This is a genomic window from Corynebacterium sp. HMSC064E10 (assembly GCF_001812505.1).
Taxonomy (GTDB): domain Bacteria; phylum Actinomycetota; class Actinomycetes; order Mycobacteriales; family Mycobacteriaceae; genus Corynebacterium; species Corynebacterium amycolatum.
The window spans coordinates 807,553-865,223 of record NZ_KV809173.1; the positions used below are offsets into that span (position 1 = coordinate 807,553).

Annotated in this window: 52 protein-coding genes and 1 tRNA gene (1 of these 53 running past the window's edge); 19 read left to right on the top strand and 34 right to left on the bottom strand. The window is 58.1% G+C overall.

Annotated features, from left to right (window positions below; all coding sequences use genetic code 11):
• Positions 1-37 precede the first annotated feature (37 nt).
• The 3 genes from HMPREF2860_RS05375 (at position 38) to HMPREF2860_RS05385 (ending at position 2,376) form a co-directional block, all read left to right on the top strand.
• On the top strand, positions 38-457 hold the full coding sequence (locus HMPREF2860_RS05375; RefSeq protein WP_224792265.1) for a fluoride efflux transporter FluC: 420 nt from the start codon (positions 38-40) through the stop codon (positions 455-457).
• A complete protein-coding gene (locus HMPREF2860_RS05380) occupies positions 454-879 on the top strand; it encodes a fluoride efflux transporter FluC (protein WP_038627971.1) in 426 nt (141 codons plus the stop codon). The genes HMPREF2860_RS05375 and HMPREF2860_RS05380 overlap by 4 nt, the downstream gene beginning before the upstream one ends.
• 69 nt (positions 880-948) lie before the next feature.
• Positions 949-2,376: an alanine/glycine:cation symporter family protein gene (locus HMPREF2860_RS05385; RefSeq protein ID WP_038627968.1), complete on the top strand. Its 1,428-nt coding sequence runs from the start codon at positions 949-951 to the stop codon at positions 2,374-2,376.
• A 37-nt stretch (positions 2,377-2,413) separates the two neighbouring features.
• On the opposite strand, the gene HMPREF2860_RS05390 is transcribed toward HMPREF2860_RS05385, so the two are convergent.
• Positions 2,414-3,487, bottom strand: a complete 1,074-nt coding sequence (locus HMPREF2860_RS05390; protein ID WP_038627965.1) for a YlbL family protein — start codon at positions 3,485-3,487, stop codon at positions 2,414-2,416.
• Positions 3,488-3,626: 139 nt separating this feature from the next.
• Here HMPREF2860_RS05390 and HMPREF2860_RS05395 point away from each other — a divergent pair, with 139 nt between their 5' ends.
• Entirely contained in the window at positions 3,627-5,129 is a 1,503-nt protein-coding gene (locus tag HMPREF2860_RS05395; RefSeq protein ID WP_038627963.1) for a zinc-dependent metalloprotease, read from the top strand.
• A gap of 4 nt (positions 5,130-5,133) precedes the next feature.
• Here HMPREF2860_RS05395 and HMPREF2860_RS05400 read toward each other — a convergent pair whose 3' ends face one another.
• A complete protein-coding gene (locus tag HMPREF2860_RS05400) occupies positions 5,134-5,664 on the bottom strand; it encodes a YgjP-like metallopeptidase domain-containing protein (protein WP_016422236.1) in 531 nt (176 codons plus the stop codon).
• 68 nt (positions 5,665-5,732) lie between these two features.
• Here HMPREF2860_RS05400 and HMPREF2860_RS05405 point away from each other — a divergent pair, with 68 nt between their 5' ends.
• Positions 5,733-6,668, top strand: coding sequence for a TOMM precursor leader peptide-binding protein (locus tag HMPREF2860_RS05405; RefSeq protein WP_224792266.1), 936 nt, complete (start codon positions 5,733-5,735; stop codon positions 6,666-6,668).
• A 26-nt stretch (positions 6,669-6,694) separates the two neighbouring features.
• Here the strand turns inward: HMPREF2860_RS05405 and HMPREF2860_RS05410 are convergent, their stop codons facing one another.
• From HMPREF2860_RS05410 to HMPREF2860_RS05440, 7 genes are all read right to left on the bottom strand, one after another.
• A complete protein-coding gene (locus HMPREF2860_RS05410; RefSeq protein ID WP_052155631.1) occupies positions 6,695-8,764 on the bottom strand; it encodes an ATP-dependent DNA helicase UvrD2 in 2,070 nt (689 codons plus the stop codon).
• 119 nt (positions 8,765-8,883) lie between these two features.
• Entirely contained in the window at positions 8,884-9,951 is a 1,068-nt protein-coding gene (locus tag HMPREF2860_RS05415; protein ID WP_049182182.1) for a potassium channel family protein, read from the bottom strand.
• A 115-nt stretch (positions 9,952-10,066) separates the two neighbouring features.
• Positions 10,067-13,561, bottom strand: a complete 3,495-nt coding sequence (locus HMPREF2860_RS05420) for an ATP-dependent helicase (RefSeq protein WP_038627960.1) — start codon at positions 13,559-13,561, stop codon at positions 10,067-10,069.
• A 2-nt stretch (positions 13,562-13,563) separates the two neighbouring features.
• Positions 13,564-16,914, bottom strand: a complete 3,351-nt coding sequence (locus HMPREF2860_RS05425) for an ATP-dependent helicase (protein WP_235191231.1) — start codon at positions 16,912-16,914, stop codon at positions 13,564-13,566.
• A 103-nt stretch (positions 16,915-17,017) separates the two neighbouring features.
• Positions 17,018-17,869 (bottom strand): TIGR02569 family protein, encoded by an 852-nt coding sequence (locus tag HMPREF2860_RS05430; RefSeq protein ID WP_038627955.1) that lies wholly within the window; start codon positions 17,867-17,869, stop codon positions 17,018-17,020.
• Between the two features lie 9 nt (positions 17,870-17,878).
• Positions 17,879-18,787, bottom strand: coding sequence for a DUF3152 domain-containing protein (locus HMPREF2860_RS05435; RefSeq protein WP_038627952.1), 909 nt, complete (start codon positions 18,785-18,787; stop codon positions 17,879-17,881).
• Positions 18,787-19,011: a DUF3107 domain-containing protein gene (locus HMPREF2860_RS05440; protein ID WP_224786647.1), complete on the bottom strand. Its 225-nt coding sequence runs from the start codon at positions 19,009-19,011 to the stop codon at positions 18,787-18,789. Before HMPREF2860_RS05440 ends, HMPREF2860_RS05435 begins: the two co-directional genes overlap by 1 nt.
• Positions 19,012-19,105: 94 nt before the next feature.
• On the opposite strand from HMPREF2860_RS05440, the gene HMPREF2860_RS05445 reads away from it, so the two are divergent.
• Together HMPREF2860_RS05445 and HMPREF2860_RS05450 are read left to right on the top strand one after the other, a co-directional pair.
• Positions 19,106-20,470: a DEAD/DEAH box helicase gene (locus HMPREF2860_RS05445; protein WP_038627946.1), complete on the top strand. Its 1,365-nt coding sequence runs from the start codon at positions 19,106-19,108 to the stop codon at positions 20,468-20,470.
• 69 nt (positions 20,471-20,539) lie between these two features.
• A complete protein-coding gene (locus tag HMPREF2860_RS05450; RefSeq protein WP_038627943.1) occupies positions 20,540-21,871 on the top strand; it encodes an Rv3212 family protein in 1,332 nt (443 codons plus the stop codon).
• On the opposite strand, the gene HMPREF2860_RS05455 is transcribed toward HMPREF2860_RS05450, so the two are convergent.
• Positions 21,868-22,326, bottom strand: a complete 459-nt coding sequence (locus tag HMPREF2860_RS05455) for a hypothetical protein (protein ID WP_224786648.1) — start codon at positions 22,324-22,326, stop codon at positions 21,868-21,870. The genes HMPREF2860_RS05450 and HMPREF2860_RS05455 overlap by 4 nt on opposite strands.
• 100 nt (positions 22,327-22,426) lie before the next feature.
• Between HMPREF2860_RS05455 and HMPREF2860_RS05460 the strand changes: the two genes are divergently transcribed.
• From HMPREF2860_RS05460 to HMPREF2860_RS05470, 4 genes are all read left to right on the top strand, one after another.
• Positions 22,427-23,533, top strand: coding sequence for a diacylglycerol/lipid kinase family protein (locus HMPREF2860_RS05460; RefSeq protein ID WP_224786649.1), 1,107 nt, complete (start codon positions 22,427-22,429; stop codon positions 23,531-23,533).
• A gap of 485 nt (positions 23,534-24,018) precedes the next feature.
• Positions 24,019-24,288, top strand: coding sequence for a WhiB family transcriptional regulator (locus HMPREF2860_RS05465; RefSeq protein ID WP_005511107.1), 270 nt, complete (start codon positions 24,019-24,021; stop codon positions 24,286-24,288).
• Positions 24,289-24,363: 75 nt separating this feature from the next.
• The gene (locus HMPREF2860_RS11395; RefSeq protein ID WP_014300525.1) at positions 24,364-24,438 is read left to right on the top strand and encodes a 50S ribosomal protein bL37; all 75 of its coding nucleotides are present in this window, start codon (positions 24,364-24,366) and stop codon (positions 24,436-24,438) included.
• A gap of 365 nt (positions 24,439-24,803) precedes the next feature.
• Positions 24,804-24,876 (top strand) — tRNA-Ala (locus HMPREF2860_RS05470).
• A gap of 130 nt (positions 24,877-25,006) precedes the next feature.
• Here the strand turns inward: HMPREF2860_RS05470 and rsrA are convergent.
• Together rsrA and HMPREF2860_RS05480 are read right to left on the bottom strand one after the other, a co-directional pair.
• Positions 25,007-25,315 (bottom strand): mycothiol system anti-sigma-R factor, encoded by a 309-nt coding sequence (gene rsrA, locus HMPREF2860_RS11400; RefSeq protein WP_016422222.1) that lies wholly within the window; start codon positions 25,313-25,315, stop codon positions 25,007-25,009.
• Positions 25,312-25,941, bottom strand: a complete 630-nt coding sequence (locus tag HMPREF2860_RS05480) for a sigma-70 family RNA polymerase sigma factor (protein ID WP_016422221.1) — start codon at positions 25,939-25,941, stop codon at positions 25,312-25,314. Before HMPREF2860_RS05480 ends, rsrA begins: the two co-directional genes overlap by 4 nt.
• Positions 25,942-26,038: 97 nt before the next feature.
• On the opposite strand from HMPREF2860_RS05480, the gene ybaK reads away from it, so the two are divergent.
• Complete coding sequence (gene ybaK, locus HMPREF2860_RS05485) at positions 26,039-26,551, top strand: Cys-tRNA(Pro) deacylase (protein WP_070628647.1); 513 nt, start codon at positions 26,039-26,041, stop codon at positions 26,549-26,551.
• 39 nt (positions 26,552-26,590) lie between these two features.
• Here ybaK and HMPREF2860_RS05490 read toward each other — a convergent pair whose 3' ends face one another.
• Positions 26,591-27,286, bottom strand: coding sequence for an SOS response-associated peptidase (locus HMPREF2860_RS05490; protein WP_038627934.1), 696 nt, complete (start codon positions 27,284-27,286; stop codon positions 26,591-26,593).
• Positions 27,287-27,356: 70 nt separating this feature from the next.
• Here HMPREF2860_RS05490 and aroA point away from each other — a divergent pair, with 70 nt between their 5' ends.
• The 3 genes from aroA to HMPREF2860_RS05505 are packed head-to-tail and all read left to right on the top strand — an operon-like array spanning position 27,357 to position 31,256.
• Entirely contained in the window at positions 27,357-28,835 is a 1,479-nt protein-coding gene (gene aroA / locus HMPREF2860_RS05495; RefSeq protein WP_080972919.1) for a 3-phosphoshikimate 1-carboxyvinyltransferase, read from the top strand.
• A gap of 2 nt (positions 28,836-28,837) precedes the next feature.
• The gene (gene rsgA / locus HMPREF2860_RS05500; protein WP_038627929.1) at positions 28,838-29,884 is read left to right on the top strand and encodes a ribosome small subunit-dependent GTPase A; all 1,047 of its coding nucleotides are present in this window, start codon (positions 28,838-28,840) and stop codon (positions 29,882-29,884) included.
• Positions 29,871-31,256: a chloride channel protein gene (locus tag HMPREF2860_RS05505; protein ID WP_038627927.1), complete on the top strand. Its 1,386-nt coding sequence runs from the start codon at positions 29,871-29,873 to the stop codon at positions 31,254-31,256. The genes rsgA and HMPREF2860_RS05505 overlap by 14 nt, the downstream gene beginning before the upstream one ends.
• Here the strand turns inward: HMPREF2860_RS05505 and HMPREF2860_RS05510 are convergent.
• The 4 genes from HMPREF2860_RS05510 to HMPREF2860_RS05525 form a co-directional block, all read right to left on the bottom strand.
• Positions 31,253-32,593 (bottom strand): fatty acid desaturase family protein, encoded by a 1,341-nt coding sequence (locus tag HMPREF2860_RS05510; protein ID WP_038627925.1) that lies wholly within the window; start codon positions 32,591-32,593, stop codon positions 31,253-31,255. The two genes, HMPREF2860_RS05505 and HMPREF2860_RS05510, sit on opposite strands and share 4 nt — an antisense overlap.
• Before the next feature lie 69 nt (positions 32,594-32,662).
• Positions 32,663-33,727 (bottom strand): flavin reductase family protein, encoded by a 1,065-nt coding sequence (locus tag HMPREF2860_RS05515; RefSeq protein WP_038627922.1) that lies wholly within the window; start codon positions 33,725-33,727, stop codon positions 32,663-32,665.
• A 327-nt stretch (positions 33,728-34,054) separates the two neighbouring features.
• On the bottom strand, positions 34,055-34,546 hold the full coding sequence (locus HMPREF2860_RS05520) for a DUF6912 family protein (protein ID WP_038627920.1): 492 nt from the start codon (positions 34,544-34,546) through the stop codon (positions 34,055-34,057).
• A complete protein-coding gene (locus HMPREF2860_RS05525; RefSeq protein WP_038627918.1) occupies positions 34,546-34,956 on the bottom strand; it encodes an HAD-IA family hydrolase in 411 nt (136 codons plus the stop codon). Before HMPREF2860_RS05525 ends, HMPREF2860_RS05520 begins: the two co-directional genes overlap by 1 nt.
• Before the next feature lie 286 nt (positions 34,957-35,242).
• On the opposite strand from HMPREF2860_RS05525, the gene HMPREF2860_RS05530 reads away from it, so the two are divergent.
• Entirely contained in the window at positions 35,243-35,866 is a 624-nt protein-coding gene (locus HMPREF2860_RS05530; protein WP_052155585.1) for a hypothetical protein, read from the top strand.
• 3 nt (positions 35,867-35,869) lie between these two features.
• On the opposite strand, the gene secA is transcribed toward HMPREF2860_RS05530, so the two are convergent.
• From secA to HMPREF2860_RS05575, 9 genes are all read right to left on the bottom strand, one after another.
• The gene (secA, locus tag HMPREF2860_RS05535) at positions 35,870-38,572 is read right to left on the bottom strand and encodes a preprotein translocase subunit SecA (protein ID WP_038627913.1); all 2,703 of its coding nucleotides are present in this window, start codon (positions 38,570-38,572) and stop codon (positions 35,870-35,872) included.
• Between the two features lie 161 nt (positions 38,573-38,733).
• On the bottom strand, positions 38,734-39,393 hold the full coding sequence (gene hpf / locus HMPREF2860_RS05540) for a ribosome hibernation-promoting factor, HPF/YfiA family (protein ID WP_038627911.1): 660 nt from the start codon (positions 39,391-39,393) through the stop codon (positions 38,734-38,736).
• A gap of 161 nt (positions 39,394-39,554) precedes the next feature.
• Positions 39,555-39,812 (bottom strand): hypothetical protein, encoded by a 258-nt coding sequence (locus HMPREF2860_RS11195; protein WP_052155584.1) that lies wholly within the window; start codon positions 39,810-39,812, stop codon positions 39,555-39,557.
• A gap of 493 nt (positions 39,813-40,305) precedes the next feature.
• Positions 40,306-42,147 carry an LpqB family beta-propeller domain-containing protein gene (locus HMPREF2860_RS05550; RefSeq protein ID WP_038627909.1) on the bottom strand — a complete coding sequence of 614 codons (1,842 nt, stop codon included), beginning with the start codon at positions 42,145-42,147 and terminating at the stop codon, positions 40,306-40,308.
• Positions 42,148-43,821, bottom strand: a complete 1,674-nt coding sequence (mtrB, locus tag HMPREF2860_RS05555) for an MtrAB system histidine kinase MtrB (RefSeq protein WP_038627906.1) — start codon at positions 43,819-43,821, stop codon at positions 42,148-42,150. It lies immediately after the preceding gene.
• A gap of 78 nt (positions 43,822-43,899) precedes the next feature.
• Entirely contained in the window at positions 43,900-44,574 is a 675-nt protein-coding gene (mtrA, locus tag HMPREF2860_RS05560) for an MtrAB system response regulator MtrA (protein ID WP_070431948.1), read from the bottom strand.
• A gap of 54 nt (positions 44,575-44,628) precedes the next feature.
• On the bottom strand, positions 44,629-45,258 hold the full coding sequence (locus tag HMPREF2860_RS05565) for a dTMP kinase (protein WP_038629425.1): 630 nt from the start codon (positions 45,256-45,258) through the stop codon (positions 44,629-44,631).
• Positions 45,259-45,303: 45 nt separating this feature from the next.
• Positions 45,304-46,758 carry an adenosylhomocysteinase gene (gene ahcY, locus HMPREF2860_RS05570; RefSeq protein ID WP_049182268.1) on the bottom strand — a complete coding sequence of 485 codons (1,455 nt, stop codon included), beginning with the start codon at positions 46,756-46,758 and terminating at the stop codon, positions 45,304-45,306.
• A 67-nt stretch (positions 46,759-46,825) separates the two neighbouring features.
• Entirely contained in the window at positions 46,826-47,200 is a 375-nt protein-coding gene (locus HMPREF2860_RS05575) for a DUF4259 domain-containing protein (RefSeq protein ID WP_038627901.1), read from the bottom strand.
• A gap of 350 nt (positions 47,201-47,550) precedes the next feature.
• Here HMPREF2860_RS05575 and HMPREF2860_RS05580 point away from each other — a divergent pair, with 350 nt between their 5' ends.
• Positions 47,551-48,309 carry a hypothetical protein gene (locus HMPREF2860_RS05580; RefSeq protein ID WP_070628648.1) on the top strand — a complete coding sequence of 253 codons (759 nt, stop codon included), beginning with the start codon at positions 47,551-47,553 and terminating at the stop codon, positions 48,307-48,309.
• On the opposite strand, the gene manA is transcribed toward HMPREF2860_RS05580, so the two are convergent.
• From manA to HMPREF2860_RS05600, 4 genes are all read right to left on the bottom strand, one after another.
• Complete coding sequence (gene manA / locus HMPREF2860_RS05585; protein ID WP_049182270.1) at positions 48,306-49,508, bottom strand: mannose-6-phosphate isomerase, class I; 1,203 nt, start codon at positions 49,506-49,508, stop codon at positions 48,306-48,308. The genes HMPREF2860_RS05580 and manA overlap by 4 nt on opposite strands.
• An 86-nt stretch (positions 49,509-49,594) precedes the next feature.
• The gene (locus HMPREF2860_RS05590; protein WP_048731659.1) at positions 49,595-50,611 is read right to left on the bottom strand and encodes a hypothetical protein; all 1,017 of its coding nucleotides are present in this window, start codon (positions 50,609-50,611) and stop codon (positions 49,595-49,597) included.
• 38 nt (positions 50,612-50,649) lie between these two features.
• Positions 50,650-52,029, bottom strand: a complete 1,380-nt coding sequence (locus HMPREF2860_RS05595; RefSeq protein WP_080972929.1) for a phosphomannomutase/phosphoglucomutase — start codon at positions 52,027-52,029, stop codon at positions 50,650-50,652.
• Between the two features lie 116 nt (positions 52,030-52,145).
• Positions 52,146-52,553 carry a DUF3499 domain-containing protein gene (locus tag HMPREF2860_RS05600; protein WP_005509890.1) on the bottom strand — a complete coding sequence of 136 codons (408 nt, stop codon included), beginning with the start codon at positions 52,551-52,553 and terminating at the stop codon, positions 52,146-52,148.
• Positions 52,554-52,725: 172 nt separating this feature from the next.
• Between HMPREF2860_RS05600 and HMPREF2860_RS05605 the strand changes: the two genes are divergently transcribed.
• On the top strand, positions 52,726-53,208 hold the full coding sequence (locus HMPREF2860_RS05605; protein ID WP_070628649.1) for a metallopeptidase family protein: 483 nt from the start codon (positions 52,726-52,728) through the stop codon (positions 53,206-53,208).
• Between the two features lie 122 nt (positions 53,209-53,330).
• Here HMPREF2860_RS05605 and HMPREF2860_RS05610 read toward each other — a convergent pair whose 3' ends face one another.
• From HMPREF2860_RS05610 to rfbD, 4 genes are all read right to left on the bottom strand, one after another.
• Positions 53,331-53,699 carry a WhiB family transcriptional regulator gene (locus tag HMPREF2860_RS05610; RefSeq protein WP_005510060.1) on the bottom strand — a complete coding sequence of 123 codons (369 nt, stop codon included), beginning with the start codon at positions 53,697-53,699 and terminating at the stop codon, positions 53,331-53,333.
• A 320-nt stretch (positions 53,700-54,019) separates the two neighbouring features.
• Positions 54,020-55,177 (bottom strand): mannose-1-phosphate guanylyltransferase, encoded by a 1,158-nt coding sequence (locus HMPREF2860_RS05615; protein ID WP_038627889.1) that lies wholly within the window; start codon positions 55,175-55,177, stop codon positions 54,020-54,022.
• A gap of 41 nt (positions 55,178-55,218) precedes the next feature.
• Positions 55,219-56,142, bottom strand: coding sequence for a glycosyltransferase family 2 protein (locus HMPREF2860_RS05620; protein ID WP_049182273.1), 924 nt, complete (start codon positions 56,140-56,142; stop codon positions 55,219-55,221).
• Between the two features lie 11 nt (positions 56,143-56,153).
• A complete protein-coding gene (gene rfbD, locus HMPREF2860_RS05625; RefSeq protein ID WP_049182274.1) occupies positions 56,154-57,128 on the bottom strand; it encodes a dTDP-4-dehydrorhamnose reductase in 975 nt (324 codons plus the stop codon).
• A gap of 168 nt (positions 57,129-57,296) precedes the next feature.
• Between rfbD and HMPREF2860_RS05630 the strand changes: the two genes are divergently transcribed.
• Positions 57,297-57,671: the 5' end (the start) of an LCP family protein gene (locus HMPREF2860_RS05630; RefSeq protein ID WP_371199666.1), read on the top strand. The gene runs 1,260 nt beyond the window's last position; the window shows 375 of its 1,635 coding nt (coding positions 1-375); it begins with the start codon at positions 57,297-57,299; its stop codon lies off the right edge, out of view.

The following is a 57,671-nucleotide window of genomic DNA, read 5'->3' on the forward strand; positions in this document are numbered from 1 at the left end:
CCCCCCCCCCCTTAGCCGCTGTGCTAGCGTTTTCACCGTGAATGAGGAATCTGTTGCTCCGAAGCTGCCATCAGCAGGACGAGCGCAGGGTCTGACAGCTCTGGCCGTGGCCGGCGGCGCCGCTGTTGGCGCAGTAGGTCGCTTTCTGTTCGGAGCGGCGATCGATGCAATCGTTGGCTCGGGAATTAGCGCAATCTCGACGACTGTCATCAACTTACTGGGCTGCCTTCTCTTCGGCCTGGTCAGCAGTATCGCGTTTGCTAATCCTCGGCTTTCCGCTTTCTGCGGTACTGGCTTTTGTGGCGGCTTCACCACTTTCTCCGCCTTTGTCATTCTCCTATTGGCACAGGCGGACACGTCAGTCGTGCTGATTGTGAGCGTTGGGCTTATTCACCTGCTGTGTTGTCCCCTCGCCTACTGGTTGGGAACCAAGTGTGCGCGGGAGGTTGCGGAATGACCGGCGATCTCCTCAGTTCTTTTCCCTCGGCGCTCTCTGCCATTCTCGCTATCGCAGTTGGCGCCGCAGTAGGTGGAGCGCTGCGCTATACGCTGGCCGAACTTGCGGTGAAGTGGGCTGATTCCAAACTGCCCGGAACGTGGACCGCGAATATGATTGCCTGCTTCGTCGCCGGTGCCGCTGCTGTGGTGTGGTCGCGGGGAACGTCGACAAGCGACGGCATGACCCCTGCCCTGGCCTATGCGACGGTGATGATTGGCTTCGCCGGCGGCCTGTCGACGTGGTCCACACTCGCCGGAGAGATCACACGCCTTAAAAACCAACACTTTTGGAGGGCATGTGGGTACGTTGCTCTCACACTGATTGGCGGAATGATCTTTGTTTTCGCCGGAATGCGTTTACCCCCACTTGTGGCGAATTAGTAGCGCAATAATCATTTTCTGAGAATTTAATGATTGGGTTTAGGCTTTCTACCAGTAAAGTTCCACAGCATGGAAAGCTTCAGCGATTTTGTCTCAGCGGCGGATAGTTTTATTTGGAGTCCGTACCTCCTCATCCCCGCGCTGATCGGCACCGGAATCATCTTGACCATTCGCCTGGGCGCAATTCACCTGGTCAAACTCGGCTCGGCACTGCGCCTCGGACTCATCGACCGTAACGACGACGACGCCGAGGGAGATATCACCAACTACCAGGCGCTGGCGACGGCTCTCGCGGCAACTGTCGGTGTCGGCAACATTGTCGGTGTCGCTACCGCAATCGGCTTAGGTGGACCCGGTGCGCTGTTCTGGATGTGGGTAACCGGCCTGCTAGGTATGGCATCGAAGTACTCCGAGGCATTCCTGGGCGTGAAGTACCGCCAGACCGATGCAGCTGGCGAACAGTCCGGTGGTCCGCAGTACTACCTGCGCAAGGCCATCCCGAATGGTTTTGGTAAGACGCTGGGCATTCTCTTCGCCGTCTTCGCTGCGCTGGCGGCGTTTGGTATCGGCAACCTAACCCAGGGCAATGCCGTGGCCTCGAACCTGGAAAACAGCTTCGACATCGATCCGACGCTCTCCGGCATGATTATGTTCATCCTGGTAGGTGCAGCTCTGATGGGTGGCATTAAGTCGATTGGCCGCATCACCGCCAGCTTTGTGCCGATGATGATTGTGCTCTACATCGGTGCGGCCGTGTGGGTGCTCGTCGCCAATGTCTCGGCGCTGCCCGAAACCTTCAAGCTCATCTTCACCGATGCTTTCACCGGCACCGCGGCCGTTGGTGGGTTCGCAGGATCCACGCTCATTCTCGCCCTGCAGATGGGTGTTGCCCGCGGTCTGTTCTCCAACGAGTCGGGCCTGGGTTCCGGTGCTATCGCCGCTGCCGCCGCATCGACGACTCACCCAGTTCGTCAGGGTTTGGTCTCCATGACTCAGACCTTCATTGACACCATCATCGTCGTGTCCTTCACCGGCCTGGTTATCATCAGCACCGGTGTTTGGCAGGATGGCAACGTCGACACTGGCGCTCTGACCGCTGAGGCATTCTCCCGCGGTCTGCCGGGCCACTGGGGTGGCACCATCGTCACGCTGTCGGTTGTCTTCTTCGCATTCTCCACCATGCTGGGCTGGTCCTACTACGGTGAGCGCGCCTTCGAGTCCCTGGTCGGTCGCCGCGGCACCGGCCTCTACCGTGCGGTCTTCACCTGCGTGGTCTTCGTCGGCGCGGTAACTCAGCTGGAAACCGTCTGGTCCGTCGCCTCGGCCCTCAACGGCCTGATGGCGCTGCCGAACCTCATCGGTCTGATTGTCCTGTCCGGGCTCATCGCGCGTGAGACAAAGGCATACCTCGAATTTGACCCTCAACTTCGCGCAACGGCTGCGGAAATCGACAAGTGGCAGTCTCAGCAAGACTTCGAGGCTTTCAGTAAGAACTAACTGAAACTACCTGCTGCCCGTAAGGGCTACGGCAAAACTACGAGCAGGTCTGCGCGGTCTCCGGCTTTTCGATTGCCGCAAGCGCGTCGTCAAGCACAGAGACCTTTACCAACTTCATATCGCCTCGGTCGGCAGTCACAGCTTCTGCGCAATTGCCTTCCGGCACGAAGAACATCTCGGCGCCCTCATCTCGGGCAGCCGAGATTTTGTGTGTAATGCCACCGATTTCGCCCACGTTGCCGGCAGCGTCAATAGTGCCAGTGCCAGCGAGGTGCTGCCCCTCGGTCAGATCGCCTGGACTCAGCTTGTCAATCACTCCAAGCGTCATCATGAGACCCGCCGACGGACCTCCAATGCCGCTGAGCTGGTACTCAACTTTGGTGTCGTCCGCGGATTGCGCCCCCATCCCCACGCCGAGCAGCGCGGCATTCTTTTGATGCGGGTTTTCCGCCAGTGTCACAGAAATATCGACGGCTTTCTCGGGGGCAGAGTCCTCGCCCTTAGCAGCCTTCTGCTTATCGACGGTCGCAGGCTTGACCCTCAACGTGACAGTATCGCCCGGGTTGCGTCCGGCAATAATCGCCTTGACTTGCTCGGGCTTGCTTACTGCCACCCCATCCACTGCGAGAATCACATCGTCTTCATGCAGTCGCCCATCGACGGGACTATCCGGCACTGTGTAGGCGACGGTGACTTCCATCGGCAACCCGAGATGTGCCAGTGCAGCGGAGGTGGCGTTGGCCTCCGACTCGGTGAATGCAGCCTTGTTCTCCTCTTCCACCTCGTCCTGGCTCTGGCCCGGAGGGAAGACCGCCTCAATGGGGACGATATCGTTGTCACGATCAAACCACAGGCCAATGACCTGCGGCAATGTCAGGTTATGCCTGACTGCGACGGTTGTCATATCCAGCGTGCCCTTAGAGCGTTCGGAGTCCGCAGCACTGCCGCTGACCGAGATAATGCTCTTTCCCTCGACATCGCTGAGGACGTCGAAGACCGGGCCAGGCCCCTGCGCGGCATAGGGAACTGTCAGCGTTGGCAGCGAAAGCACAGTTGCCAACGCGGCGATGGGCACAGCGCCCGCAACAAGAGTTTGGGTACGACGATTCACAAATAACACCCTACATTCTCGCTATCTGCCTACTGGACACCTGATGAATGTTGTTCGTGTCTGTTCGCTGGGCGCGAAGTTGCCAATAAAGTGGTGCTTTTAAGTACTCACGCGGGTCATTGCCCGGTACGGTGGGAGCATGAGTTCTAACGGATTTGGCTTTGGTCCGAACGACAATGATGACGATCGTGACGACGCTGGCAACAATGACTCCGGCCAGGGCGGTCAGGGCGGCCAGGGCGGTCCTTTCGGTTTCTTCGGGTTCCCCTTCGGTGGCATGGGCGGCGCCGGTGGCTTCGGTTTCGGCGGCCCCGGGCAGCCCGGCAGCGGCGCCTCTGGCAAAGGAGAACAGCCGAACTTGGGCGATATTCTCAACCAGTTCGGCGAGATGTTCTCCGGCATGGGGCAGCGATTCCAGGAGTCTAACTCTGGCCCTGTCAACTACGACGCGGCCGAGCGCGTTGCGCGGACCCGTCTTGGTAACCCAGCTCCGGTGAAGGACTCGGCCCGCGAGGCGCTGGCTGATTCCTTGCGCCTGGCCGAACTGTGGCTAGATGACGTCACCTCCCTTCCCGCTGGTGTCAACCGCGTAGAAGCGTGGAATAGCCTGCAGTGGTTGGAGAACACCAAGTCGACATGGACTCGCCTTGTCGATCCCGTCGCCAGCCGCATGAGTGATGCCTCCCTCGAGGGCGTTCCAGAAGAAGCTCGCGAGATGATGGGCCCGATGCTGGGCATCATGCGTCAGATGAACTCGATGAGTTTCGGTACTCAGCTAGGGAATGCGCTGGCTGAATTGGCACAGACGAGCCTGACTGGTTCTGACCTCGGGCTGCCGCTACACACCACTGGTGCGGCGGTACTGCTGCCAACACATCTAGTTACTCTCGCAGAGGAACTCGAGGTTCCAGCGCGCGATCTGTTTATCTACGCCACTGCCCGCGAAGCTGCACACCAACGTCTTTACGACCGCGTGCCATGGCTGGCTGAACGCATGATTTCCTCTGTCGAGGAGTACGCCGCTGGCATCGTCATCGACTACTCCGCGATCGAAGAGGCCGCCCGCGGTCTGGATATTGAGAACATGCAGGATCCGCAGCGTATGCAGGAGGCTATGAGTCAGCTGCAAAATATGGATCTGAGTCCGAAGATTCGTTCTCGTAACGAGAATGCTCGTACTCGTTTCCAGACGCTGCTAGCACTGGTCGAAGGGTGGGTGGACATGGTTGTCACCGATGCCCTCGGTGAGCGTCTACCGGGTGCCGCACAATTGGATGAAGCCTGGCGTCGTCGCCGCGCCACCGAAGGTGCTGAGCAGGCGCTGGAGAAGGCCACCGGCATTGACCTCGGCTCCCCCAAGGTGCGTGAGGCAACCAACTTGTGGCACCGCCTGACCACCGCTGTGGGCATCGAGCAACGTGACAAGGTCTGGGATCACCCGGACTTCCTGCCCGTAGCAGAAGATTTGGATGAACCCGCGGCCTTTATTGACTCGGTTCTTGGCGGTTCGGACAACGATGACTTCGACCCGATCGCAGAGCTTGAAGAGCAGCTGCGCAAAGAAGCCGAAAAACGCGCGGCTGAGGGCAAGGACAGTGACACCGACGAGGACAATTCTGGCGACACCGATGACGATAAGTAGCTAGTTAGCTCTGGGTTCCCCAGCGCTGATACGCCTCTAAATAGCCCCGTGCCCGTTCGTGGTACGGGGCTTTTGCCGCCCAATACCAGAACTCTTCGGTATGACCCCCGTCGACGAAAGTGTGCACCAGTTCGTGCACAATGACATCGTCGAGGACGTACCCCGGGACGTCGGCAAGCCTGTGCGAAATGCGAATACGTCCCGGACTATCGACGCCGCCGGTGACCGATGCCCACCTGCGCGACATGTTCTTGACCCATTTGATTGACTCAAACCGCGGGCGATCTTCCAGCACCGTACGCGAGAGCAGCCGTGCGCGGCGCTCCAGCTCGGAATTATCCAGGTTGCTGCCAACTTTCTTCCGCACTCGCGCCACAATTTCATTGACCTGCTGTTTTTCCGCAGCGGCGCTGAGGTCGTCCGGAACCATGACAATGATTCGGTTTCCCTCCGCGCGGGCGGACACAGTACGGCGGCGGCGCTTCGAGCGCCGAACCTCAACATCCGGGCCGTACTCAGGTCGCTTGGTGCTCATGCTTTTTAAGCGTATATGCTCTGCCCTGCGATTGCGTAAAAGCTGGCCCCGGGGTAAAAGATATTTTTATGGGGGAATACAGGGATACGTCTCGGGGGCGGGATGGTACGGCTGGCGTAATAGGTTCGGACGCACCCGCAGCACAAACGCTTGCCGCGCCTACCACGGACTACGCGCTGCGCCCGGAGATACCGATTATCATGCGCCCAGGCGCGCGGATTCAGTTCGGCGTGGAACCGGAGCGCAGCATGATTCTGCCGCTTTCCGACGGCACCCCGCCGGGGCCTGTCTTCTCGGCACTTCTTGCAGCTCATAGAGGTAGCACCTTAAGCGAGGCCTTTGCTGACAGTCACGACAAACTGTCACCGCAGTTCATTACAGCACTTATCTCCGACCTTCACCGAGCAGCACTGGTCCAAAAACCACCGACACGACGGAGGATTACGCTGATCGGTCGGGACAGTTTGCGCACTGGACTTTTAAAAGAGCTTCGTCGCACGGGTTGCGGTAGTTGGACGAAGGCAATGTCGCCCACTCGCAATGCGACGCTGAAAATATCTCAATCCACGCCGGAAGACATCGGGCTCGCGGTGGTCACGGGCATGGAAGTACCGAGCATGCCCTTGGTTCGCGCTCTGTTTCATCGTGGAATTGAGCATCTGCACACGCATTTCCGCGATGGAGCACTGATTCTTGGGCCGCTTGTTCAGCCAGGTCAAGGGCCCTGCTCGATGTGTTTCGAAGCTTATCGACGAGACCGCGACCCCGTCCGGGCACTGATTGCGCTGCAGCTTCGCACTTTTACGCCCGTGACCGCACCGGAATGGCTGAACACAGCGGTGCCGCTGTTGGTTGGGCAGCTGCGGCGACCGGACCTCTCAGATCTATGTGCGACAGAGGTGCGCATAGATCTGGAAAGCCTCGATATCACCCGCACTACGGTTGCTCCCCACCCGCAGTGCCCAGTGTGTGGTCATGGCAACTCGCAGATGCAGTTCATGTAATTCGAAGTTCCTTGAGCAGAATCTGACTAGGAATTCACAAAAGAATTGACGATTCCCAAGATGCCTTCGCCGAAATGATTGAGCTTCGCTTCTCCAATTCCGGGAATCTGCAGAAGTTCCTCCGGCGTAGTCGGTTGCTGCTCACCGATGGCCAGAAGGGTCGCATCGGAGAAGATCACGAATGCGGGGACAGTCATTTCTCTCGACATTTCCAGGCGCCATGCACGCAATGCTTCCAGTAGCGCAGGATCCGCACTGACCGGGCACTCTTCACAGCGCCCTGAGATCCGCTCCGCATCGGTGTGCAATGGCTTAGTGCAGCCCTTGCACTGTTTGGACTGCTGACGCTTACCACGGGAACTAGAGCTCCTTGAGCTTCGCTGTGCCTCCGCCGAGTAGTCAGAGACATCAATGTCGAGTTCATCGAGGAATCGTGTGCGGCGACGTGACCTGCGGCCGCCTTCTGTCCGCGACAATGACCAAGATAGCTCCAGATGTTCACGGGCTCGAGTAATGCCGACATAGAACAGACGGCGCTCTTCTTCGATGGCTTCCGCTCCCTGTGCAGGAGATCGGTCGAATTTATTCAGCGAATGTTGGATAGGCAGCGAACCGTCGGTAAGCCCAACGAGGAACACCGCATCCCACTCCAGCCCCTTGGCTGCATGCAGGCTAGCCAACGTCACGCCATCCAGCGTCGGCGGATGCTTGGCCTGCTGCCGAGTGTGCAATTGGCCGAGGAGCGCCTGGATATTGACCTCGGTGTTGGCATGAACGATGTCCTTACACAGGTCGAATAGGGCGCGCAGTGACTGCCAACGTTCCCTGGCACCAGTGCCTTCCGGCTCTTGGTCAGTCATGCCAAGACCCGCGAAAACCTGCTTGACCAAATCCAACAGATTCGTGCCCTGCAATGTCGGAACAGTCCGTGAGGAACGGGAAACTCGCACAAGTGCTGCGATGGCATCGCGGATCTCGGGACGCTGGTAGAAACCGTCCCCGCCACGAACCTGGTAGGCGACTCCTACCTCGGACAAAGCCTGCTCAAAAACTGCGGACTGTGCGTTAATCCGGTACAAAACGGCAATCTCCGATGCCGGCGTACCTGCGTCGATAAGTCGCTTGATGCTGCGCGCGGTCGCGCGAGCTTCCATTGGCTCATCGTCGTACTGATTGAAAGTCGGCTCCGGGCCGTCTTCACGCTGCCCAATCAGCTTCAGCCGCGAGCCGGCGATACGTCCCTGCGCACGGCCGATGACATTGTTGGCCAGCCCGACGACCTGTGGGGTCGATCGGTAGTCCCGCTGCAGGCGGACCACTGTGGCTTCCGGGTAGTCCCGAGAGAAGTTCATCAGGTATTGCGGAGTCGCGCCTGTGAAAGAGTAAATCGTCTGGTTGGCGTCCCCGACAACTGTCAGGTTGTCACGGTCTCCCAGCCAGGCGTTGAGAACTCGCTGCTGTAACGGGGTGACATCCTGGTACTCATCGACGACGAAGCACCGATACTGGTTGCGGAATTCCTCCGCCACTGCACGGGAATTCTCCATCGCACCGGCGGTGTGAATGAGTAGGTCGTCGAAGTCGAGCAATAGCCCGTCCGGGGTGGTTTTTATGTCCTCGTAAGCGCGATAGCAATCGACAATTTTCTCCGCGGACAACGGCGCCGTGCGCCCATGCTCCCGCAGCGCGGCTTGGTACTGATCCGCACCGGCCAGAGTGGCCTTCGCCCACTCAATCTCGCCCATGACATCTCGGATTGTTTCCTTAGAGGTGTCCAGGCCCACTCGACGTACTGCTTGGGCGACAACACGGAATTTCTTGTCATCCAACAGCTGCCAGGGCATATCACCGGCGACTTGGGGCCAGAAGTAGCGCAGCTGGCGAAGTGATGCCGAGTGGAAAGTGCGCGCCTGGACTCCAGGCGTTCCCATCTTTGCCAGGCGGTCGCGCATCTCCCCTGCGGCACGCGAGGTAAATGTCACCGCTAATACCTTTTGCGGCTGCACAAACCCCTGGTCAATGAGGTACTTGATGCGATGAGTAATTGTTCGGGTCTTACCTGTACCGGCTCCGGCAAGAATGCACACCGGCCCCATCGGAGCCGTGGCTGCCTCACGCTGATCTGGATCCAGCCCAGCTAGATATTCCGGCTCGTTCACATCCGCCTCTGAGTAAGTCAAAAGTTGTTAGACCCCATTTTTAAACTTGCCGAGTGCTATTCGTCATTGCTGTAGACACGGCGGACGTACAGCAGCCGGTCGCCTGGCTCCACCGATTCACACTCCGGTGAATCAATTCGGTACAGCTCACCCGAGCGCACCACACCGAGTGCAATATCCGCGAGGTGCCGTGGGCTGGCACCGATTTCCTCTTCGGTGACGAGCCTCTCTGCAACAGAGAATCCTTCATCCGGGCTCAGGAGGTCTTCCATCATCTCCACCACCGAAGGAGTCACCGTGGCCAGCCCCAGCATTCGGCCGGCGGTTTCAGAAGAAATGACCACTTGGTCTGCACCTGACTGCGTCAACAAGTGGCGGTTTTCTGATTCACGCACTGAAGCCACAATTGAGGCACCCGGTGCCAACTCGCGGACAGACAACGTGACCAGCACCGCTGTGTCATCTTTGTTCGGTGCAACGACTATAGAGCGGGCACGCTGAATACCAGCTAACTTCAGCACATCAGATTTAGTAGCCGACCCATGCACCGTCGCCAAGCCTTGATTCGAAGCGTGGTCGAGTGCTTCCTTGTCCGTATCAATAACAACGATTTCTGCCGGATCTACGCCGTCCGCGAGAAGAGCTGCAATGGCAGAACGACCCTTGGTGCCGTATCCGATAACGACGGTGTGGTTGCGCAACTGTCTCCTCCAGCGCTGAATTTGCAGGGTTTTCCGAGACTCTTGGGTCAAAACGGTCAGAGTAGTACCGACCAAGAGAGCAAGGAAGGCCACACGCAGTGGCGTAATGATCAAAATATTGAGTAATCGAGCCCTCTGTGTGACCGGCGTGATGTCACCGTAGCCCGTCGTCGACAGGCTGACAGCCGAGTAATACACCGCATCGATGAAGGTGAGAGGCTCCGTGTATCCGTCGTGATCGTAGTAGACCACGACGGATGCAATCAGCAGCAAAAACACGGCGTAGTTCAAACGACGTATGATTAGCCGCCAAGGATTCTTCGGCGCGGACTCAGGCAGACCAATGACTCCCAGCAGTGCATGCCCGGGAAGATCATTGAGCCCGGTTTCGTATCCCGAAGATTTCCGAATTGGATTACGCAACCGCTCCTCGCCTGCCTTTCATGAAAACTCCTCCCGGTGAAAAATAGCGCATACAAACTGCTGCTTTCACCTGGATAACTGGCCACGGCCACGCGGCAGTTACATACGTAGATGATTATCCAATCAGCTCGCGCATTTTCCTGTCCAACTCTATCCTGCTTGGCAGTAGCGCTTCATCTGGTATTAGCGTTCGTCCTGCCGAAACATAGAAGAACCCGGCTTCAATGTCTTCGGGGGCCGTTTCCACTCCCATCTCACGCAGCCTATCCGACCACGCCAAGCGGTAAATCGCCAGCTGTAGCGCCGCTACTTCCCTTTCCTTTCCGCGCGGCATCTGGCCTGTCTTCCAGTCAATGACGCTCCACTTCCCGTTGTCCTTAAACACCGCGTCGATTCGGCCGACGACCCGCCGTTGCCCAATGGCAATTTCAAACGGCACTTCCACATGCACTGGCGTGCGGTCAGCCCACTCGGATGCCTCGAAATTCGCCTTCAACTTCTCAAGTTCGCGTTCGGACGCGACTTGTTCTGTGCCGAGGAAGTCATCCAGTTGATTCCCGAAGAGATCCTCATCGTCCAGCAGGCTGTGTGCACCGAAGCGATTCTCCAACCAAGCGTGGAATGCCGTACCTCGGCGCGCGAATCGGTTTGGCTTAAACGGCACCGGGCGTGCTTTCCGACGAGCAAACGCGACCGGATCCGCAATCATGGCTTGGTATTCGCTAGTGGACATGCTTGTCGGCATTGGTAGATGAATCTCCGCGGCCTTAGCTCGACGGATTTCATCCACGAGAATGGTCGTTTCCGTTTCCCATACCTCAGACAGGTCACCTGCAATGGGGCGCTCATCCTGGTCTTCGCCCATGTAGCGCATGACGCTTTCGGCTGCTCGCTGCACACTATCTCGGCGGTTGCCCAGGGTATCGACGGGCCAGACCACCCCATCAACCGCAGTGTCGCAGTCCAGATCGACTTCGGTGTCCTCTACCTCAGGGTCCTCCCCATCTGTCCACGACACCACATAGTCGCTGAATTGCGTGGCGATGGCTGCGAAGTCCGCCGACACGTCGGTGGGTTTCTTCAAGCTCGGATTAGGCCGCCTGCTTGCAGTGACAATGAGCTTTTTCGCGGAGCGAGTCATGGCAACGTAGAAGAGGCGCTGTTTTTCTTCCCTCTCCACTTCTCGCAGCTCTTCCTTGTAGGCTTTGATTACCTTGTTGAGGTCGGTTTGGTTATCTGCGCCTGATATGTCCAGTTCGGGGGCATTGCTATCGACAGAATCAGCGACGGGAGCCCAATCGCCTGCTGCAAGCTGTGTTGCATCCCCTGTTGTTTCTGCACTAGCCGTTAGCGGATCCACTTGGGTAATTGCACCAGGAGGAAGCTGAACTGAATTGGTGAGCCACGATGACAAATCAACTCTGTCGAACTTGCTGGTGGTGATGCCCGGGACAGCAACCGTTTCCCACTCCAACCCCTTTGACTTGTGCATAGTCATGATTTGGACGCAGTTTTCCGGCATGTTCATAGGTGCCCGTTCCAAACCATCATCGTGTTCGACAGCGAACTCCAAATAGTTCAAAAACCCTGTCACATCGTCCGAGATATTTTGCGAATACGTCGCAGCGATATCGACAAACCTATCCAGATGCGCAGTCGTCGGCCTGGTTATCGCGGTAGCGGAACCGTACTGTCCAGCCGCTGCTTCTACGCGAATTCCAAACTCAGTAGCGATGTCCTCGACCAGTTCCGGTAGAGGCTTATTCAGCGAGAACCGACGTAGTTTTCGTAGGCTTGCACCCAACTGTGCGATGCGCGCCATTGCTTCATCTGTGTAGTTCAGTGACTCGCTGCAGACCAACCGCCCATTTTTTCCCACACTGCCGCGCGCTAGCGGGGTGCCGTCGTAAAAACGAATATCCGGGTCGGCGATGGCGTGCCCCAGCCCCACCGCGGACGATGCTGCTTCGGCATCTTCCACGAGCTTGTCATACTGGCGAGCGAGCTGGGAAAGCGGTGAGGAGTCTGAAGTCTCTTCGAGGTTGCCCTTCTTTCGGGCCAACTCGTCCTTGCCTGCCATTGCCAGCTGGTCTACACGAGTGCGAAGTGCCTCCACGTCTGCGGCACCCAAATTGACCTGTGGGCTGAGCAGCAGACGCAGAGCATCCTGGTCTGAACTGGGGTCGACCAATATCTTCATCACCGAGGTGATATCCATGACCTCGGGCAAATGCAGCAATCCAGCGAGTCCCACGATGATTGCAGGCACACCCCGCTCAGACAGTGCATCTAAATAGACAGCCGATTCAGCATTTGTCCGAACCAGGATGGCGGCATCGAGCTTGTTGCCAGCTGCTTCACATTCGCGTAATTGCGCCTCCATGCAATCTGCGATGTATGCAACTTCTTCCTCACCGGTTGCGGTGAAAGCAAGCTGCACTTCGCCCTGACCTGCTTTTGGACCGGCATCCAGTGCCTCTACTGTACGAGCCTGCCCCGCGAAAGCACGGTCGGAGACTGCGTTAGCAAGCTGCAGCACTGACTGCGGATTTCGCCAAGAAATGGTCAGTTGCTTTTTCTCCGCTGGCTTCCCATCCGACCGCGGAAAATCATTGACAAACTGCACAAGGTTTTCGGCAGTTGCTCCTCGCCAGCCATAAATTGCCTGCATCGGATCGCCGACAGCGGTGACACAACCACCGGAGAACAGCGCACGCAGGAACAGCCGCTGTGTGTGCGACGTGTCCTGGTACTCGTCGAGCATGATGATCTTAAAGCGACGCCGCTCCTCCTCTCCGACTTCCGCGAAGTCGGTGGCTAGTCGGGCCGCACGAGCCATCTGCATACCGAAAGTGGCGACATTTTCTTCATTGCACCGAGCTCGAACCTGTTCTACCAGCGGCAAAATCTCTAATCTCTCTCGCTGCTTATCGACGATGCCCTGTAGATCGCCAATTAGCCCCTCGCGTTTACCCTTCTGCGGGGTCTGCTCAATATTGCTGATGAATGCTTCGGTTTCCTCGCGAATCGCCTGCGGTGAAGAAAGGTTTGAGTCGATGTTCGCCCCCAGCTCAATAATGCGACTGGCCAGAGTCGATGGCGCAATATCGACATCAATTTCCTTCACATTACGAGCGGTTTCCCAGGCCAACTGCCACTGCGTCGCGCCATCCATAATGGTGACCCCCGGCTCCGTCGGCAGCAAAAGACCATAATTGCTAACGACTTCAGAGGCATAGGCATCGTAAGTAAGCGTGGTTGGGGCAATGACCTCGAGGCTTGCTAGTACCTTTGGTGAAGCCTGTGCACGAAATGCGGCAGAGGAAGCAAGCGCATTGAGCTGTTGTCGGATACGGACGCCGAGCTCGCGCGCTGCCTTCCTGGTGAAGGTCAAACCTAGAACTTCTTCTGGGCGGATAAAGCCATTGGCGACCAACCACACGACACGGGAAGCCATTGTCGCTGTTTTACCAGCACCGGCACCGGCGACAACAAGCATTGGTTCCATCGGTGCACCGATTACCGCCGCTTGTTGCGGGGTGGGCGGAAAGTCCTGGCCCATCATCTCCGACAGGATGACGGGATCAATGATGGTTCGTTCCTCCGACATGGCTACCGATTCCCTTCTGCTGCCGGGCACGCCTTCGAAAGCGTGCAGAACTTGCAATGATCACCAGCGAGCGCCAAGGCACGCGGGCCAGACGTCGCACGTGCTACCTGCTCCACACGACGCTCCCAGTCAGCCAACTTGTCTTCCGTGAGCTTTGACTGTTCTCGACTAGTGATAATGGTCTTATTGTGTGACTTTCGCGGAAATACCAGGTATGCCCCTGATTGTTCAATGCCTTCGCCGTTGTCCACAGCAAGCCCATCTCCGCTTTCAACGAGCTTCCCCTTCGACAACGCCAGCTGATATGTAGCTAGCTGTGCATGTTCTTCTACGTCTTTACCGGAGGGCGCTGTCTTACCGGTTTTAATATCGACGATTTGAACTGCACCATCAGCGTCTTCAATCAATCGGTCGATTCGTCCGACAATCACGATGTCATCGTTGATGGTGACTTTTACCGGAACCTCGGTCCCGATATCTTTCTTAGTCTCAATCCACCGCTGCCAATCCTCCAGCGCTGTCAACCAGGTGTCTTCCTCAGTACGCTTACGCCACTCCGGATCATCGGACAGGTCACCAAAAACACGCCGGATTTCGGACTGCGCCTCAGGTACAGTCACTCCCTTGGCTACGGCTTCTACCGCCTGATGAAGTAGAGAGCCTAAATACATGGCCGATGTCGGTGCTGATTTATCCAGCATGGCCTTCAGCGGGCAACTCAGGGCTGCTTCCACCTTGGAAGGGTTGATTCTCATCGGCTTCTTGTCATTTACCGGCTTCGAGGTCGACGGTGCACGGAGCCCCCACCAGGTGTCTGGATGTGCGCCAGCAACCTCAACCTGCGCCAATCGCGCGAGTTGACGTGCAGCTTGTCGACGCCGCGTCTCAGTCTCCGCATCGTCTACAACGGCTGCACGCAGTTCTGCCAGCAGTGACTCCACAGAGAGCACCCGTGGCAGGCCTTCACCGGCCCATTTGGATTCTTCTGCCTCTGCAACATCCGGACTGCCGGTGTTTGCTTCATTAGCCGTAGCCCCGACTCCGTTCGCAGCCGAAGAGGCTTCCGACTGCTTCGCCAGCTCCGTCCCCGAATTACCGAGCTTTTCAACGAGCTCGATAACAAACGGACTGGGAACTCCAACATCATCAGGAGAATCGACTGCGGTCAGCAGTACCCTGTCGCTAGCCCGTGATACCGCGACGTGCAGCAAACGACGTTCCTCCGCTAGCGCATCCGCCATGGAATTGATGTACTCCCGCGGTGCAATCCCGTGGTCGACGAGACCGATGAACTCGTTCTGCTTCATCACCGAGCCAGTTACACCGAGGCTGGGCCACTGGCCTTCCTGTACTCCGACAACTGCTACTGCCTTCCACTGCCTGCCCAGAGCCGCATGCGCTGAGAGAATGCGCACGGCGTCGCGCTCTACCCCGCTACGGTCACGTGCGCCGATGGGCAGCTCCTGTTCTTCCACAGAAGCGATAAAACCGTCAACCGTCAGCTTTGGATTCAGCTCCACACGGTCACCAGCAAAGTCGAACAGTGCCATCACAGCATCCAGGTCGCGGTCAGCCGATGCTCCAGCTGTACCGCCGCGCAACGATGCCGCCACCAGATGGTCTGCCAAACCAGTGGACTGCCAAATTGCCCACAAAGTTGCTTCCACACCATCACGCAACGCTTCACGCGCTGCGCTCAATAGATCCAGCGGCACCTGCAGCGCCTGACGTTCACGCTGCGACAGAGACTCAATAAGTTCCAGCTGCTCTGTTGTGAGTCCATCTGCTTTCAAGATTCCGATGAGCTGAGTCATCGCGGCCCCGCCGAACAGGTCGGCCTTTCGGATTCCGCGCAGCAGACGCTCTTTGACAATCGGATCCATGTTGACCAGTGGGCCGGAGAGGAACTCGTCCCACTCCACGTCATCGAGCTGGTTCATAGTTGCCCGCAACGCCACCATCAGCGCTCGCACCAATCGCTGATGACTTAGCACGATGTCCGTTGGGTCAATCTGCACAGGCACACCCGCACGCGACAATGCACGGAACAGAGAGGACTCCCCTGCACCGGACCGGACAATGACCGCCATATCCTTCCATGCCACCCCCTCGTCAATATGAAGGCGCCGGAAGTAGTCCGCGACTGTGGCTCGCTGTGCACGTTCAGAGGGATGAATAGCTATTTTTACTGCACTTTTCGCTGCGTACGAGTTTTCCGCTGCGACGGTCTCACTGTTGTTTCCAACGTCGGATTCACTAGCTTCTTGTGTTCCAACTGAACCAACAATGCCGCGGTATGCAGGAGCCTTAGGCAAGCGCTGAGAAACTGCGTTGACTAAATCCGCGATATCAGCGTTACAGCGGTAAGACTGCTGCAAGTGGATTGCCTTGTACTCGACCTCACCAATCCCCCGGAGATAGTCATTATTAGCACCGCGGAAGTGAAATACCGATTGATCTTCATCACCAGTAATGACGGCCACCGCCGCCTGCGACACAAACCGATCCACAAGACGCGCAGCCTCCGGCGATAGGTGTTCAGCATCATCGACCAGCACCACCGACTTTCCCCACCGAGCCAGTGCTTGCGCGTCTGTATCCAGCTCCATCAATGCCGCAGAGACAATCTCTGCAGCGTTCAAGCTGGGCTCCCACGCCAACCGCATAGTCTGCTGATACTCCGCCATAAACTTGCCAGCCGCACACCACGACTCAATGCCATAGTCCACGCCGAGCTGCTGAAGCCTCGGGGCATCAATCCCCCGCTCAGCTGCACGCAGCAGAAAGTCACGAACCGCACGGGAAAAACCGACTAATGGAAGAGCCGGGCGCAACCGCTCTGGCCAATACGCACCACCATCTTCCGCATGACCAGCCAAAAGCTGCCGCACGACAGCATCTTGGCGTGCACCAGTGGTCAACGATGGTTCAGGCTCTCCCCGACTGACGGCGGCATCACGTACTACTGCATAGGCAAGTGAATGCACGGCACGCACCATGCCACCTTGACCTGCCCCGAACGAACCGCCTTCCCCCAGTTCAGAGGAAAAACGCCTGTCAATATTCCGCCTCAATTCCGCGGCGGCCTCTTTTGACTGTGACACCACCAAAATGCTGTCCGCCGGAATGCCCGAGTGTATGTAGTCCACCGCGAGATCTGCCAGCAGCGAACTCTTGCCAGTCCCTGGGCCGCCTAAAACGCGCACAACAGGCTGGTTTACAAGCTTGTTCGCTACCACGAGCGCCCGATTATGGGAAGGGAAAAGCGCCTCTACCGCAGTACCCAACCACTGCCGACGACGAGGCGGTTCCTCCTGGACGAACCGAACCTTCGGCATTCCATCTACGTTCATGTGCACCATTGTGGCACAACCTCCGGACAGACACTCGAACACCCATTCGAAATAGAGGTAAAAATACCCCCGCCCCAAAAACTCCCGTGAATACTGCCAGGCGTTACTTAGACACAAACGCGCGGACTAGCGAAGCCGCACGGAACAGGCCACGATACGCACCCGGCTGCGATTCTGGACTAACAGCGTGGACAAAAAGTCGATAGCACATCGCACGAACGAGCAACTGACCGAAATCCGGCAAATGATCGAAGCGTCGCAGTAGCTCTTCATCAGCACCCATCATGGACAGACAATCCACTGCCGCTAAGGCAGCTGTCCAACCACGGACACGCCATGCTGGCACGATATCGGTGAGAACGGGGGCGGCCGTGCCGTCGTAAAGCAGCGTGCCGACGAGGTCTGCGTGACAGACCTGCAGAAGCTCCGTTGGCACAACCATCTCTGCCCGCAACTGGAGAAGATCACCGGAGATTGTGAGAGCCTCGGCGCAATCGGCGCGGGGGACGCTATCCGCGTCGAGAAGCTGCTCGAGGATGCCGATTGGGTCAGATTCCCAAGCTGCGCGATTACACATGACAAAGTAATCGGGCTCCTTATCAAGGAGGAACTGTGGCCGTTCAATACTGGCAAGCGACTCTTCCACGCGACCAGCGGCAACAATGGTTTCATCGGCACGTGGCGCGAATCCCCCCGGAATGAAATGACGGGCTTGCCACCCAGCAATGACCAAGCGGCCGTCACTGGTACGCACGGATTTCGCTACTCGGACGCCATCGACATCTAGCGCGCTGCGAACCTTTGCAGACCACAGCGCCTGCGCCGAATTATGTACCGGCGAAAGGACAATGGAATCGTCGTAGACCCAGCCATTGTCCCAAGCTCGCCCGGCACGATGCGGCTCACCCTCGGCACCAAAGGCCTCCAAAACACGGTCGGGAGGAGTGGCAATCATAATCTGCTACTACCTTGCTTTCTGAGTCGGTGCGGCCGTATCGTCGTCCGCCCCAAATGGATACGGCCAGCCGTTGACAGAACACGTCTTGCCATCGGTCTGATAGACCTCGCTGCTGTCGATTTCATGCAGTTCATCGTTCGACACGCTCAGGGTCTGCTGCATCATGATTGGCGCGATACCGCCATCCCTCGGGCAGGGCTCGTGAACCGCGTACCCAAGTCCGTGCCCAACCTCGTGATTAATAAGGTATTGGCGATACAATCCCAGGTCCCCCTCAAAAGGCAGGGCACCTCGAACCCACCGGGCGATACTGACGACCACGCGCCCAGGCTCACCTTCCCGCTGCCCAGACAGGTAACAGGAGGTCTCCATTCCCAAGGTGTTTCCGCACAGCTGATGTGCGGTTCCAGTCGCGGAAAGCTGCACGACAATCGTCGGATCCTGATCGCGAGGCACTGCCTCGAAAGAAAAATCTGGATTAGCTGTCCAGCCACGTGGATCGGCCAGAATCGAGTTCACCGTCTCCGCAAAGGCGCGCTCGCCACCAATTGAAGGAACATCAATGTTGTCTTCAATTTCCACGGAATACCTGATCGCATTGCGGCGCCCCTCCCCGACACGGGGATGCGCCACGGTGACATCTTTAAAATTTCCCGAGGGTTCCGTGGCAAAGGCCGGACCAGGTGGCAACTGTCCTCCCTCGTAACCATCACCGTACCCCTCACCGGGCACCGGACCAGGGCGACTGTTACCACTCTGCGAGGTGACAGTGCCATTGCCGGAACCTGGAGAATCATCTTCAGCAGTGAAGATGTCGAAGAGAATGATGACTGTGAGCACCACAAGTACGGGGATGGCATAGGCTCGCCACCCCCAACTCCTTGCAATGCGTACGAGAAAGGGTTCTTGCGTCATTAGGCGAAGAAGCCAACCTTACGGTCTGCGTTATTACCGGTACGGACGTAGGCGACCTTGGCAGCATTAATCTGGTACTCCTGACCAGCGCCGTCACTGAGCTCAATCACACCTTCGCCAGCAGCCAGCTTCTGGGAGATCGCAGCCTTGACCTCCTCGCCACCAGCGACGTTTTCAATGCTCAGCTCACGCGTATTGTCTGCAAATCCAATAGTGATGTCCATAGGTGACATCATAACCATTCCCAAAGCGGCTAGGATTAGAGAGACCGATTAAGCCGTCGTGTCACGTGAGGTTACAAACAGCAAAGGAGTCGCCGTGGCAGAGTCCCAGTCCCCGACATTCGTCGAATTGGGGGTCGCCGCGGAAATCTGCGACGCACTCGCCGACGAAGGAATCAACCGCACATTTGCCATCCAGGAACTGACGCTGCCCTTGGCGCTCGACGGCACGGACATCATCGGCCAAGCCCGTACTGGCATGGGAAAAACCCTTGGGTTTGGTGTCCCCCTCATTGACCGCGTCTTTGATGACGCCCGCATTCCAGAACCGGATGGCACTGCCCGCGCAATCATCGTCGTTCCCACCCGTGAGCTGTGCGTGCAGGTCGGCGAGGACTTAGCCCGCGCTGCGCACTCAACCAATCTGCGTGTATGCACCATTTACGGTGGCCACCCCTATGAGGAACAGATTGAACAGCTAGACCGCGGCGTGGACATCATCGTCGGCACTCCGGGCCGTCTCATCGATCTTTACCAGCGCAATAATCTAGAGCTGTCAGGCGTAAAGATTTTGGTTCTCGACGAGGCCGACGAAATGCTCGACTTGGGTTTCCTGCCGGACATCGAGAAGATTCTGGCTGCGGTGCCGGATGAACGTCAGACCATGCTCTTCTCGGCAACAATGCCGGGCCCTATTCTGACTCTCGCACGTACCTTTATGAATCGCCCGGTGCACATCCGCGCTGAATCAGGCGAGGAAGAGGCCACAGTCCATGAGACCACTAAGCAGATTGTTTTCCAATCGCACCAAATGGATAAGGTTTCAGTCATTGCCCGCATCCTGCAAGCCAACGGTCGTGGTCGCACCATCATTTTTGCTCGTACAAAGCGTGGTGCCGCTTCCGTTGCTGAGCAGCTCGGCGAGCGGGGCTTCCTGGTCACCGCCGTCCACGGCGATATGGGCCAGCCTGCACGTGAGCGCTCACTGACGGCGTTCCGCAATGGCGACGTCGACGTCCTGGTCGCAACCGATGTCGCGGCTCGCGGTATCGACATCGACGATGTCACCCACGTCATCAACCACCAGGTGCCCGATGACGAAATGACTTATGTCCACCGCATCGGCCGTACCGGACGCGCGGGACACAGAGGTGTCGCCGTTACGCTCGTCGGCTGGGATGAGACCGCAAAGTGGAAGGCTATTTCAGATGCTCTCGACCTGGACATGGCCGAGATTCCGACGTGGTTTTCCACCTCCCCCGAGCTCGCCGAAGCTCTTGACATCCCCGAGGGAATCGATGAGAAGGTCGGGCCAGCCCGTCCGGTGTTGGGGTCCCGACCGCCTCGCGGGCGTGGCGGAAGAGGTCCGCGAAACAACCGCTCACAGCCTCACCATCGCAATCGCGGCCAAGGACGAAACTCACGGCGGGACGGCCACTCCAATTCTCATCGCCGCCGCTAAACTGCTGCGCGTGCCAACTCCCCCGCCTCACTTCTCTCCACGACCACTCGTCGACAGGACATTCCAACCGTGCTGCAGTCACCACAAGCCAACGCTGAGCCCACCACTGCAGAGACCCGACTGCGTCGAAATCGAATCGCATCAGTCATTCTCATCATCGCCGTAGTGCTAGTCATCGGTTGGACATGGGTCGCTTCCCCGGCCCGCAAGGTCGATCGCACTGAAACGACGGCTTCTGCCGGCTCGGCAATGCAAGCCCCGGCTGCGAACGATCCGGAGGCAATGCCACATACTCTCCGGCCGGTGTGGTCCACCGAATCGTCGGCAAGCACAAGCACGCACACCATCTCCCCGGCGCCACTGGTGATGGACAACTCCCTCATCGTTGCTGAGGACCGGGGCGTGCGTGCTATCTCGCTTAACGACGGCACGGAGCGATGGCACTATCGACGAGATATTCCGCTGTGTGCGCTCTCGGGCAGTGATGGCCAAGTTTTCGCGACTTTTCGCGGGGCAGCTGGCTGCGGTGAGACCGTTGCACTCAAACCCGATTCGGGGCAGTATGTCGCGACCCGAAAATCGATTGCGGCTGACAGCCTTGCCGCCGTGCGCTCGAATTCATACGCGGGTGTCTACGACTCTGGATTCCTGGAGCTGTGGCGTTCTGACTTGGTCCGAGTAGTCGAGTACGGCAAGATTCCAGCATCCCCGGAACCGAAGATGCAGCCACATCCAGAGTGTTCGATTATCAGTGCGCTCACACGCGTGGAGCTGCTGGCCGTTGTAAACAATTGCGATGGTCACGGACGCCTGGTCATGCAGGTGGCAAATCCGGAGGAATCGCGGAAACCAGAGGTCAAGAGCGATATTGACCTTGGTCCAGTAACTGCAGATATGTCGCTGGTATCGATTGGCCAGGACACGGCAGCGGTACTAACAGACAATCGCATTCGCGTTTTTCGTATGGACGGCACGATGCTAACTGAATTGGCGCTGGGTGAGACTACCCTGCGTCCAGCACCGGCTGAAGCTAACTCCGACGGCGATGCCCCGCGTGCGCCTTTTACAACGGATCTCCCCCATCACATGACGTGGTGGTCGCCACGTGGATTACTTGGCTTCCGTCCGAGCACCCTGGCACCGGATTTCGAGTTTCCTGAGGCCACAGGGACCCCAGCTCCATGGGGTGAGCATGTTTTCATGCCAGTCGCTGACGGAGTCGCGGTATTGAATGCCTCAACTCTCGAAATTATCGGCACACTCCCGTTGCCTGCAGCTGCGAAGTCCACTCATGCAAATGATGCGGACAAGCCGGAACTGCCCGTGCGTCTTGCAGTTGTCGGTGACACGCTACTGGTTCAGCGCGGTGAGTCAGTCGACGCGTTCGTCATCGAAATTTAAAAAGAGCGGGCAGCCCAGTCAATCGCCTTCGGACTAAACATACAGACCAGCGCCGCAATTGAAGCTGCCGCCGTCGGCAGAGCCAGCAGAAAAGCGCTCGAGCGGAACATGTAATAGGCCACACCCAGCAAGCAGAGGTTGAGCATAATAATCGGCCCGCGCCCCCAACGGGCGCCACGCAGCAACATAATCGCACCAGCGAGAACAGAGCCAAAAATGAGAAGGAACCACAGCGCGGTACCCCAACCGGAAATGACCGCGACCTCGTCGCGGTACCCCATCAAATCACGAATCAGAAGGAAGACTCCGTAGCCCAGACCGAGGGTACATTCGGCGACACCGATCCACGCACCGACCACGACAACCTGAGGTGCGGCCATCGGCCCGTCAGTTACCGCAAGCTGGTCAGTAGTACGCGATTTGGACGCATTGCTGCTGTTTTTCTGGTTACTCACGCCCTACATGTTAGCCCGGTGAGAACCGATGAATACACTCTGGAGGCAAGTCGACCAATGCACCCATCACAGGTCTATTCATGCACTACTCTTGGTGCCTGTGCGTGCGTTGCTAATCTCCAATCCGAATTCGACCAGTAACTCTGCTCGACGCATGCCCAGCATTGTGCGGGCGCTTCGCTCAGTCGATGGGATCCGCTTGACATCCATGTTCACCGCTTACCCCGGCCATGCTGAGGAAATGGTCGCGGGAATAACGGTTCGCGATTACGACGTCATTATTTCCCTCGGCGGCGACGGAACCATTAACGAGATTGTCAATGGGCTCATGTACTCCAACCCATTCTCCGCACTGCCTGCCACTGACCTGCCTGCCATCGCAACAATTCCCACAGGCAGCGCCAACGTCTTGGCAGGTGCGTTGGGCATTCCCCGCGACCCCGTAGATGCCGCGTGGTACATCGCAAGCCTGCTGCGCTCCCGAACCCGCAGCGCTATTAGCGTTGGACATGCAGCAGAGCGATGCTTCGTCGTCAATGCCGGTATCGGCATCGATGCGGAAGTCATTTCCACCATGGAACAGCTCCGACATAACGGCACCCGCGCCAAAGCCGTGCGCTATTTGCCGGCAATTTTCACCGCATGGAACGAGTTGCGCAAAAGCCCGCCACAAATCACCGCAACTATCGACGGCAAGGAATTTGGCCGCGATCTCGCAATGGCTGTGGTGTCCAACTCCAATCCATGGACATTCCTCGGCGACCTCCCCATCGTCACCAACCCCACTGTGTCACTGCGCAGGGGCCTGGGGTTTTATGGCTTCACTTCTTTAAAGGGAGTGACGGGGCTTGTCGCCGCAGCCAATTTGGCCGGTTTCTTCACCCGACTGCGCTCCCCCTTCCACATAGAAGCCCGCGAACGACGCGTTGACAACGCTCAGCACATCCAGCTCACCGCTACTGCTCCACTTCGTCTCCAATTGGACGGCGAGTACATCAATCAGCGCGATTCCCTCAACATCCGCGTTAAGCAAGGCGCAATCAATTTTGTGGCGCGTGCCGACGATTACACCGAGGACCAGTTCACCAAGAAGGTCGCTACCCGCCCCGTGGACGAGCGCTTGCTCGTTGTGGTGACCAAAAAGGCCATGGATCGCACACGCCGCCTGTTCAGTACAAGCCAAAAGACCGAGGCAAACCCGGCTTAAGCTGTAACTGTTTACTGACAAGCCAACAAAAACGCGCCATACACCCTCACTACTGCAATTACCAAAACTAAAATCACCCCCACAAGGGGCTAGTTTTGACCTGGCGTTTTAACCAAAACTTCACTTTTCTGTGAGGTTTGGCACTTTTATTCATTTTGCTCTTTACGAACCGCTCCAGTCGTGAAAACATGTAAACCGTCAGCGAGACAGGCACGCAGTTCACTGGATGTGCAACTATGCAAGTCTCGCCTTTTTAGGCGCAAACTCTTTGGTGAGTCCCCACTACCTTTCACGTCGCATAGGTGATGCAACAGGTAGCCCCTCCCAAGATGCCTAATACCCCTGGGCAACCGGGAATGAACCCCAACCCTCGTTGAGATACGGCGATTTGTCGTGTCTGACGAAATCCATTTCCGGAGCTGCCTTCCCGCAAGGAAATTTAACCCTGCCCTCACCCGGGGCTCGTAATGTTTTAGGAGTTTGTCATGGATTGGCGTCACAAGGCCGTTTGTCGTGAAGAGGATCCGGAGCTGTTCTTCCCAGTCGGTAACTCCGGCCCGGCTCTCGCCCAGATTGCTAAGGCCAAGGTCGTTTGCAACCGCTGCCCCGTTACCGCTCAGTGCCTGGCTTGGGCACTTGAGACCGGCCAGGATGCAGGTGTCTGGGGCGGCATGAGCGAGGACGAGCGTCGCGCACTGAAGCGCCGTCGCAACCGCGGCCGCACTCGTCGCACTCGCACCAGCACCGCAGTCTAATTAAAAGACTTACCCCTTACCGTGTAATCTATACCGGTTGATACCTGTTTAACCCGATAGAAAGAGAGCCCAGCTATGAGCAAGCGTGGCCGTAAGCGCAAGGACCGCCGTAAGAACAAGGCTAACCACGGCAAGCGTCCGAACAGCTAAGTTGCCCTTAGTTACAGCAGCCTTAGCCATCACTGGCTAAGACATCTCACTCCACCCCGACACAACTCGGTATTGCATCGAAGGACGAGGTGGAGTTTTTGTGTCTCCAATGGAGAGCTCAACGGGTAGCAGGTCTGAAACTGACTAGGTTTATGACACGTGAATTGAATTCACCCGCGGTTTTTTGTCATAAACCTAGTCACTTTCTGCACCTTTTCGATACCTCTTCGATACCCCATCCTCGCTTTTCAGGATTAACCATCCGCCAGATCACTACCAGCGAGTTTGGAGCCCAAACCCCACCGGGAGTAACGTCTAAAAATAGAGCTTTTACAGGAGCTCCAGCTAGGTTGCTCGAAAGTAATGGGGCTATAGCTCAGTTGGTAGAGCGTCGCGTTCGCAATGCGAAGGTCAGGGGTTCGATTCCCCTTAGCTCCACAAATAATTCCACAAAAATATCCCAGGCCACATCTCCATGACCTGGGATTTTCCGTATTTCGCACTACCGCATTACGAAACATCGCATTAAGCATCAAAGGAATACACGCCAAAACCTAGCCGCCAGCAACTACCTGCGGTACTCCACCCGCGTATAGGACACGCGTATGCGGGTGGTAATGCGCTGGCGGAGGTCCTCAGGGGCAGGTTGCTGGCAGCACCGGCGCAGCAGCCGTCGGATAGCTTGCTCGGAACCGAACTCTTCTAAGCACTGAGGGCATTTGTGAATGTGTTCCTCGAGAAAGCGGCGCTCCTCCGAATCACACTCGCCATCCAAAAATGCGTGTAGGCGCGAGTGGACATCCTGACAGAAAGCATCTTCACAGGCGTGCCCGCGCTCTGGCGTCTGCTCCATATCTTGGCTCGACTCTCGGCTCATCGCGGAGAATCTCCCTTCTCTTCTTTCAAGAATCCACGTTCCACGGCTACGTTGTGCAACGCGTCTCGGAGCTGTTTTCTTCCACGGTGGAGCCGACTCATCACAGTTCCGATGGGTGTGCCCATGATTTCGGCGATTTCCTTGTAGGGCAATCCCTCGACATCGGCGTAGTAGACCACCATCCGGTAATCCTCTTTGAGACTCATCAAAGCGTCACGAATTTCCTCGTCAGGAAGCTTTTCCAGCGCTTCAACCTCAGCAGAGCGCAGCCCTATCGAAGTGTGCGACGCGGTTTCCGCGATCTGTGAATCGGTGATGTCATCGGTGGCGTACTCGGCAGGACGACGCTGCGCCTTGCGGTAGTTGTTGATGTACGCATTCGTCAGAATGCGGTAGAGCCATGCTTTCAGATTCGTGCCCGGCTTGTAGGAGCGGAAGCCCTGAAAAGCCTTTATATAGGTCTCCTGCACCAGGTCTTCGGCATCGGCGGGGTTGCGTGTCATCCGCAGCGCCGCTCCATAGAGCTGATCCAAAAGCGGCATGGCATCACGCTCAAAGCGCTGCGCAAGCTCCTCATCCGACTCATCAGTCCGGATGGCCGATGTTCCTGTCTGATCACCTGACATGCTACCTATCCTAAAACATCCGCACCCACGAGTCGGCAGACCCCCGTCACCAGGCATTTCGTAGCGTAATTGCGCTGATGTGCAACGATGGGAAATTATGTCGAAGAAGTCCGCCAAAAAATCCGCTGCCGCCACCCCGGCCATCGCCTTCTGTCATAACGCCGGAATCGACTTCCACGTTCACCAATTCCCCCACGGCAGCGACAACTTCGGCGAAGAGGCCGCCTCTTGGCTGCTAGAGCACCTCGGCATCGAGCCCGAACGCATCTTCAAAACTCTCATTATCGAGCTATCCGGCAAACGCACTGGGCTGGCCATCGCCGTCGTTCCCGCCACCGGAATGCTCAACCTCAAGGCCGCCGCCGCGGCTATCGGGGCTTCCAAGGCCACGATGGCCGACCCCCATGACGCGTCACTTGCCACCGGCTACATTCCCGGCGGCATCTCCCCGCTTGGCGGTCGCCGCAAGCTCCCCACCGTCATTGATGAGACAGCCACTCTCTCCGACACTGTGTTCGTCTCCGGTGGTCGCCGCGGGTGGGACATCGAACTGTCACCCGCTGATTTGGTTTCGCTTTGCGACGCCACGGTCGCCGACATCGCCCGCTAATCCTGCGGCTACTCCTGCAACCTCCCCGCTGATACGGCCTTAAAACAGCTCCTCGTTGTGGCCGGGTACCGCGCCATCGGGCTCATCCAACAGGTGCGGCCCTTCATTCGCAACATTGCCGACGGCGCGGTTGACCGGTCGGATGGTCAGTTTGTCCACCACCTCGGCGCTGGTCACGCCAACATCTCCGTTTGCTGCCCAGGCCGAGAGATCCAGCCAATCGCTGACTTCGTCGTCGGCAAGCACGCGCGGCATACGATGATGCAGATCCGCGAGCTGTCCCACGGCGTCGGTGGTGAGAATTGTGGCGGAGACTATATCTCCCCAGCGTGCCCACAGACCCGCGACGGTGAAAAGCGGTGCATCATCACCGAAGCTGACGAAGTAGGGCTGGCGATTTTTCCATTCATACCAACCGTTCATGGGGATTGCGCAGGGAAGGCCGTCCCGGAAAGTCGGTTTGGACTGCCAGGTTTCCGCACGGGCGTTGAAGAAAGGTGTCGTTGGCACTTCGCGGGCCCACTGCGGAATTAAACCCCAGCGCACGGCGGCTGCAATGGTTCCTGTGCGGCCGGGATGCTCGCGGGCAAGAGCAACTATTGGCATGGTCGGGCCGATGTTGTAGCGGGAGGTGGGCAACGGGCCGTCGGCACGCACGGGCGCCAAACCGGGAATTTCAGCCGTGGTGCTGAGCAGCTTTTCGGCGACTGCGAAATTGACGAAACGACCACACATACCAACTGATTGTGCCGATGACTCCCCCTCTAGTCGAGGTATGGAGTGAAAGTGTTCCATAATTGGTTGTGTGTGTTCCCAAAATCAGAATTGGTCCGCCCCTACTGTAAGTGTCGACGGTGCCGAATCCGGTCGACAGCCTTTTAGCGCCACGGTGCAGATTGCCGGCTCGAAGTCGATTACGAACCGTGCTCTTGTCATCGCGGCGCTATCTTCGACCCCATCGGTTATCCATGGTGCTCTGCGCTCTCGCGATACCGATCTTATGATTCGCGCACTGCAGGCCTTGGGAACTGACATCAGTGCCGACTCGACATATTCGGGTGCCCCGAACCACACGCTCCGTGTCACTCCACGCATGCTCCGCGGTGGTGTCGTGGAATGTGGCCTTGCAGGTACGGTTATGCGCTTCGTGCCGCCTATCGCAGCTCTTGCGCAGGGGTCGGTGTTCTTCGAGGGCGACGTAGAGGCCAAGGCTCGCCCGATGTCGGCCGTGCTGGATGCCCTGCGCGGCCTCGGTGTGAACATCACTGGAAATGGGCTTCCTTTCACGGTCAATCCACAGGGTCCGAACCAGGGCAACCGCCTCGGTGACTCGGTCCAAGAGCAAGATCTGCCGGACATCGGCGGCGAAGTGGAAATTGACGCTTCGGCCTCAAGCCAGTTCGTCTCTGGCCTGTTGCTGTCAGCGCCGCGCTATGGCCGTGGCCTCGTACTTCACCCGACCGGTGAGATTCCATCCCGCCCGCACATTGACATGACCCTGGACATGCTTCGCGAGGCCGGTGTGCAGATCGAGGAGACCACGGCCGACGCACCTGAGGGATCACGCACAACGTTCACCATTCGCCCCACCGAAATGATGGGTCGTACTTGGCAAATCGAGCCCGACCTGTCCAACGCTGCCGCCTTCCTGGCCGCTGCGGCTGTCACTGGTGGCAGCGTCACCGTGCCCGACTGGCCAGAGCACACCACGCAGCCGGGCAACCGCATCCGCGAGATCCTCACCGCTATGGGCGCTACTGTGACGTTCAACCGTCACGAGGGCGGCCGCACCAGCCTCACCGTCGTGGGTCCAAAGCCGTCGGAGCTGCGCGGAATCACGATGGACATGTCCGAGATTGGCGAGCTGACCCCAACGGTCGCTGCCATCGCCACCCTGGCCACCACCCGCACCGAGCTGACGGGTATTGCACACTTGCGCGGTCACGAAACCAACCGTCTTGCCGCGCTCACCACGGAAATCAACCGCCTCGGCGGTCGCGCTACGGAGCTTGACGACGGCATTGCGATTGACCCCGTTCCGCTCCACGGTGGCCTCTGGCACAGCTACGCCGACCATCGAATGGCCACCGCTGGTGCCATTGTTGGCCTGCGCACGGAGGACGTGGAAGTCGAAAACATCAGTACCACCGCTAAGACCATGCCTGGATTCGACCTGCGCTGGCTGGAGATGCTCGGACTGGCCTCCCCCAGCCCTAGCTCGTTGGAAAAGTCGGTCGACACTCGACTTGATGGCATGGAGAACGGAACCGAGGCAGGGAAATAACAGTGGCGGCACGCAGGCGTGGACGGCAATGGGACGAGTCCGATGTACGCATCCGCCCCGGTAGAGGGTCTCGGCCACGGACGAAGGATCGCCCCAGCCACGCCGATGCCCACTGGGGCATGGTGGTGACCAAGGATCGTGGTCGTTGGGGTGTAGTCCTCGATAACAACGCTGATGTTGCAGTGACATGCATGCGTGCCCGCGAGCTCGGCCGCACCAATATCGTTGTCGGTGACCGTGTCGGTGTCGTCGGCGATGTCAGCGGCCGTGAGGGCACACTGGCCCGCATCGTCAAGCTGGCAGAGCGCAGCACGGTTTTGCGTCGCACCGCCGATGACAATGACCCGTATGAGCGCATTGTCGTGGCCAATGCCAGCCTGCTGCTCATTGTGTGTGCAGTCGCCGATCCTGAACCCCGCACCGGTTTTGTCGAACGCGCGCTGGTCGCGGCCTACGCCGGCGGTGTCCGTCCCGTGCTCTGTCTGACTAAGTCTGATCTGGCTGACCCAGAGGAATTTGCCGGGGAGTTTTCCGCACTCGGAGTGGATGTCGTTGTCTGCGGTATTAACGATAACTTGGCTCCTTTGTCAGAGCTCATCGATGTTCCAGGACGAGTGACAGCTTTGGTTGGGCATTCCGGTGTTGGGAAATCAACCCTCGTCAACCGGATTGTTCCCGAAGCCAACCGTGAGACCGGCGAAGTCAGTGGTGTGGGTAAGGGCCGCCATACCTCCACGCAGTCGGTGGCGCTGATGTTGCCGTCGGAAAGCGAAAACAGCGCGCCCTCGTGGATCATTGATACCCCGGGCATTCGTTCCTTTGGCCTGGCTCATGTGACACCGGAGACGCTACTGGCGGCGTTTCCAGATATCCAGGCGGCAACAGATGAATGCCCACGTGGTTGCACCCATTTGGGACCACCCGCGGATCCAGAGTGCGCCCTGGACAAGTTGGAGGGAGTTCAGCACCGTCGAGCGATGGCAGTGCGTCGTCTATTGATCGCTATCAGCGACAACGAGGACTGGGAGCTGGACATTGAAAGAGACTAGCCACACCAATTCTGCGGAGTCGTCCTCTGAAGCCTCGGCAAGTGCTGAGTCGAACAAAGAGGACTCCGGTCTCTACCCCGCTCCCGGCAGCTGGATTCGACTGTGCATCTACACACTTATCGTGGGTCTTGCGACGGGGCTCGGAGCAGCCGGGCTCGCGCTGATTATGCACGGAATCGAGTACGCGGTCTACGGGCAGCACGAGGGTGACGTAGCGGTCGTGACCGATGGCACCACCGGCCTACAGCGCTTTGTCGGGATCGTGTTGGCGGGGCTGATTGCAGGACCAATGTGGGCTGCTTTGCGCACAAAGGCGAAGCCCATTGAAAGCGTTGAGGCGGGCATGCACGGCCGTCTCATGCCTGTGTGGTCGACTCTTGTCAATGTGTTTTTACAGATGGCGACCGTAGCCGCAGGTGCATCCATGGGACGCGAGAATGCCCCGCGTGAGCTAGGTGCAATGGTGGCCTCGCAGATGTCGCATCGACTACGCATCGATCCGCTACACCGCCGTATTCTGGTCGCAGCAGCGGCCGGTTCCGGCCTGGGGGCGATTTATCACATCCCGCTGGCCGGAGCGGTTTTCTCGTTGGAGATTCTGCTGGGCTCACTGAGCATTACCGCGGTGATGGTGGTACTGGCGTGTTCAGCCATTGCCACGGTGACGTCGGGCATCGTGGTCGGCAGTAGCCCGCTCTACAGCCCAATCAATCTCTCAGACGGCTGGGGCAACCTCGGTGCGGCACTGCTCCTCGGCGTTATCTGCGGCGCCATTGGCTACGCATTTCGCATTCTCAGCTCGCGGGTGTTAGACAAGGCACCGACTGGCTGGCATTCTGCCTGGGCCATCCCCCTCGCGTTCACGCTAGTTGGTGTGATCTCGCTATGGATTCCAGAAGTATTGGGCAACGGCCGCATCGCTGCGACCACAGTTCTCATGGATCGCCCACTGCTGGGGTTTGCGGTCATGCTGCTGATCGCGAAAACTGTCGCGGTTCTAGTTACTTTTCGTTCGGGTGCCGTCGGTGGTCTGTTAACTCCCGGCTTTGCCCTTGGCGCGCTCAGCGGTTTCATCATCGGCTGCTTCGTACAACCATTGATGCCCTCAATTCCGCTGAGCGACTTTGCAATTCTCGGCGCGGCGGCCTTCCTGTCGGCGTCCATGGCAGCTCCACTTTTCGCACTGATCGTGACCGTGGAGTTTACCGGCCAGAATTCCTCGGCTTACTTAGCGCTCTTCCTCGCTGGTGCAACTGCGACACTAACTGTGACCATAATTCGCGCCTGGCTACGGCTCCCCCACAAACAATCAATGCCATGGAACCGCGAACCGGCAGCCGCAGCTGCAGTCCGCAAGCGGGTCGAGGGCTAACCGCGCCCAGCAGTGTGCGTTGAGCGACCTGTATAGGCTCGGACAATTTCCCGGACGCCTGGGCGAAGACGGCGGAGCATTCGCAGGCCCGTCGCTAAGCCCTTGCGTTGCGGGGAACTGGACTGGAGCTCCGCTTCAACCTGCGGATACTTCTTGAACGCCGCCTCCGAACGCACCTCTGGGGCGTTGTCCGGGTCAGCGACTAAGAAGCGATCCGGCAGCGACAACTTTAGTAGTGTGCGCTGGACCTGGAAGAACTGCTTCGGGAACGACCCCGTGTTGTATGGCAGGTCGTATTCTCGGCAAATCTGCTGAACCTGCTTCGAAATCTGCGCGAGCCTGTTGGATGGCATGTCTGGGAAGAGGTGGTGCTCAATCTGGTAATTCAGATTTCCCGAGAGCACCGACAACGCCAGCCCACCGTGGAAGTTCGCCGAGCCCAGCATTTGGCGCAAATACCACTCACTCTTGTCCTCGGTGTTGTACTGCTCCTTGGTGAAAGTCTCGGCATCATCCGGGAAGTGTCCGCAGAAGATGACAGCGTAGGCCCACAGATTACGGGCGAGGTTGGCCATCATATTCGCAAATGCCACTTCGCGGTAACGCGGACCCGCCATCGCCGGGAAGAGAACGTAGTCCTTGATCACCTGGCGCCCCGACTTGTTGAGAACCTCCATGAGCTGCGGCCGGGCCTCATCCCAGGATTTCTTGCCTGCAAACACACGCCCGAGCTCAACGTCGTAGAAAGCCACTGCCCATTGAAAAAGGCTGGCCAAGACCACGTTTGTCACCGGCTGCAACAGCGTCGATGGCTTCCAACGGCGGTCACGAGTCACCCGGAGAATGCCGTATCCCACATCGTTGTCCATACCTAACACGTTGGTGTACTTGTGGTGGACAAAGTTGTGGGAGTGCTTCCACCCGCTCGATGGGCAGGAATTGTCCCACTCCCAGGTGGCCGAGTGAATCTCGGGGTCATTCATCCAGTCCCACTGACCGTGCATGGTGTTGTGGCCGATTTCGAGGTTTTCCAAAATCTTTGCCAGCCCCAGCGCTGAGATGCCCGCCCATTTGAAACCCCAGTGTGCGGTGTTCTTCCACGACCTCGGCAGCAGCCCCAATTTGTTCAGGGCCATGCCTGCGGTCGGTACCATCAGCAGACCTCGACCAGTCACCTCAAGGGTGCGTTGAATGCGGATGAGCGTGCGGATGTAGCGAGCATCCTTCTGCCCCAGCGAATCGCGGTGTTGCTTTTCGATTTCCGCAAACCGACGCCCAATCTCTGCGACGTCTTCTTCGCTCAAGTGCGCATACGATGCGATATCGGAAATTGCCATGGGAAGGGTCCCAACTCCTTTAGGTAGTTTCTCCTGGTTAATGCAGGTTGAGATAGATGTGGGGCGAACTTACAGTTCGATACGCGCGTGCCCCGCCGGCGCACAGACGCACGTTCGGACCCGCTCGCCCGCCACAAACGTCGCACCGGTGCGGATGTCCCGCGCTGCGCCGTCGGAGAGTTGCTGCACGCAGGTCGCACAAATTCCCATCCGACAGCCGTACGGCAGGTCGACCCCGACGCGCTCGGCCGCCTCCAGGATGGTGGTTGCACCGTCTACGTCGACATCTCCTCGGCTGCCGAAACTCACCGTGCCACCGGCCTCCTCCGCCGCCGAGCGGTCAACGGTGAAACGTTCCGTCCGCAGCTCGGGGAACTCCGACTCAAGGCTTTTCAGCAGTTCAACCGGACCACAGGCATAGGCGCTTGCCGACGATGCCAGCGCTCCAAAGTCAGCAATGATGTCGGTAACCGCAGCAGCGTCAATCCGCGGCTGCGTCTCCGTATTCCAGGCATGCAGGCGATACTTCAACGCGCTAATAGCGCTGCGCTGTTCCAGCTCCCGGAGTTCGTTGACAAACACAGCTTCTGCCTCGCCGCGGTAGGAGTGAATGTGTTCGACTTCCACTGATGCATTGCGAGCTGAAAGATCACGCAGCATGGAAATCACAGGAGTTACGCCGGAGCCTGCGGTAACAAACGCAATACGGGCTGGGAGTGGCTCCGGAAGATGGAAATCCCCAGCCGGGGCAGCCAGGCGGACGACAGTACCCGGTTTTACATTGGCGACGAGATGTTGGGACACGTAGCCGTCGTTGAGTGCACGAATGTTGATAGTCAGCAGCCCATCATGAGGCCGCGGTGCATTTGTCAGTGAGTAGGAACGCCACAGGTATTTCCCCTTGACCTCTACGCCGAGTCCAATGAACTGACCTGACTTGAAGTCTGTTGGCATCCCCCAACCCGGACGGATTATCAACTCTGCTGAAGTAGGAGATGTGGGATTAATGGCCTCAATCTGACCGCGCAGCTCGCGACTTGACCACAGCGGATTTAGCAACTGCGTGTAGTCATCGGGCAAAAGTGGCGTGGATAAATGCTTGAATACCCGGGAAACTTTGGTCTTAAGTCCCATTCTTGACCCTCCTGACTGTCACGGGAGAACAAGTAATAACACTGTTCATCAGCGGGCAATCCCCGCCCAATCCATTATTACGTGCCCGTAGGTTACTTAGACGTAGACTACGGAGTGGTAAGTTATTGGTCAAGAGAAGCAAATGATTTTGACACAAATAGCGAAATTGTCATTACCCCCGCTTTCCTGCGAAGCGCCCCCTTTGACATGGAGCTTATCCACACAAAACAATCCCGCCTTATATACCCCCGCAGAAAAAACTTGTGCCATACAAAAAGGGACTGGGTTCCAAACCCAGTCCCCTTCTTCAACACCAAGCACGCGCTACTACAGGAAGTCGACCACCATGCCGAGCTCAGCTACGTCATACCACGCCAGCGGAATCTCCAGCGCATCGCCGACAGTGAGCTCCGCATCCTCGTCACCGAGATCTGCCTTATCGACGGCTTCAATTGCAGCCTCAACCTTGCTTTCCGCCTCTTCCACATCAATGTGGAGCGCTGCAACGTCGGCAAGCGAAATTGGGCCGCCGACCTTAACCACAGCATCGCCCATATCCGACTGCGGTTCCGCCTCCACATCGACGGAAATGACTACTCGGCGGTGCGGGAACTTCTCTTCTGCAGCATCGAGCAGACGGAGCGACGCACGCGCAGCCTCATCAAAGGCCACATCTGCCAGTTCCTCATCATCGCCCTCAGTAAAGAAATCGCGCAGCGCCTCAGTGACAGCAAAGCCCCAACCACCGCGGGCGTGGAAGAGCTCATCCTCCTTCAGCGCCTCAAGCATGGAGAAAGTCGCTGGGATATAGACACGCATTAGAACTCGCCCTCGAGCCCCAGTAGACCGGCAATCTCGACCACTGCGCGGTCGAACTGCTGATAGAAGACTCCCACCATGCCGTTAGAGACGGCAGCATGGATGTTCTCAATCGAATCATCCACCAACACACAGTCCCGTGCCGGCAGTTCAATAGCCGCAGCAGCTGCATTAAAAGCCTCTGCCGAAGGCTTCTCATGGCCAATTTCACCAGAGAGCACAACTGCGTCTACCAGGCCCTCATCTTCGAGCTTGCGAATCGGATCCGCTGATGGGCCACCTGGGTCATTCGACAGGACTGCCAGGCCAACACCATTTGCACGCGCCTCTACCAGCAAATTACGCCAACGTGCCTGGTCTTCATCCGTACCGTCGAGGACACCACAGTAATCGATAATCATTCCGCGCATGGCCTGTAGTTTATCGCATGACCTGCACGTTTGCCTTTTTTCCAGTTCAGCGTGTTAATTGGCTGTTCGTTACGCCAATTTATAGACGACCAGAACGGCTTTGACGGAAACCTATAGGGCTATTAACAGCGAGACACTCAGCCCACTTCGCGGCTGCATCTTCTCCCCACCCCCATGCCAGCCGTGAATTCCCCTTCACAAGCTGCACACTTAAAGCACTTGTAGGACAATGGTCTTCAGCAAGGGGGGGAACTTGCCAATGGAGAGTTTTTAGGGGGATTAATCCATGGCACCTACGTCTCACGTACCAACATCGCAGGCGCCGATGCCTTACGCGCTGTCGCACGCCGCTGAGAACCGATCCAGTGACAGGGAATTCATCGAACCAGCAACGGGCTTTTCGCTTCTCCACACAATTCAACTTGGCCAGTCAGCTAATGCCGCCACTTCTCCAACCGCAAAAGTGGCACCGACCTATAGCGGATGTTCCGTTGCTTCCGGGACCGCTGTCATGACGGCATTACCGCCCGCCGTGGCCACTCCTGCGGCAAAAAAGACGCCGCAAACACCGCACGTCGTCCAGCACTGTGAGCAGAATCTGAGACAGGAGCTTGGCACGATTACTCGCCGCGTCTTCGACATTATCGCGGGTCGCCGGCGAGTCAACGATTTGCGTCGTATCAACATCGACCCGATTATTCACGCTGCGATACTCACGCTGTCGAAAAACACCAGCCTCAAAGGTGTCGCGTTGCAATCCTTCCACGCCAGCGCTTCAGCGGACGGCAAAAAGGTCGAATTCCTGGGTAGTTGCCGTGTCGGTCCGCGCGTTCGCGCGTTCACGGGCACGTTCCGCCGCGGAACAGCAAAAACGCGGCCATGGATTATGACCGCGTTTCGTGTGCTTTAGTGCTTAGCGACGGCGCTTGCGAGCCGCCTTCCGACGCTGCGCCCGGTTGCCCTCACGCTCTTGATCCATGCGCTGCTGCTCTGCACTGCCGTCCTCGCTGGGGCCGGAGTAGGTCATCTGCTGATTTTTCTCAGCAGCTTCCGTTGGCAGAGCCGGAGCCTGGTTTTCCTGCCCCTCAGTGTTTTCCACTGCGGGCATAACCTGCTTACGGATTAGGAACAGCTGACGAACCGATTCTTCCTTGATGCCGTCCATCATCGCGGTGAACATGTCGTAGCCCTCACGCTGGTACTCCACCAGCGGGTCAGCCTGGGCCATGGCGCGCAAGCCAATGCCCTCCTTGAGGTAGTCCATCTCGTAGAGGTGCTCGCGCCACTTCTGGTCCATGACGTTCAGGATGGTGAAGCGCTCAATGTTGCGCATCTGGTCGTCGCCACCAATTGCGGAAACCGCATCCTCAAGCTGGTCGTAGCTGGCGGAGATATCCGTGTGCAGAGCCTTGGACAGCTCATCGGCCGAGAGGTCACCCGGGGTACCGAAGTCAGAGCCATCGATGAGCTCCTGCGCCGTAAACGTCGGGCTGTAGAGCTGCTCAAGGGCATTCCACAGCTCGTCGAGGTCCCAATCCTCCACGTAACCGTCAGCGGTGGCACCGTTGACATACGCGTCGACGACATCGTCCTGCATGTCGCGAACCTGAGTCTTCAAATCCTCACCTTCGAGGATGCGACGGCGCTCAGCGTAGATGACCTTACGCTGCTGGTTCATAACCTCGTCATACTTCAGAACATTCTTACGGATTTCGAAGTTCTGGCTTTCCACCTGAGCCTGAACGCTCTTAATGGAGTTGGAGACAACCTTGGAGTCAATAGGAACGTCATCCGGGACATTCAGAGTGTTCATCAGCGCTTCCATGCGCTGGCCGTTGAAGCGAACCATGAGATCATCGCGCATGGACAGGTAGAAGCGGGTAACACCCGGGTCACCCTGACGACCGGTACGACCACGCAACTGGTTGTCAATGCGGCGCGACTCATGGCGCTCAGTGCCCAGGACGTAGAGTCCACCGGCCTCACGTACCTTGTCAGCTTCTTCCTTCGACTGCTGACGAACGCGCTCAATCTCAGCGTCCCACGCCTCTTCGTACTCTTCCGGAGTTTCCACCGGGTCCAGACCACGAGAGCGCAGATTCAGGTCAGCGATGATGTCCGGGTTACCGCCCAGCACGATGTCAGTACCACGACCGGCCATGTTAGTTGCCACGGTAACGCCTCCGAGACGACCCGCCACCGCAACAATCTCAGCTTCCTTCTCGTGGTGCTTTGCATTCAGCACAGAATGAGGAATACCTTCGCGCTGCAGGAGCTTGGAAAGGTACTCGGATTTCTCGACTGATGTCGTACCAACGAGAACTGGCTGGCCCTTTTCATGGCATTCGCGGATGTCCTCGACAACAGCGGCGAACTTTGCCTCCTGCGTCTTGTAAATCAGGTCGGGCAGATCCTCGCGCTGCTTCGGGCGATTCGGCGGGATCGCCATGACGTTCAGCTTGTAAATCTGGTGCAGCTCAGCCGCTTCAGTCTCAGCCGTACCGGTCATACCGGACAGCTTGTCGTAGAGGCGGAAGTAGTTCTGGAGCGTGACGGTTGCCAGCGTCTGGTTCTCGTTTTTAATCTCCACCCCTTCCTTGGCCTCAATTGCCTGGTGCATACCCTCGTTATAGCGACGGCCTGCCAGCACACGACCGGTGAACTCATCGACAATGAGAATCTCACCATTACGGATAATGTAATCCTTGTCGCGGGTGAACAGCTCCTTGGCCTTCAGGGCATTGTTCAGGTAGCTGACCAGCGAGGAATTTTCCGGAGCATACAGGTTTGAAATACCCAGCTGATCCTCAACGAATTCAACACCCTCTTCACGAATACCGATGGTGCGCTTACGCTCATCGACTTCGTAGTGAATGTCGCGCTTCATACGCGGCACAATCTTGGAGAACGCCAGGTACCAGTGCGGATCGCCATCCGCCGGACCGGAAATAATTAACGGGGTACGGGCCTCGTCAATCAGAATCGAGTCAACCTCATCGACGATGGCGAAGTGGTGCCCACGCTGCACCAAATCGTCGAGCGAATGCGCCATATTGTCGCGCAGGTAGTCAAAGCCGAACTCATTGTTCGTGCCGTAGGTGATGTCGGCAGCATAGGCCTTGCGGCGCTGGTCCGGGCTGAGCTCAGAGAGAATCACCGAGGTCTCAAGCCCCAGGAAGCGGTGGACTCGACCCATCCACTCCGCGTCACGCTTAGCCAGGTAGTCATTAACCGTAACGACATGAACGCCCTTGCCTGCCAACGCATTGAGGTATGCGGGCAACACACAGGTCAGGGTCTTACCTTCACCAGTACCCATTTCGGCAACGTTGCCGAAGTGCAGTGCCGCACCGCCCATAACCTGGACGCGGTAGTGCTTCTGACCCAGCACGCGCCAGGATGCCTCACGCGCCGTGGCGAAAGCATCCAGCAGCAGATCGTCTACATCGGCACCGTCAGCCAGCTGCTTCTTAAACTCCTCGGTCTTGGCGCGGAGTTCATCGTCTGAAAGAGCTGCGTACTCGTCTTCCTTGGCGATGACCTGATCTGCAATATTGCCAAGCCTCTTGACAGCGCGGCCTTCACCAATGCGGAGCAACTTGCTGAGCGAAAACACTAAATTGGGACCTTTCCGGCCGATTCACGTCGAACTTTAATGTGCAACGGTTGATTATACGACGAACCCGCCTTCCCTTCTAAGAGAAGACGGGCTCATGTGAGCAATTACTTACCAATACACAGCTCTGTGCGGCATTGCGTGCTCTTTTTGATGAAGACTTACTTCTCGTCTTCCTCTGCCAGCTCAATCAGACCGTAGTCGTATGCGTGACGACGGTAGACCACGGACGGACGAGAGGTTGCCTCGTTAACGAAGAGGTAGAAGTCGTGACCGACGAGCTCCATCTCAGACAGAGCATCTTCGACCGTCATCGGAGTTGCGGAGTGCTGCTTGGTACGCACAACCTGGCCCGGACGTACGTCCTCAACCAGATCCTCGTACGGATCAGCCTTTTCCGGAGCCGCTGCCTCAGCCTCTGCAACCAGCGAAGCAGTTGCCTCGCCGACGGACATCGGTGCACGGTGGCCAGAACGGCTAATCTTGCGGCGAGCCTTCACCTTACGCAGGGAGCGCTCCATCTTGCCCAGAGCAGACTCCAGTGCAGCGTAGAAGCTATCTTCCTTCGCCTCCGCACGAGCCAGGTGCCCCTTGCCAGTAGCGGTGATCTGAATACGGTCAGAGCGGTCTGCACGGCGCGGATTCGGCTCGTGCTGGAGCTCCACGTGGAAGAAGGTCAAAGTCGGGTCGAGGCGCTCAATCTTCGCCAGCTTCGCCTTAACACGATCTGCGAAGTGCTCTGGAACCTCAACATTGCGCCCGGTGATGGTCACCTGAGCGTTCGGGCTGAGTACCTCGTTGTTGTCAGCAGGTGTGGACACTTGCTACCTACCTCCCGGTATGGCCACCGCCCTTCCGTGAGCGGGATTACTCACGGCGTCTACGGTGACGAGTCTTTCTGCACCCCCAGGATACAGTTCCGGGGGTAACCAATGCCACGTTCCCCTCGTTTATTTTTCGCTTGCCGACGACACCCCTGCGTCTACGCCCGGGCGAGTACCAACACCATGTCGATGCGAATCCCCAATGACGCTGCCACCAACTCGGTTTCCGCTGCAGTGGCACCAGTGGTGGCCACATCATCAACCAGAATCACTGTCACCTGGGCACACCGTTGTCGCAGCTTGCCACTAATTCCGTGCTTGAATTGCGTCAGCGGCACAATGTGGCCAGAAAGGTTTCGTCTGCGTTGAGAAGCCCCAAGCTCCGCGGAATCCCGCGTGCGCTCAGCAATGCGCACCAGGGGCAATACCGAACTAGAGGGGAGCTGACTGCAGGCAAAGTCGCAGGCAATTGTTACCGGATCCCCACCCCGTTGTCGACGGGATGACAATCTTGTCGGCGCGGGAATCAAAATGACGGGGGTAATTTCCGGGGGCATTATATGGCCGTCTGAGGCCAGCCTTCGTACCGCAGCGGCGAACACGGCCCCCATGATTCGTCTGGCTTCACCACTGCCCCGTTCTTTGGCCGACAAAATGAGATGTCTCCTCGCACCGGAGTACGGACCGCAGGTCCACGCTGCTGCGCGTAACGCAGCCCGCGGTGAAAACCGCACTGGAGGTTGCTGAAGATCGTCCTTGCAATCACGACACAGCGTCCCGGAGCAGCCGCACACCGGGCAGGTTTCCGGTATCACGAGGCCAATCGCATCGCGAGTGACGTCGTAAAGCACGCGCAGTACATCCTGCGATGATTTCCCCTGCGCCATTGATCCCCTCCCCGATTTGCGCTTACTCCACAGACACCGGAGCCATTCGACCACGCGCACCCGGAACCTGGCGCCAGAACTGCTGTTGCCCCTCGCTGGAGATCAGCTCCATAACACCGGTGGCATCCAATGCGTAACGCTTCGACGAGGTCGCGGTAACCACAGGAATTGGCGGTGTCAGGTTGAGCTTCGGCAGAACGGAGCTGGTCGCACCGTCCGGGAAGGCACTCCACATCGGGGTGTCTCCGCTGTAACCGCCCACCGTGACCGTTTGATTCGGCGACCACGTCAGTGACACCGGGGAAACGTTTTCAGGGAGCGGCAGAGCGCGCGGATGCGTCAACTTCCATGGTTTGTCGTCATGCCTTTCGATGGTGGCGATATAGACCTCACCAGCGATAATCATCGCTACCTGCGTGCCTGAAGAATCGACGCGGAATTCAGAAATACCGGCGCTTGGGTGCCCCGTGTCTTCGCCGCCGTCAAGAAGGTGACTGAGCTCAGAGGTATCAACCTCCTCCTGCTGAATCCGGGACGACGTCGACTGCCGAACCAGGCGTACGACGGTTGTACCGTCCTTCACTGTCCAGACCGCCTCGGCATCTGGCGACCATGTCGGACGGGTGAGACTCTCGCCAGTCAGCACAGGAACCGGCTGATCTTGTATTCCGCCGAGCATCAATGTGGACTCCCCAAGGTCATACGAACCGGTACGACCATCCACAGCCGAGCGGAACACGGCGGCAATAAGCTCGCTGCCATTAGGGTTGATGCCCACTGCCGCGGAAAACACCGCAGTGCTGCCGCTGGCAGTCCAGCCGCGTCCCACAGGTGTGGCGTGGCCGTCAGCAATCTCGTAGATACCGCTGCGGTCGACCGTCCGCAACGGCGCGTTATCAGCCGGTAGATGATTCGGGTCGTAGAGCTGGATTGCGTCGGTATCCTTCGTCCACGGCTCGTCGTGGCTGGCAATTAGTGGTTCGCCGTCGGCCATGAGGATCCACGGACCACGGAAATCTGCCGAGTCGAGAGTCCAGATAATCTGTGCCGCGAGCATGACACGCAGTTCCTCGGAAACATCACCCAATCCGGTGATTTCGACCCTGCGACCGTCCGAGTTGGACACAGGTCCTGCTTCCACCGCAATTGAGGCATTGGGCTTGAGCACTGTGGTGACGCCCGGTCGCAGTGGTGCTGATGGTCCGTTCTTCAGCTTTGTCAACAGATTGGTCGCGCCATCGGTGACGCCACGATAGAGCCAACGACGATCTGTGACCAAATGATTACCCGCCGGGTCGAGGAAATAGACATTGCGAGGCACATTGTTTTCCAGGAATGCCTGACGCTCCATGACAACACCGTCGGGCAGCGAGGAAATGCGCCACTGCCCATCCGAACCGAGCTTCATCTCCACGGTTTCCTCATAGTCACCGGACTGGGGCTCATAAGCACCATCAGTACCAAATTGACCAACGCTGCGACCTCGGGCAACGAAGGACTGTCGAGAACCTCCTTCATCCCGTTGAGCGATGAGGTTGACACCGTCGAGAATGCGGGCGCTTTCGTGCGGCTTCCAACTGGCCGCAAGTTCCGGGGTCATGAAGGCACGCATAGCTTGAAAATCATCAACCGGATGCGCGGCCGCGGCGAAAAAGTCGCGCAGGACAATGTCTGCATTGACATTCGGCCGTGGCTGCGGAACCTCAATACGAACTTGGGGCGGCTCAAACGGACGCAGCACCTGGGGGCTGGTGTTCCTCGGAATGGTGGTACATCCTGCGGCCGTGCCCAAAATGATCACTGAGCTAAGCGCCACTACCTTACGCAGGACGCGACGAGCCTTTGACTGTTGCTGCGCCGTCATTTAAATATCCTCCTCTCGTGCCTGTCGGGATTCGCTATCGCTAGTCCGCTGCCCCTTATCCTGATCCTGGCTCTTGACTTGCGGTGCAATCGAATCCGATTCCAACTCCCGTGCACCAATTTCCTGCTGATGCGGAATCTGATCGGGCAGCGGCGGAACTTCTAGGCCGAGCGGATGCTCACCGAAGCTCGCATCAGGCTCCAGTGGCACAGTCAGGCGGAAACAGCTACCGACCGTCGGCACGCCAAATGCCTCCAGTTCCCCACCATGCAATTGTGCGTCCTCACGCGCGATCGCCAAGCCAAGTCCGGTACCGCCGGTGCGTCGGACACGCGAGGGGTCAGCGCGCCAGAACCGGTTAAACACCAGCTCTTGCTGCTCCGGCTTTAGCCCCACACCGTGGTCAACGACCGTAAACGAGACCGCGGAATCGCTCGCCTGCACTGTGACATCCACCGGATTGCCCTCACTGTGGTCAACAGCGTTGGCCATAAGATTGCGTAGCACGCGCTCGATACGACGCGAGTCGACTGTTGCCATTACCGGTTCATCGGGCAGGTGGAAGCGAATGGGTGTACCGGTCTCCTTAGCCACGACCGTTACCTGCTGATAGGCAGCATCCACGCAGCGACGGACATCGACCTTTTCTGCGGACAGGTCAGCAACGCCGGCATCGTGGCGTGAGATCTCAAGCAGGTCATTGAGAAGCATCTCAAAACGCTCAAGCTCCTCATTCATCAGCTCAGCTGCGCGGCGAGTCGCCGGATCGAGGTCCTCAGCGCCGTCAGCAATAAGATCGGCGGCCATACGCACCGTGGTCAGAGGCGTCCTCAACTCATGCGAAACATCGGAGGTGAACTGTCGCTGCAGACTGCCGTATTCCTCCAGCTGTCTAATCTGCGTCGACAGCGATTCGGCCATCTTGTTAAAGCTCATGGCCAGTCGCGCCATGTCATCTTCACCCTGCACGACCATGCGTTCGCGCAAGTGGCCGTCGGCAAAGCGCTGGGCAATCTGGGCGGCGGAACGCACTGGTGTCGTCACCTGATTGGAGAAGAACCAAGTAATACCGCCGAGAAGCGCCATGATGACTACTGTCGCACCGGCGAGCAGACCACGAACCAACTTAATAGTCGATTCCTCTGCAGCCATAGAGGTGACCAGATAGAGCTCGAGCCCATCAACCGAGGTAGAAGTAGGGCTACCGATAATTAACGCCGAGTACGTATCGCCGCGGTTATCAGTGACTTGACGTACCTGATACGCAATTTGCCCTTGTCGGACTACTTCATGCAATCGTTCTGGGACATCGGCCTTAATCGGCGATGAAGCCAACACCGTGCCTCGTGGCACCGGCGCCACGAGCAGCGGTTCATAACTTGTCAATGGCGCAGCACCGGAACCGGCTGCACGGTTCACAAGGGCATCGCGCCCCACGTTGAGCAGAGCTTGCAGCTCGTTGGACGAAGAGTTCTCAATCGCCTGCTCCACCACCGCGCGAGCACGGTCAATTTCCTCGTCGGCAGCGGTAACCTTTGCGTCGATAAGCCGCTGGGTAACAATAGTCGCCAGCGCGAAACCGAGTACCGCAATCACCATCGCGCTCAGTACCACGACAGAGGTCAGAATGCGCGCTTGGATAGACGTACGCCAGAGCGTAACCGCCCAGGTCACTCCCCTATTGGTGAAGTCTCGAAGCTTCGTTATTAATCGACGCAAGAATCGGCTCCCACTAAAGCTGACTGACCTTGATTAGTCACCCGTCTTGTACCCGACACCGCGGACGGTCAGCACAATCTGGGGGTTTTCCGGATCCAGTTCAATCTTCGAGCGCAGACGCTGAACGTGAACGTTGACGAGTCGAGTATCCGAGGTGTGCTGATATCCCCAGACCTTTTCCAACAACTCATCACGGGAAAAGACCTGCTTCGGACGGGATGCAAGAGTGTGCAATAGGTCAAACTCCAACGGGGTCAGAGAAATCTCCTTGCCATCGCGGAACACGGCGTGACCGGGCACGTCGATAGTCAGGTCGCCGACCTCGAGGGTCTCACTCGGGCTGTCCTCTTGACGACGCAGCCGAGCGCGCACACGCGCCACGAGCTCCTTCGGCTTAAAGGGCTTCGTGACATAGTCATCCGCACCGGATTCCAGGCCGAGGACCACATCGACCGTGTCGGTCTTCGCAGTCAACATGATGATCGGCACCGCCGATGTCTCTCGCACAGTGCGACAGACATCGACACCACCCATGCCCGGCAACATGAGATCCAGCAGAATCAAATCTGGATTCTCCCGCTCTGCTGCCTTGACAGCTTCGATGCCATCGTCGACTACTACTGTGTCGAAGCCCTCGCGCTCCATCACCATCGTGAGCATTTCGGCGATGGCCGGATCATCATCAACAACCAGGATTTTTGAGCTCATGCGTCATATTCTAAACGTAAAGCTATCTAGTTCTGTAGTTTCCAGTTGAGGTGGCTAGCGCAGGCGTGCACTGATCCATTCCACAAGACGGTCCGCCCCATCATCCCCCGTAAGCATCAACCATGGTGACTGCCACGAGCCCCCCGCGAACTTCTGGTACGCCGCCAGCGTGCGCTCCTGCAAACCCGAGTCCTTTTCGTAGGTATCCCTAGTTCGCTGCGCATCAGAGGCTTCCCGATTGCGTGCGCGGTCGGCTGCCACTCCCACCGACGTGGCCAGACAGACCTGAACGTCGGGAAGCGGAAGCTGGAAATCTCCGAATTCGGTCTTCTCAATCCACTCGACGATCGCCGGATCCTGCGTGCGAGCCAGGGAGTAGGCCGCGTTGGACGCGACGTAGCGGTCGATGATCAGAACATCGTTTTCGCGCGCTGCATCAACAATCGCTTCACGACGTTCTTTGCGGTCCAGAGCGAACAGGAGTGCCATTGCCCAAGCGGAGTCCGCAGTGTCGCCGAGCTGACCGTGCAAAGCTTGATCGGCGAAATCAGCGAAGATCGTCTGCCGGTACGCCGGAAAGGTCATCGATGAAACGGAGTGCCCTTGACTTCGGAGTTGATTGGTAACAGCTGTGACAAGCGTGTTCTTGCCAGCACCGTCGATTCCTTCGACTGCGATAATCAAATTTTTCTCCTCGCACACATGGCTACGACCAAGCCTTGGCTAGAACTAGTAGCGGTAGTGCTCTGGCTTATACGGACCCTCGACATCAACGCCGATGTATTCGGCCTGTTCCTTGGACAGCCGGGTGAGCTCGCCGCCAAGTGCCTCGACGTGAATGCGAGCGACCTTCTCATCCAGAATCTTCGGAAGACGGTGGACAGAGTTGTCGTACTTTTCGCCGTTGCAGTAGAGCTCAATCTGAGCGATTGTCTGGTCGGCGAAGGAGGTCGACATTACGAAGGACGGGTGTCCGGTGGCATTGCCCAGGTTGAGCAAACGCCCCTCGGAAAGCACGATCAGAGAGCGCTCTTCGCCGTCAGCATGCGGGAAGATGTACTCGGTGACCTGCGGCTTGATCTCCACACGACGGACATCATCGCGATGGTGCAGGCTGTGCATGTCAATCTCGTTGTCGAAGTGCCCGATGTTGCCCAGCAGCGCGTGGTTCTTCATCTGCTGCATGTGCTCGAAAGTAATGACGTCCTTGTTGCCTGTGGCGGTGATGACAATGTCGACATCTGCGATGACGCTCTCAGTAGCGACAACGTCGAAACCGTCCATCAATGCCTGCAATGCGTTAATCGGGTCGGCCTCGGTGACCTGAACGCGAGCGCCCTGGCCAACCAGTGCCTCTGCGCACCCCTTACCCACGTCACCGTAGCCACAGACCAGTACGTTCTTGCCCCCAACCAGCATGTCGGTACCGCGGTTGATGCCGTCCAGAAGGCTGTGACGGGTGCCGTACTTGTTATCGAACTTGGACTTGGTGACCGCATCGTTGACGTTCATGGCCGGGAATGGCAGCACTCCCTGCTCTGCGAAGTGGTAGAGGCGGTGGACACCAGTGGTGGTCTCCTCTGTGACACCCTTCACCGACTCTGCAATTCGGTGCCAACGGCCGGCATCCTTCTCCAGGCTGGCGCGAAGCATGTCCTTGAAGGCAATAAACTCATCCGAATCCGACTCTTCTGCAGGCGGCACCAGGCCAGCATCCTCGAATTCCATGCCCTTAATGACAGCCATGGTAGCGTCGCCGCCGTCGTCCAGAATCATGTTGGCATCTTCATCGCCCCAGTCGAAGATGCGGTCGAGGCACCACCAGTACTCTTCCAGTGTCTCGCCCTTCCAAGCGAAAACCGGAACACCCTGCGGGTCCTCCGGAGTGCCGTTTCGCCCAACGACGACTGCCGCAGCGGCCTCATCCTGGGTGGAGAAGATGTTGCACGAGGCCCAGCGGACCTGTGCGCCCAGCGCCGTCAACGTCTCGATGAGCACTGCGGTTTGAACCGTCATGTGAATGGAGCCGGAAATACGGGCACCGGCCAGTGGCTGCTGCTCCGCGTACTCTTCGCGCAGCGCCATTAGACCTGGCATCTCGTGCTCAGCCAGACGAATCTGGTGACGACCGGCCTCAGCCAGGGAGAGGTCTGCAACCTTGAAATCAATGTTCTTCGAGGACATGTAACGCTTTCTCTAGATTCTTTGACGTGAGATTCTTCTTAAAGAATTACTACTGGGGACGCGAGAGTTACTCTACCGCTTCGACGCAGTTTTCCAGCGCCGCCTGGTCAGACTCACTGAGTTCCCCCAGAAGACTATCGAACACCTCGGATGCGATAGCCAACGCATCTTCCTCGCTGCCGTGCGCCTCGGAGATTCCCTCCCGGATGAAGCTGTAGTCCTCCACAATGTCACCGCCGCTAAATGGCGCACCATTCCAAATTGCAATGATCACAGCCGCCGCGAGTGCGCATGCTTTCTCATCGCTATTTTCGGAATCCACCCCAATGCGGCCAGCATCAATCAATGCACCAACACGATCCTGTGAGTCGAGATCCTGAACCTCATCGAAGAGTTCAATGACCGAATCGCTACCAAAAATCTCAGTATCCCAGATGGACATGATAGGTGGCCACGCTCCTTTCGCGCTTCGAACCAATAGCCAGTTTTCGTCTATCGACGAGCGCTTTCCAAAGAGCGCTTTTCGACGAGCCCACGGTAATCTGGCCGCCGACCTAAAAGCTGTCGCCTGCACGTACCGCTAGCCGGAAAACCGCATGTGGCCTTACCGAAGTTCTACCCGACTTTTCGTCACTTTTACAGTTCGAGAGACATATTTAATCCCTTCAACACAATTTTCACCCTAGAGAGAAGATAACGGGCATGTTAAGTTAGTTCCCAGACCTCGTAATGCAACTGTTATCTTTTTCGTTACAGGGCGACCTCACGCATGACACGAAAGGAGTACCTACCATGGTGAAGAAGGCTTTTGGAGCTCTTCTGCTCGCAGCCCTTCCCCTGAGCGCTTCGCTCGTAGGCTGCTCCGATAGCAGTGCCGCCAAGGGGGCGAATCCGGAAAACGCCGGCTCTCAGTCGAAAATGGAGACCTCTGCTCCACTGCCTCCAGTTCCTAGTGATGCCGAGCTGCAGCAGACCACTGAACCGAATTCAGATTCCTCGCTGACTGAGACGAACGGCAGTCTAGTACCTCGTCCGACCACGTCATCGAGCACCGAAATCGTTGAGGATCCGTACCTGCCACCGCAGGCCTACATCCCCCCGACTTCCACAAGCTCAAGTGCGACAACTCCGACGTCGACGACATCGACACCTCCGACGACCACAGAGACCACAGAGCCCACCTCTGACGACATATCTTCGCCGACGCCCAGCAAGCCGGTGCCACTGCTACCGGAAGATAACTCGGAAAAGCCGAACGACAGTCTTCCGGAAGGCGACGGTGGTGCAGCAGCTGAGCCGAAGCCGCCTTCATCGCAGGCGCAGTCCCAGTCGGGTACGCAAACTACAACTCCGTCCGAGACTCCTCAGAAAACTCCTTCGAAGGAATCGACACCTCCGAAGAGCCAGACCTCTTCGAAGGACCAGACCCCTTCGACGGAGAAGGACACCACTGGCGGCAATGGGGCTAGCAATAGCAAGATTTCCCCAATCCCGGAAAAGCCGAAGGACTCCGGATTCCTGGGAAATTTCTTCGATAACGACGAGGACTAACCCACCCGCGGGACGGTCGCGACAAAGACGGTTGCCCCGTCTTGGCGCGCAGTCAGCTCAATATCAACTGCGTCGACAGCCGGAACCCAGGCCGCATGGCCGCTGGGAACCTCAACCACGGAGTCGTCGTGACGCAACGCCACCGTGCCCGCTGTAGACAACACAACCGTGGCGGATTCTTCGTCGAGCAGAACATGTTCGCCCGGCTCCAGGTCCCGCGAACGAAGGCGGAACTCGCGCACCGGCGCGTCATAGTCATTCCAGCCGTCATCGGTCAGCCACGACTGCAGCACCGGATCTGGCAGCGGTCGGAAAGAGAGCACGCGCAGTAGCTCCACGACATCGACGTGCTTAGAGGTCAGCCCTCCGCGCAGCACGTTGTCGGAGTTGGCCATGATTTCCACGCCCATGCCATTGAGGTAAGCATGCAGCTGTCCCGCACCAAGGTAGATGGCTTCGCCCGGCTGTAAGCGAAGGCGATTAAGCAGCATCGACCCCAGGACTCCCGGGTCCCCCGGATACTTTCGAGCCAGTTCGCAAGTGGTCTCGGCCACTCGCGAGAACTCCTCGTCATCGCCACTGTAATCCGCGCACTTGGCAGCCACGGCCTCGACCAGCTCATCGAGGACATCCTGGGGCAACGTCAACCACGTTGTAAACAATGCCCGCAGAGCACTCTCGTCATCGGCGGCATCGAGCAGTCCCATGTAGTGGTCGAGCTCCGGTACCGCCAGCGTCGCGAGCAACTCCTTCGTGCGCTCCACCGGGCGGAATCCGGCCAACGCGTCGAAGGTAGTCAGGGCGACAATAAGTTCTGGCTTGTGGTTGTTGTCCCGGTAATTGCGGAAATGTGCAGTGGCCGGAATGCCCTCCGCATTTTCGCGTGCAAATCCCTCCTGAGCTTCTGCCAAGGTGGGGTGTGCCTGCAGCGATAGCGGCTCATCGGCTGCGAGCAGCTTCAACAGGAACGGCAGCCTGCCGTTGTCGGTGTCAATTGCATATCCGAGCGCAGCTGCCGGATCCTGCGCAATGAGCTCATCCAGCGGCGTGCCGGCCACCGTGGCCGATGCCAGTGCATGCGCACCAAACCACAGTTCCGCCCAGGGCTTCGATGTGGGAGCGTCCGCACCGGTGATTCTCGCCAAATGTGTACGAGACCCCCAGGGGTACGACTGCAGCACGGGGTCCAACAGCTCCATGCCCGTATCACTCCTCTAATAGTCATTTCTGGCGCAAGCACGCCAATCTCACCGAAGTCCCAAAAGCCTTCGGTGACACCCGGTGATTACGCAGAAAACGCCGCAATCGCACCAACTCTGGCTGCAGCAACACATACTTCAACCAATGGATGATGAGTCTCCGCATCGAGCGCAGGGCACTCCACACGAGCCCATCCAACCTCGCCGTAGTGGTCCCGGTAGTGGCCCACATTGTTCGGCGCAGCTAAAACAATCGCCCCCAACGGTAGCACTGTCGCCCCTTCATCCCCACCATCAATGAACGGGTCATAGAAAATATCGCGGCTTTCCTGGGGTTCTGCAGCGAGCAACGCGCCCACACTAAGAGACAATTCGCTTATCGACGACGCTGCCGAGACCACGCCTGCCTCAAGCATCTGTAACGATGCCAGTTCCGCTACCGGTGCCAGCGCCGAGGTCGTCGACACTGCAAGCATTCTGCGGCCTGCCACCCACTGCGCTACCTGCCGCGCGGGATTAACTGTTTCATCTCGCTGCGGAGCACAGGCGGCAATATCGGCGTCCACCGCATCAGCGACTTCCTCCACGACCCCGGCCGGAGCCAGGGTGGTGGCACCACATTCGGTGAGCGCGCTGGCGATGGCACCGACATAGGCGGTAAAGGACGCGGACTCCGCCATCGCCGGGCGCGGAACCACAACCGTATCGGGGCTACCGGCGGCACGCAGTGGCCCTTCACCGGGATCCACCACGACCGTGGCAGCACCTCGCCTATCAGCTTCAGCCAGAGCTGCCCCCAGTGGGCTGCCGGGGTTGTCGTCACAGACGATGACCAAGTCGAGGGCACCGACATAACTGGGCAACTGATGCGCAATTACCACCGGGCAGCGGATGTCGTCGGCAAGCGCGCGCACGGATTCGGCAGCGAGCTGCGCCCGACGATTTCCCACGAGGATGACCGCACTGCGCGGCAGTGGAAGTTGAGCAAACGCACCCCCGCGAGTCGCGGAAGCAGCAGCTCTGAGACCTGCACCGGCAGTGGCCATACGGTAGAACAGGGCCTCTTGGCGCGGGTTATGGGAGGAGTCGAATGACGAGGTCATACTCCCAAGCATGCCTGAAAACGGGCGCGTGGGGTTGATTAACCGCGGATGATGCCAAGAACTTCGTCGACAAGAGCGTCGACCTCAGCACGCGTCGGAGCCTCGACGTTCAGACGCAGCAGCGGCTCCGTATTGGAGGCCCGGACGTTGAACCACGCCTTGGAGTCTGCCAGCTCAATGGTCAGGCCATCCATCCAGTCCGAGGACTCCGTGCGATCGGCAAACGCGGCCTCGATTTCCTTCTGCTTGGCCTGCTGCTCCTCGGCGCTGCCCAGGCGGGAATTAATCTCACCGGAGGCCTCGTAGCGATTGTACTCGGCCATGAATTCACTCAGCGGCTTGTTCTGCTCGGCCAGTGCGGCCAGGACATGCATGGCAGCCAGCATGCCGGAGTCTGCGTTGAAGAATTCCTTGAAGTAGTAGTGCGCTGAATGCTCGCCACCAAAAACAGCACTGTGCTCGGCCATTTGCGCCTTAATAAAGGAGTGCCCAACACGGGTACGAACCGGAGTTCCGCCGTTTTCCACAATCATCTCCGGCACGACGTGCGAGGTGATCAGGTTATGGATGATAGCCGCACCCGGGTTCTGCTCCAGGTAGCGGGTGGCCACCAACGCACAGATGGCCGATGGGCTGACCGGGTTGCCCTTCTCGTCGACGACGAAGCAGCGGTCAGCGTCGCCATCGAAGGCAATACCGATGTCTGCGCCCTGCTCCACCGTAAACTTCTGTAGGTCAACGAGGTTGGCGGGCTCCAATGGATTGGCCTCGTGATTCGGGAAGTTGCCGTCGAGCTCAAAGTAGAGGTCAGCAACATCCATGTCTTCTCCGAGCACTGCCGGAACTGTCAGTCCCCCCATACCGTTACCGGCATCGACTGCAACCTTCAGGCGACGGCCGGAGCGGATGTCGACCAGCCCATGGAGGAACGCCGCGTAATCCTGCAGAACATCCTCACGATCAATTTCGCCCGGAGTGCCGGTGTACTCCGGGATTCCGCCGACAAGCAGATCCTTAATCTGAGCAAGCCCGGTCTCCTGCCCGATTGGGCGGGCCAGCGAACGGCACATCTTGATGCCGTTGTATTCAGCTGGGTTGTGGCTGGCAGTGAACATCGCGCCCGGGCATTCCCTTACTCCGGAGGCGAAATACAGCTCGTCCGTAGAGGTCAGGCCGAGCAGGGTGACATTGAGCCCCTGCGCTGCCGCGCCATCGGCGAAACTAGCCGCCAACTCCGGCGAGGACTCACGCATATCGTGGCCAACTACGGCACGCGTTGCGCCCTCTGAACGCATGATGTGCCCAAAGGCGGCGCCGATGGCTCCGACAAGGTCCGCGTCGATGCCCTCACCGACAACACCGCGCACGTCATAGGCCTTGATGACGGCATCCAAATCGGAACGATTGTAAGTGCCCACGAAAAACCTCTCTGGGTAAGTATCAGTGTTGTGAAAAATGATACTAGCCACAGAGAGGCTCTCACAAAGAAATGCCGCGGCAAGATGGCATGAGCTGGGGCACGGCGCCCGCCCCGTTAGTCGTCCGAATCCTCCGGATCGCGAACTACATGCAGGTGACCGCGCGCGGATTTCCGCGTCGACGGGTGACGGCTGGAATCAATCTTGTAGGTCTGCGGACGGTTGTCGACCTCATCCCGCAACACCAGGCCAGTCGCGTTGCGGCCAGCTTCACGGACGGCTTCCGCCAATGCGGTCAAATCATCATCGTCCTGGGCGGGCGTCGGCACGTCGTAACGCACGAGCTCCCAACCCAGCGGTGCGGTGATGGAACGCGCGTGCTTCTCACAGAGATCCCAGCTATGCGGTTCGGACGCGGCGGCGAGCGGACCCACCACAGCCGTCGACTCCGCGTAGGCATACGTCAACGTAGCTACGGCAGGTTTGCCACAGCCGGGCCGGCAACAACGTCTAAAAACACTCACGGCATCAAAGTCTAGACCCTAACTTTAAGTTTCGATAGTTTTTCTCCCACTCCGGGCGTTTTCGCTTTCCGACGCTCCCCCGGAGCACCCCAGCCTTACCCAGCAAACCCGCGACATGGCCGAAAGTTGACCTCACCCACGTTGACAGGCCGACCGATTATGCTCAACAAATATGAATTCATCGGCTTATACTCCGCGCTCGTTGCGACGCTCACTGCGACGCGGTCGCGGACCTCGGGGACCTCTGCTGCCGCCGGAAGTACCTCGTTGGAAGAGCCGTTCAGAAGCTTTTGACCAGGCGGTTATTGACGCCTATGCCCCATTGGATCAGCGCTGGTCCCGACAACTGTCGCACCTGGACATCGCCATCGATACGATTCCTCGCATGCAGTTGCGCCCGGACATGTACTTCCCGGAAGAGGTTGTCGCTGACGGACCTGTCCCACTGGGACGGCTTATCCCTGCTGGCATTGACCGCATAGGCAACCCCACCCGCCCCTGCGTAGTAGTGTTCCGCCGCCCCATTGAGCGCCGTGTGTCGGGCCGAGTGGAACTGGACCGGATGCTGCAATATGTACTGACCCGCCTGGTGGCGGTATATCTGGGTATTGATCCGGTTGAGGTGGACCCTAGTTTCGACGAAAACTTCCTGTAGAAAGCTCTCTTCTAAGGAGCTCCCTAGAGAGCAGAAAAACCGTTCAACGAAAAATCCCCCAGGGTATTACCCAAGGGGAAACTGCGAGGTCGAGAGAAGGATCAAAACCGACCCCAGCCTTCCTAGCCAATCTGCCGCTTCAAACGGCGGCGCTCACGCTCAGAGAGGCCACCCCAAATACCGAAGCGCTCATCATGCTCGAGAGCAAACTCCAGGCATTCATCTCGCACACCACAAGCACGACAAATACGCTTTGCTTCGCGAGTGGATCCACCCTTCTCAGGGAAGAAAGCTTCTGGATCAGTCTGGGCACACAGAGCCTGCTCCTGCCAGTCCTGATCGACGGCTTCAAACAACCCCGAAAGGTCATCTGCCCACTCTGTCAACGGCCGAGGCTGGTTTTCAGAGGAGCTATCGTTCACAGCGATGTCACCCGCATTCGTCTCACTATCCACAGCAGAGCCGCCATCAAACATGCTGGACTTTTCCATGCCGAGGGCCTCCTGATGGTTGTTGCTGCGGGTCTTTAAATTGGGCTTAGTGTGCGAAACACACATTTGTGATTACACACGTGTAACCCACCATCGGTCAAGCCGAATAGAGAATTTGCCCCAATACTTTTCATTGCCCCTGAAGCCCCTCCCCCCGCGTTGGGGATTAAGTTCAGGTTGAAGGATGGTGCCTGAACCCTAAACCTGCCACCTGAACTCAACCACATTCACCACATGCCTCTCACCAGCAACTTTGGCGATACTTCGGCAATTCTAATCAGATATTGCCGACAAAAGTCTGACACGCCGAAGGCTGCAGACTAGACATCCGTCGAAAAACGTACTCCGTGATCGGGGATCCGGACGCCCGGCCACACACGGATACCGTTGATCAATTCACAGCGCGCACCAACGACGGCACCCTCGCCGATAATGGCATCACTGATGACCGTCCGCGGGCCAATATCGGCGCCATCGGCAATCACAGAGCGCTCAATCACAGCACCGGCACCGATGCGTGCGCCGTCGAAGATCACCGATTGATCAATCCGAGCTCCCGCACCAATCTCCGCCCCACGGCCGACGACAGAGCCACCGTAGAGAAGAGCGCCGCCACCGACCGACGCAGATTCGTCGACAAGCGCTTCGCCGTGCTTACCCTCTAGAAGTGGTGACGGCGCGATACCGCGGACCAAATCGGAGGAGCCGCGGACGAAGTCACCCGGAGTCCCCATGTCACGCCAGTAGGCGTAATCAACGTGACCGTAGACGTTCATACCGCGGTCGAGCAGCGCTGGGAAGATTTCACGCTCAACGCTAATAGGACGACCAGCCGGAATCGATTCGATAATCTCGCGGCGGAACACGTAGATACCGGCATTAATCTGATCGGTTGGCGGATCCTGGGTCTTCTCCAGAAACTCCAGGACGCGCCCATCCTCATCGGTCGGAACACAGCCGAACGCGCGTGGATCCGGCACACGTACGAGGTGCATCGTGACGTCCGCGTCCTTCTCCGCGTGAGTACCCAACACCGCGCGCAAGTCGGTGCCGCCGAGGACATCGCCGTTGAAAATCATCGCGGTGTCATAGCGCAGCTTGTCGAGGACGTTTCGGATACCGCCACCGGTCCCCAGCGGCTCAGCCTCAAAGACATATTCAATTTCGAGACCCAAATCCGAACCGTCGCCGAAGTGTTCTTCAAATACTTCAGCACGGTAGGAGGTGCCCAATATCACGTGCTTCATACCTGCTGCACGAATGCGGCCAAGCAGATGCTCCAGGAATGGATGTCCTGCCGTGGGCAGCATCGGCTTCGGCGTATTCACAGTAAGGGGACGCAAACGCGTACCTTGCCCGCCGACCAGAATGACAGCGTCAGTCTGTTCAGCCAACGTGGCTCCCGCCTGCTGTGCAGCATCCGCTCCCGGCTGGAAAGCGGAGCCATGCCCAGCACTCGGACGAACTTCGGTAGTCATGAAATCGGTAACTTTCTTCGATGGATCATTCCAACAGTCAATTAATTCCTACGCTTTTTGACCGCGATTATGACTTTGCCACGCAGGAACAGCCCCAAACGCAATGCCAGTCGCACAGGTGCCAACGCCGGCCCCGGCAGGCGATCTGACATAAAGCGGTAGGCCGACTCGTGATGGGCCTTTACGGTAATTTCTGGGTGCTTACTGGCAGAATGCCCCTGCGCGTGACGAATCTCTGCACGAGGACAGAAAATATTCCTCCAACCAGCCTTGCCCAGTCGGTCGCCCAAATCCACGTCCTCCATGTACATGAAGTAGCGGGTATCAAAGCCATCAATCTGGTCGAACGCATCCCATCGCAGCAGCAGGCATGCGCCCGACAACCAGCCGGCCGGTCGCTCGCGATCCATATCCGCGTCATCCCGGTAGCGCCGTGAGAAAGGGTTAGTAGGCCAGATATCGGCGAGCAGCGCGTGTCCGATACCACTGACAAGCTCAGGAACCGCGCGTGCCGACGGGTACACGCTGCCATCCGCCTCGCGAATCAGCGGACCAATCGCTCCGGCTTTGGGATTGCGCTGCGCGCATTCCAACAGAACATCGATTGCGCCAGGGGCAAACACCACGTCAGGGTTGACCAGCATGACGTAATCAGGATTAATCTCACCGGCACGGCGAGCCCGTCCCAGCTCCGCAATGCCACGGTTGGCGGCCGCGCCATAGCCAATGTTGCCGCCGGTGCGCAGAAGCTGAACATCCGCTCCGGTCTCCTTGGCCCGAGCTTCTTCCTTCTCCACGGAACCATCCGTCGAGCCGTTGTCGGCCATGATCAGACGCGTGGAGGCACTGGCGGCGGGGCCCAGCGAATCCACCAGCTTGCTCAGGTGCTCACCGGGCGAAAAGGTCACGGTGACCACACCGAGCGGAAGCTGTGAGGATTGCGGGGAATTCGAGGTTGCATTCACAAACCTAGACCCTAGGTCAGGACTGCACGCAAAGTGTCCTGCCACTCCGGAAGCGAATGTAGACCTACCTCACTCCATGCGGAACCATCCAACACGGACCAGGCCGGACGCAGGGCCGGACGAGGGAACTCACTGCTGGTACACGCCACCACACGCTGTGGATCGTGACCGGTGAGCCGAAACACTTCGCGAGCCACCTCGAACCATGTTGACTCACCGCTGCCCGTGACATGGAAGGTGCCGGTCGGTGCGCTGCTCGGTTTGGACAACACGCGATCGGACAACTCCCAGATAGCTCCGGCGAGGTCACCAACAAAGGTGGGGTTGCCGTGCTGATCGTCAACGACCTTAATAATTGCCGGATTGCCCTTGTCATCAGTCGCCGTCTCCGCCAGACGCATCATCGTGGAGACGAAGTCCTTGGCCTCTGGCTGTGTGGGCCCCGACCAGACCCACGCCGTACGCAAAATAGCGGAACGCGCGCCCGAATCACGCACATTGTTCTCCCCCACTAACTTGGTACGTCCGTACATAGTCTGAGGCGCGGTGAAATCATCAACTCGCAGCGCTCGGCGCTGCCCCGTCATCTCATCGATTGCTACATCACCGAAGACATAGTCGGTGGAGATATGAATGAGATACGCGTCTTCCTTTTTCGCCCGAGCCGCCAAGTACTTCGGTCCGAGTGCATTGATTAGATGTGCCGAACCGGGATCGGATTCTGCACCATCGACATCGGTCGCCGCTGCCGCGTTAATGATGATGTCGACGTCGTCAAGCAGAGGCGATGTCTCCACAGCATCCGAATCAGTGATATCCAACTGTGCCCGAGTGAGAGGGCGCACCTCAACATCGGCGGCGAAAGAATCACGCTGAAGCGCAGTACCCAGCTGTCCAGCCGCACCAGTTATGACAATAATGGGACGCCGCGAGTTGCTGTGGGTTGGTCCATGAGTGGCGAAATGCGAGACTGATATTTCAGACATATTCTTCTTTATCACTATCGTAGATACGATTGACACTGTGTTGAGGTGTAACCGGATACGGATTGACACTGTGTTGAGGTGCAACCGCACACGGTTGGACGGCTAAGGTTTATGTAGTTTCCGCAGCTGCTTACTGCCCTCCACGATGTGTGGAATGCCCACGCAGACATGCAGCACAAATTATATTTTCGAAAACGGTTTAAGAGGAGCCCCGGTTTGAGCAGCCACACGCCACGCGCGCGTCACGCACGCGATATTCAAGCGCCACCGTCCTCTGCAGAGAGTACCGCCCAAGCTTGGCCGCCGATGCTGCGCAATGCGCTTGTACTGCTCTCGGCCATTATCCTGGTTATTTCCGCAGTTGGCTGGTGGACACTCGGTAGGACCACCGACAACTTGGGTTCGGGTGGCGACTTCGGCCTGGGCAGTGAGAAGGACGGTGCAACCGATATTCTGCTCGTCGGCTCAGACTCCCGCACCGATGCCCAGGGCAACCCGCTGACTCCGGAAGAAATTGAGCTTCTGCGTGCCGGCGACGAAGAA

Excerpts from the sequence above, each read along its gene's own strand:
- HMPREF2860_RS05380 (WP_038627971.1), top strand. The coding sequence starts at position 454 with ATGACCGGCGATCTCCTCAGTTCTTTTCCCTCGGCGCTCTCTGCCATT.
- HMPREF2860_RS05385 (WP_038627968.1), top strand. The coding sequence starts at position 949 with ATGGAAAGCTTCAGCGATTTTGTCTCAGCGGCGGATAGTTTTATTTGG.
- HMPREF2860_RS05395 (WP_038627963.1), top strand. The coding sequence starts at position 3,627 with ATGAGTTCTAACGGATTTGGCTTTGGTCCGAACGACAATGATGACGAT.
- HMPREF2860_RS05400 (WP_016422236.1), bottom strand. The coding sequence starts at position 5,664 with ATGAGCACCAAGCGACCTGAGTACGGCCCGGATGTTGAGGTTCGGCGC.
- HMPREF2860_RS05405 (WP_224792266.1), top strand. The coding sequence starts at position 5,733 with ATGGGGGAATACAGGGATACGTCTCGGGGGCGGGATGGTACGGCTGGC.
- HMPREF2860_RS05410 (WP_052155631.1), bottom strand. The coding sequence starts at position 8,764 with ATGGGGCCGGTGTGCATTCTTGCCGGAGCCGGTACAGGTAAGACCCGA.
- HMPREF2860_RS05420 (WP_038627960.1), bottom strand. The coding sequence starts at position 13,561 with ATGTCGGAGGAACGAACCATCATTGATCCCGTCATCCTGTCGGAGATG.
- HMPREF2860_RS05425 (WP_235191231.1), bottom strand. The coding sequence starts at position 16,914 with ATGAACGTAGATGGAATGCCGAAGGTTCGGTTCGTCCAGGAGGAACCG.
- HMPREF2860_RS05430 (WP_038627955.1), bottom strand. The coding sequence starts at position 17,869 with ATGATTGCCACTCCTCCCGACCGTGTTTTGGAGGCCTTTGGTGCCGAG.
- HMPREF2860_RS05435 (WP_038627952.1), bottom strand. The coding sequence starts at position 18,787 with ATGACGCAAGAACCCTTTCTCGTACGCATTGCAAGGAGTTGGGGGTGG.
- HMPREF2860_RS05440 (WP_224786647.1), bottom strand. The coding sequence starts at position 19,011 with ATGGACATCACTATTGGATTTGCAGACAATACGCGTGAGCTGAGCATT.
- HMPREF2860_RS05465 (WP_005511107.1), top strand. The coding sequence starts at position 24,019 with ATGGATTGGCGTCACAAGGCCGTTTGTCGTGAAGAGGATCCGGAGCTG.
- rsrA (WP_016422222.1), bottom strand. The coding sequence starts at position 25,315 with ATGAGCCGAGAGTCGAGCCAAGATATGGAGCAGACGCCAGAGCGCGGG.
- HMPREF2860_RS05480 (WP_016422221.1), bottom strand. The coding sequence starts at position 25,941 with ATGTCAGGTGATCAGACAGGAACATCGGCCATCCGGACTGATGAGTCG.
- ybaK (WP_070628647.1), top strand. The coding sequence starts at position 26,039 with ATGTCGAAGAAGTCCGCCAAAAAATCCGCTGCCGCCACCCCGGCCATC.
- HMPREF2860_RS05490 (WP_038627934.1), bottom strand. The coding sequence starts at position 27,286 with ATGTGTGGTCGTTTCGTCAATTTCGCAGTCGCCGAAAAGCTGCTCAGC.
- HMPREF2860_RS05510 (WP_038627925.1), bottom strand. The coding sequence starts at position 32,593 with ATGGCAATTTCCGATATCGCATCGTATGCGCACTTGAGCGAAGAAGAC.
- HMPREF2860_RS05515 (WP_038627922.1), bottom strand. The coding sequence starts at position 33,727 with ATGGGACTTAAGACCAAAGTTTCCCGGGTATTCAAGCATTTATCCACG.
- HMPREF2860_RS05520 (WP_038627920.1), bottom strand. The coding sequence starts at position 34,546 with ATGCGTGTCTATATCCCAGCGACTTTCTCCATGCTTGAGGCGCTGAAG.
- HMPREF2860_RS05525 (WP_038627918.1), bottom strand. The coding sequence starts at position 34,956 with ATGCGCGGAATGATTATCGATTACTGTGGTGTCCTCGACGGTACGGAT.
- HMPREF2860_RS05530 (WP_052155585.1), top strand. The coding sequence starts at position 35,243 with ATGGCACCTACGTCTCACGTACCAACATCGCAGGCGCCGATGCCTTAC.
- HMPREF2860_RS05550 (WP_038627909.1), bottom strand. The coding sequence starts at position 42,147 with ATGACGGCGCAGCAACAGTCAAAGGCTCGTCGCGTCCTGCGTAAGGTA.
- mtrA (WP_070431948.1), bottom strand. The coding sequence starts at position 44,574 with ATGAGCTCAAAAATCCTGGTTGTTGATGATGATCCGGCCATCGCCGAA.
- ahcY (WP_049182268.1), bottom strand. The coding sequence starts at position 46,758 with ATGTCCTCGAAGAACATTGATTTCAAGGTTGCAGACCTCTCCCTGGCT.
- HMPREF2860_RS05575 (WP_038627901.1), bottom strand. The coding sequence starts at position 47,200 with ATGTCCATCTGGGATACTGAGATTTTTGGTAGCGATTCGGTCATTGAA.
- HMPREF2860_RS05580 (WP_070628648.1), top strand. The coding sequence starts at position 47,551 with ATGGTGAAGAAGGCTTTTGGAGCTCTTCTGCTCGCAGCCCTTCCCCTG.
- manA (WP_049182270.1), bottom strand. The coding sequence starts at position 49,508 with ATGGAGCTGTTGGACCCCGTGCTGCAGTCGTACCCCTGGGGGTCTCGT.
- HMPREF2860_RS05590 (WP_048731659.1), bottom strand. The coding sequence starts at position 50,611 with ATGACCTCGTCATTCGACTCCTCCCATAACCCGCGCCAAGAGGCCCTG.
- HMPREF2860_RS05605 (WP_070628649.1), top strand. The coding sequence starts at position 52,726 with ATGAATTCATCGGCTTATACTCCGCGCTCGTTGCGACGCTCACTGCGA.
- HMPREF2860_RS05610 (WP_005510060.1), bottom strand. The coding sequence starts at position 53,699 with ATGGAAAAGTCCAGCATGTTTGATGGCGGCTCTGCTGTGGATAGTGAG.
- HMPREF2860_RS05615 (WP_038627889.1), bottom strand. The coding sequence starts at position 55,177 with ATGACTACCGAAGTTCGTCCGAGTGCTGGGCATGGCTCCGCTTTCCAG.
- rfbD (WP_049182274.1), bottom strand. The coding sequence starts at position 57,128 with ATGTCTGAAATATCAGTCTCGCATTTCGCCACTCATGGACCAACCCAC.